The sequence below is a fragment of the Streptomyces sp. NPDC055140 genome, from assembly GCF_053607285.1.
Window position 1 is genome coordinate 1 of record NZ_JBSGTG010000021.1, and the last position, 57671, is coordinate 57671.

Genomic DNA, 57671 nt, shown 5'->3' on the forward strand with positions numbered 1-57671 from the left:
CCGTGCAACGCCTTACGGGAGGTCTCCCCCCGCTCGTACGCCTGGCGCGACAGCCAGTTCGCCGCATCGTTCACCGCGCACAGGGTGCGCTCAAGCGCCGACGCCACCTCAGGCGTCGGCATGAGGCGAACCTGCACGACAAGCTTCATACGAGCACCGTAGCTCGTGTCTATGACACCCCGATGGGAATCAATCCCGATATCCGCAGGGGTCGCAGCGTCGTACACGTTCTCCACGCACAGCTTGTCTTCGTACCCAAGTACCGGCGCGGAGTCTTCACCAACGAGATCCTGAACCGCTGCGAAGAGATCATGCGGGAGGTCTGCACCAAGGCCAACACCGAGCTACGCGAGTTCAACGGCGAACGCGATCACGTGCACCTCGTCATCCGCTACCCCCCAGGTCAAGCTGTCCGCCTTCGTCGGCAGCCTCAAGGGCGTCTGCGCCCACTATCTCCGCAAGGAGTACGCCGACCACATCCGTAAGTACCTGTGGGGCGAGCATTTTTGGTCCCCCTCGTACCTCGCGGCCTTCGCCGGCGGAGCACCGCTTTCTGTGATCAAGGAGTACATCGAGCAGCGGCAACGCCCGCTGGAACGCGGGCGTCAGATCAGTCCAGAGAAGCCATTCCTCCCGAGCCCTAAAGGGCCGGGATTCCTGGCTAGATCACGTTGAACATGTCAGCCGGGGAGCGAACTGCCAGACGTGGAGGCGGACTTCCTGACCAGTGTGCACGGACACCACGGCGACCGGGGCCCCGGTCAGCCCGCTGTCGGCCAGGAGCGCAGCAGGTCGGGATCTTCTCGACGGTGCAGGTGGGATCGCGCAGCAGGTCGCGGAGCGCGACGGCGTTGTCGCGGGTGGGTTCGACCTGGACGCCGGAGGCCTCCAGGTACATCACACCGGTCCCCGCGGCGACGGCGAGATCGGAGCGCTCCAGCCAGCGACAGCGGCCCAGTACGTGGACAAGGGCGGCGGCACGGGCGTAATGGCCCTGGTAGACGGGGTGTTCGAGGAGCTCGGCGCGATGGCAGGCGACGGCGGCGACGGGCACCCCGTAGTCCTCGGAGGCGGGGTCGTCGGCGCCGGCGATCTGGGCGACTTCCAGAGTCCAGGGGACGTCGATATGGAGCTCCATTTACGCGGCGTGTGCCCCCGGCCGGTGCTGATCAGCTTCTTCAGCCTGGTCGAAGTGCAGCTTCGTGTTCAGCCCCCTTGGGCCGGTTGGCTCAGACAGCACGGCGCGCCTCGGCTGTGCCGGTGGCCGCCGGTGGAGGATCGATGGCGCGGCGGCCTCGGGACGGGTCGCCCGGCACTGCCGCCCCACCGACGAAGAGGCCCGGCCATGAAACTGTTCGACGACCCGCCGTTCCAGCCCCTCGCCGACCAGGCACTGGAACTCATCAATGACCGTACGCTCGGCATCTCCCCCACGACCGCGACGTGAGCGCCACTCCGCGCGAAGACGTGCCGGGCGGCAGTCGCTACGGCGAGGCCGTCTTCCGTCCCGAACAGGCGGGCGAGGGCGAGCGCATCGACTTCGGCGCCCTCGCCTACGACGACATCACCATGGCGCGACTGCGAGCACTCGGCGTCGGCCCGGGATGGCGCTGCCTCGACGTGGGTGCAGGCACGGGCACGGTGTCCCGCCGGCTGCTGGACGAGGCCGGGGTGGCAAGTGTGCTTGCCGTGGACCGCGACGTGCGTTTTCTCAGCGCACGGCCCGTGCCCGGGCTCGACATGCTGGAAGCCGACATCACCGCCCCGGACTTCGCCGCCCCCGGCCGGTTCCGGCTCGTCCACGCGCGCTTCGTGCTGATGCACCTGCCCGAGCAGGACCGCTTGATCACGGAATTGGCCGAACTCGTCGCGCCCGGCGGTGTGCTGGTGCTCAGCGACGCTGTCGATCTGACGAGTGACCGGACGCCCGACACGCCGTACACCACGCTGATGCGGGCGATGTGGCAGGGACTGCGGGCCACCATCGGGACCGATATCTCCTGGGTTCCGTCCTACCCGCAGCTGCTGCGCGGGGCGGGGTTGGGGTCCGTCGCCGCCGAGATCCATGTGCCTCCGCTGCTGCCGGGCAGCCCCATCAGCCGCTTCTGGGCGGACACGTGGGAACGCAGCAGGGCGGCGATGCTCGCCACCGGCCTGGTCGATGACGCGGCCGTCGACGCGGCGGTCGGGTACCTGGACTCCGACGAATGCGCCGCTCTGTCAGCCGGCATGCTCACCGCCTGGGGATGGAAACCCGAGGATGGCCCGCGATGACCCTCCGAGGCCAGGGCCCCGCTGCTCGGACTCGAGATGCTTGCGGGCCCGGCTTGCGATCTTGCGGACGTTGACGACGTTGAATTGCAGCATCTCGGCGATATCGGCATAGGTGTATTCGAAGGCCTCGCGCAGGGATGTACACGGCCCGCTCAGTGGGGGTCAGCTTCTCCAGGACGAGCAGCAGCCTGATACCAGCGCGACGTGCCTGCGTACTGGAATCACGGGTTCCCCTGATCACCCCTCGCCCACGATGGCGCAAGGGCCAACTCGACGGCAGGCTCCAAGAGTTGACCGACGGCAGAACTGCCACGCAAGAGAGCGCCCAGCCCGGCAGCGAGCCGGACGGGGCGCTTGAACGGAATTCAGGGTGACAGGAGTTGGCCCGCTGCCAGGGCTGACGCCACCGTGCCGCCGACCACCACAGCCGAGGCCGCGAACACCGGAACCCTCAGGGTCCAGGTGCGCAGTGCCCGTGAGCGGAGCAGGCCGTCGAGCAGGGCATCACGACTGCGTAGCACAAGCACTCCGACACCGGTGAGCGTCAGGGCCATACCGACGCCGAACGCGGCCACCATCGCAAAGGCGACGGCCACCTTACCGGTGAGAAGCCCGGCCAACAGGACGAGGAACGCGGAAGGCGAGGGCAGTAGACCGCCGGCCGCGCCGAGCAGGACGAGCCCTCGCCACGTGAGCAGGGACGGCGCATCGGGGATGTGGTGACTGTGCCCGTGCTCATCGCCACCGCCGTGCCCGTGCCCGTGCTCATGGCCACCGCCGTGCCCGCGTTCGTGATGCGCCTGTGCATGCGCATCGACCTGCCTGCGGTGGCGTCGATGCGTGTGCAGCAGACGCACGCCAACTCCCACCACCACCAGCGCCGCGGCCAGTTGCAGCCAACCCGTGAGCGCCGCCACGTCCGGTGTGCGTTTCGCCATCAGCCACCAGCCGACCGCCAGGACCGCCACCGAGAACGTGTGCATCACAGCGACGACCCCGCCGAGCCACATCGCGTCGCGGGGCCGGCCCCGGCCACCCACGAGATACCCGGCGGCCAGCGACTTGCCGTGCCCGGGGGCACAAGCATGGAGCGCGCCCACGGCCGCAGCCACGAGCAGCGCCGTCGGAAGCGCCGCGCTGTGATCCAGCAGCGACGCCAGATCGGTCGTCCACGTCCCGCCCGCAGCCGACGAGCCGGTGCCTGAACCAGATTCGCCCGATACGAGGAAGAGCTCCCGCGTCGGCTCCTTCGCCGTGTGCAGTCCGCCGCCGCCCTGGTCTGTCACGGAGAGCGTGCGGTAGACGGGGTTGACGTCCGTCAGCGCGGTGACCGTCAGGCTGATGCGGTCCACCGGATGGGGGCAGACGAAGCGGAGCGTCATGCCGTCCGCCTTCGCGACGCGGCAGGGGGCTCCGTCCTGACGTATGACGATGTGCGAGCGCAGATAGCGGGATACGTCGCCGCCAGATTGCCTCTTCACGACGGCGATGTCGTCCTTCTGCGCGGACCAGGCCGCGTCCACGACATGTCCGCTCGCCTCGATCCTGACGACGGGCGGGGTGCCGAAGGGGTGCGCCTGCGCTGTCCCCGCGCTGCCGAAGAGCAGCACGGGGACAGCGGCCAGCAGGAGCAGCACCCCGGTGCGGAGTGATTGCACGATGGTGCTTCCTCTCAGTCCCGGCGCGCGGCCAGCGCGTGCACCGTGCCGTCGTCCGTGAGGGCGAAGACCCAGTCACCGCTGACGGAGAGCGCCGAAGCCACTCCCCCGCCGAGGTTGTACGCGGCCTGCTGCTTGCCGGTGGAACGGTCGAGAACCAGCAGGCGGCCGTCCCATGTCCCCACGTACACCGAAGACTTCGTCACCAAGGGGTGCATCGTGGGTGATCCCGCGCCGGCCGAGCACCCCATGGCGACGCGCCAAGGGTCGTCCAGCGGGCTCTTGCCCGGCAGATACCCGGCCTTGGTCTCCCACACCGGCTTCGACGGATCGGACGCACTCGTGTCGTAGGCGCGGACCACACCGTCGCGGCCCGCGACATAGGCGATGTCGCCCCACACGGCGGGGCTGGTGAGAGGGGCCCGGCCCGGCTCGCAGACGCTGCCGCCGCCGACCTTGGACTCCCAGGTCACCGCGCCCGTCTCCGGATCGTGCCCGCGGACGCCGTACGCCGTGAACGTCACCAGCTTCGCCGGGCCCGACGCGGGCTGCGTCAGCACCGGCGAGGAGTGGCTGTCGATGTCCCCTGCGGTGTCCTTCGCCCACAGCTGAGTGCACTTCGCAAGGTCCATCGCGATGACGGTGTTGCTCGACATGGAGTGCAGATAGGCCGTGTTGGAGCCGGGCTCGCGGATGGCGGTGCTGTGCGCCTGGCCCCAGGAGAACGCGGCCTCGAAGCCGCCCGGCGCCGGCACGCCGGTCTTGGCGTCCCGGCAGCGGATCATGTTCGCGTCCTGGTAGACGGCGACCGTACGGTCCTGGCCGGTGAGAGCGAAGACGCTCACCGGTCCGCCCGCGCGTCCGTAGCGGCGCACTGTGTCGCCGTGTGTCTCCTCACGGTCGATCGACTCCCAGGCGACATGCCCGTCCTTGGCGTCCAGGGCATAGATCCGACCGACGCCGGTCGTCAGATAGACCCGTCCCCCGTGGAGGGTCGGCGCCGACTCGGCGTCGCCGTCCAGGTAGGTACGCCAGAGTTCCCGGCCGGATGCGATGTCGTACGCGAGCATCATGCTGTAGGGCGAGTCGAAGGCGCGGGAGGAGACGATCAGCCTGCCGTCCGCGATCACCGAGCCGTTCAGGTTGAACTGCTCGCCGGTGTGCCGGGTCCACTTGAGGTCGAGCCGGTGGCCCGGGTTGTCGCCGCTCGCGGAACGTCCTGCCTCGTCACCGCCCTGCCTGAGCCAGTCCTGCCCGGTTCGCGGCTTGGTCAGCTCGGAGTCGGGGACGACGTCGAAGGTGCTCTTCTGCACCGGAAACGCCTTTCCCTTTGTGTCGTACGCCGTCGCCTCGGCTGTGTAGGTGCCGGGCCGTAGCCCGCGCAGCGGCGTGCCACTCGCCCGGGTCCACGCCCCGCGTGCGGCGGGGCAGGGCTCGGCCTTGCCGCCGGGCGGGGTGTAGCAGTTCTGGATGCCGGGCTCGGCGGCACCCGTGCCGAACCGCGCGTTCGCCCGCTTCACGACATGGCCCCGGCCGTCCCGCACGGTCAGCTCGGCCTTCGCGGGGGTACGGCCGTCGTCCTCCGTGTACACCTCGACGGGCACCCCGGCCCGCGTGCCGTGGACGCTGCCCTGCCCGGGGCTGACCAGGGCGGAGTCGTCATCGATGTCGAACTGCCGGTGGATGCCCGTCACATGACCGGTGTCCTCGTTGCGGCTCGTGCGCGGATCGTCGGTGATCCCGCTGAAGTCGAGCACCTTGTAGTCGGGGTGGGCTCCGTCGATGCCGTACGTGCCCTGATTGTTGATCTCGACCGCCCTCTTGAAGGCGCCCCGCCGGAACTCCGCCTGCTGGTTGTGCCCGGCCGCGACCATCCGCACGTCGTACTTGGCCAGCTCGTCGATGGTCGGCTGCAGCCCCGCGCCGGGGCCCCACTGGGTGAACAGCGAGCGGTGCGCGAAGACCAACACCTGTTTACCGACCGCGTGCTGGGCCAGGTCCCTGCGCAGCCACTCCAGTTGCGGTCCGAGCCCGCTCGCGTCGTAGTTGTCCTCCAGCACCACGACGTGGCGGCCGTTGCGGTCGAAGCTGTACCACTCGGGAGCGAGGTTGCGGCGGTAGTACTCCAGGCTGCCCGCATACCCCTTGGACGTGGCCGTGCCGCCGACATCGTGGTTGCCCATCACGGGGTAGAAGGGGTGCCCGAGCCGCCCCTCCTCGAGTCCCTTGCTGAACAGGTCGTACGCACCCTGACGGCGCGGCTCTTCCGCGTAGTCCGTGACGGTCAGGTCCCCGGTCGCGATCTGCATCGTCGCACCGTCGACCTCCGACATCGCCCGCACCTGGCCGGTCCACTGGGGCAGCGCCGTGCGCGCTTCGGCGTCGGTGCGGTTGCCGACCTCCGGGTCGGAGTTCATCACCCACTTCTCGGTGGGCCGAGAGGCGTTACGGTCCGGTACGAGCGCGAAGTCGACGCCGGTGCCACCGGTCTCGGGGACCTTGTGGAAGAACCGCGGGATGTAGTCCTTGCGCAGAGCCGGGTTGTATCCGTCGGGCGAGACGATGCTGACGAGATCCGTCTCGCGTCGCGCCGGATCGATCTCCAGGGTGTACGAGCCGTCGGCGCGGGTCGTTGTCCACGCGGCACCGTCGGTGACATCGACGCCGGGCATGGCCCGCTCGCCCTTGTCCCGCTTGCCGTTGGCGTTGCCGTCCCTGAAAACGGCGCCCTTCACGGTGACGGTGGGCGGTGCCGCGCCGTCGGCGAACGCGGCCTGGGGCGCGAGGCAGGACAGGGCCACGGCTCCGGCGGTCACGACGTGGAAACGGCGGCCTGTACGCAGGCCACGGAGCAGGGACGGCAATGACCGGGCGGCGAGTACGAGCGCGACACCGCCCGCCGCCACGAGCACGACGGTGAGCCAGGGGAACTCCGGCGGCGCATGTGCGCCCTTGGCATCCACGAGGGGCGTGGCCGCGGACGCGTCGGCCGCGGTGCCCTCGAACTCGACGACGACCTGGCTCAGTCCGCCCTTCTTCAGCAGCGTGCTCAGGTCGAGCGCGTCGAGACGGCAACTCCACGCCATTTCGATCACGACACCGCCGGGAACCCCACCGTCGTCACCGGGCACACCCGAGCCCGTGGCCGGGCAGCCGGCCGGCAGCACCTTGGATGCCCAGGCACCGGCATCGGCGGCGGACACCACATCGCGGTGCACGATGAGACGGCCGCTGGTTACGTTTACCCCCGTGGTGACGACGAGTTCGGCATGCTCGCGCGAGACATGCGCCATGGCAGGCTGGGCGCCGGCGCCCAGCACGAGGAACAGCAGTACGAGACAGAGCCCGCCTGCTGCGCGTATGTGATTCATAACGGCGGAGACTAGTCAGAATTCGTCACATCGGAGCCAAGATCGAACGACCTTAACTGGGTCGCCCCCAAGAGTTCAGCAGGATCTAGCGCGGAACCCCGGGCGTTCACCGCCCGGGAGGAAGCGCTTCTCTGGACTGTTCTGACCTGCAGGTTCTCACGGGTCCGCATGGTTGACCTCAGCCGGGACGCTTCTGGTTGTCGATGTACTCCTTGATGATCGACAGCGGGGCGCCCCCGCACGAGGCGGCAAAGTACGAGGGCGACCAGAAGTGGTCGCCCCACAGGTACTTGCGGATATGTCCGGGAAACTCCTGGCGGAGCCTGCGGGCACAGACGCCCTTGAGGGAGCCGGCCAGCCGGGATGGGGAGAGCTTCGGCGGGTAGTGCACCAGCAGGTGCACGTGATCGGTCTCGCCGTTGAACTCGACCAGCTCTGTTTCGAAGTCCGCGCAGACGGCGCGCATGACGTCCTCGCAGCGTCGAGGGATCTCGTCGGTGAACGGTCATGGTCCGTGCCGGTATTTGGGTGTGAAGACCAAGTGGGCGTGGACGGTGTGGACGACCGTGCGACCTCTGCAAATAGGAACGGGTGACCGGCCCACGTAGGGCGCGCAGGACGGCGTCAGCCGTCGCAGGTCCGCGGGCTGCGCGGATCGATGGTGAGGTCCCATGGGCGCAGCCCGGACGGAACCGGGGCTCGCGGAGGGGTCGGCGCCGGCAGGTCGAAGGCCCCGGCGGAGTGGTGTGTACCGGTGGGGGACGCTTCGACGCGGGCGTCACACGGCCCGGCCCGGGACGCCGGGGATCCTGGCGTCGCTGCGTCCGGGCGGAGCCACTGCCCGACTTTGGGGCCTGCGGCCCGGTGCGTCAAGGGCCCTGCGGAGAACAAGCCCGCGTGAGGGAACCCGGGCTCCGGTGCGGTATGGCGTGACTCGGCCGACGGTCCATCTGCGCGCCGCATCGGGTGCGGTCCTGGTCCGATGCGGCGCGCAGTTCAGCGTGAGAGCCTGACACGGTGCCGGGCTCCCGAGGGAGACGTGTTCCTGAACTACCGTGTTGCCATGGTGCGTGCCGGTGGTCCCAAGGCCTGTGGTCCGGACAGGTCTGCGGCTTCGGGCCGGTCCCTTGCCCCGCTGCTCGCGGTCTGTGCGGGCTACTTCATGGTCATCCTGGACGTGACCATCATCAACGTCGCCGTTCCGGTGATGGGGCGGGAACTGTCGGCCTCGCTGACGGGGATCCAGTGGATCACCAACAGCTACACCCTGATCTTCGCCGGCCTGCTGCTCACCGGCGGCGCGCTGGGAGACCGGCTGGGCAACCGCCGGATCTTCTGCACGGGTGTGGTGGTGTTCACCGCCGCCTCGGCCGGCTGCGGACTGGCCCGGAGCACCGGGACCCTGATCGCCGCCCGGCTGGTGGAAGGACTCGGCGCGGCATTGATCGTGCCCGCCTCCCTCGCTCTCCTCCAACAGGCGTACCCCTCACCCGCCGAGCGCTCCCGGGCCTTCGGCCTGTGGGGCTCCATGGCCGGCATCGCCGCCTCTGCCGGCCCCCTCCTGGGCGGCCTCCTGGTCACGACCGTGGGCTGGCGCTGGGTGTTCTTCATCAACCTGCCCGTCGGATGCGTCTGCCTGCTGCTCACGCTGCGCCGAGTGCCCGCTTCGGCCCGGCGCACGGACCGCCCCGTGGACTGGCCGGCCCAGTGCGCGATCATCGCGACGGTGGCCCTGCTGACCGCCGTACTGAACGAGGCCGGACGGCGTGGCTGGACGGACCCGCTGATTCTGGCCGGAGCCGGCCTGTGCCTGCTGACAGCCGCCGCGTTCGTCCTGCGCGAGCACCTGGCCCGCACCCCCGTGCTGCCCCTGCGGCTGCTGCGCTCCCGCCCGATGAGCGGCGGAGCGGCCATCGGCCTGCTGTTCAACTTCGCCTTCTACGGCATGATCTTCACCGCCAGCCTGTACTTCCAGCATCAGCGCGGCCTGACCGCTCTGCGCACCGGGTTCGCCCTCTTCCCTGCGGTGGCCATGACGATGTTCGCCTCCGTCCTGTCCGGACGGCTGGCACGCCGCACCGGGCACCGCCCGCTTGTGGTCACCGGCTTGCTCGTTGGAGCAGCGGGGCTGGCCGGCTGGGCCGCGGCCGGACCGAACCCGGACTACGCATTGCTCGTGGCGCCGATGATGGCGGCGGGCTTCGGCACGTCCTTCGCCCTCACCGGGGCCACCACCACCGTGATGGCAGCTGCCCCGGACGAGTACTCCGGCACCGCCTCCGCCCTGTTCAACACCACCCGTCAGGTCGGCAGTGCCGCAGGCGTCGCGCTGGGAGGCTCCCTGCTGGCCGCCGCGGGCAACTTCACCACCGGGCTGCGGACCAGCATGGCCATCGGCGCTGCCGCGTACCTGACGGCCGCTGCCCTTGCGCTCTTCTGCGTCCCGCGGCGGGCGCACCGCCCCGTCACCGACTGAACGGCGGCGTGCAACGCCGTAGAACAATGCTTCAGCAAGCGCCCGCCTGTAGCACTTTCGTGACCGGAATTATGGCCTCCGTCATACACGCGTGGCCCAGGCCCTGCTGAGGTGATCGAATGCGAAGACCCGCTTCCCTTCTGCCTGTTCTGGCCGCGACCGCCCTGCTCCTCACCGCCTGCGGGACCGAGCACGCCGGCCCCGGGAACACCGGCGCCGACGCGGCCGAACCGCCGCCCCGCACGCAGGTCGACGACCCGGGCAAGGACGGCGTACGCATCACATCGCTGACGCTCCCGTCGGCCTCTCCCTCGCCCACGCGAAGCACGTCCGTCTCCGCCGACAGCCTCCCCGCGGACTCAGGGGTCCTTGCCGCCTACGAGGTCACCAACAACGGCACCAAGAGCCTGACTTACTCAGTCGTGTTCACCTTCATGAGCAGTGACGGCGGAGCCGTGACCAACCAGACCACGACGGTGCGCGACGTCGGCCCCGGGAAGACCGTGCGGGGCACGATCCGGGCGGGGGAACTGCCGCCCGCCGCCCCGCGGGTGACGCAGGCCAAGGTCCTCGAAGTGACCACGGTCCCCGCAGGCGAAGCGCCCGCAGAGCCGGGCACGTGCCCCGCCTCCGGCATCCGGGTCAGCGCCGACAAGGGCGACGCGGCCATGGGACTGCGCGTCGTGGGCCTGCATCTCGACAACTGCGGCAAGCGCAACTACACGGTCGACGGCTACCCGTTGCTGGAACTTCTGGACGACGATCTCGACCCCGTGGACGGCGTCCAGATCCTCGACGGCAGCGGCGACATCACCACCGGTGCCGGGCCCGACGAGCCGCCACGGCCCATCACACTCAAGCCCGGCGAGTCGGCAACAGCCGGCCTGGTATGGCGCAACACCACCGAGGCCGGTACGGCAGTGAACGTTCCCCATGTGCGGGTCCGGGCGAAGGCCGGTGCCGACCCCGTGACCGTAACCCCGCACCTCGACCTCGGAACCACCGGAGAGCTCGGGGTAAAACCGTGGGCGAAGGCGGAGCGCTAGGGCGAGTCCGCAAGGGCCCGATGCCCCGTCAGGTCAGGCCGGGTGTGCTGAGCTCAACGCGGTGTGCGGCCCCGGCTATAACCGGGGTCCGCACACCTCGCTGTCAGACACACAAACGGTCAACGTCCTCCACGCCCACCGCCGTTGTCGAATCCACGTCCGTGGTCACCGAAGCCACCGCGGCCGTTGTCGAATCCGCGTCCGTGGTCGCCGCGGTCGAATCCGCGACCGTAGTCACCGCGGTCAAATCCGCGGTAGCCGTGCCTGTAGTTGTGACCGCCGTACCAGCAGTCGTTGTCGTTGTACCAGCTCCAGCGGTGGTTGTTGTAGGAGTCGCTGTAGCCGGAGCCGTGGTGGCTCGAGTGGTTGCCCGTGTTCGCCGACGCCGTCCCGGCCGCTCCGATCGCGGCGCCACCAGCCATCAGAACGCCAGTAGCTGTCACCGCGAAGATGCGCTTCACGCGAAGTGCTCGCATGAGACCTTTCTCCTTTCCATCGTCTCTCGCGCACCCGAGCGCGAGATGGATGGCCGCGCACGCAAGAAGGACAGGGCGCGCGGTCGATATGACACCGCTTTGGAAATTGAGAAACGCGCCGTGGCCATCCACCGGCCGTGCCGGCCGTGTACGGCTCCACGCGCGAGCCCCGCAGCAGCAGTCGCGCTGCCCACCGCGAGAAGACTTCGCCAATGTGGCGCGTCCGGGTTGCGGCTCTCCACTAAACGCTACTCCGTATCCGCCGCACGTCACCTTGAGAAGGCACCGGTCCCGGTACCGAAAGCCGGGCGACCGGCCCGACCTGCGCCTCACGGCCGCAGATTCACTGGTTGCACAGCCATCTGCACATCCACCGGATGCTCCGGCCGTCATAAGTGGCACAGCCTCACGTCAGCGGACCGTTGGGGGACTTCCGCGTCGGGGTCGAGGGTGTCCGGCTGACCGCCGGAGCCGGCGACATCACTGGTGGGGGTGCAGTGAATCGCCTGCCGCGGCGCGAGGTCAGGGGCGGGGGCCACCGGGTCCGCAGTCGCCGCCGACGCCTTTGCTGCCGCTGCCGCTGCCGTTATCACTGTTGCCATCGCTGCCGCTGTCGCGCTGGTGACCGCGGCGGGCGTCACGGTCGAAGATGCCCAGGATCTCGCAGGGGCCTCCTTCGGCGCCGATGGCGTGCGGGAGCATGGTGGGGAATTCCGCGGCCTGGTTGGTCTCGATCCGGAAGCGGCGGTGGCCGAGCATGAGGGTCGCGGTGCCGGACAGGACGACGAGCCATTCCCGGCCGGGGTGTGCACGCATGCGTGAGGGGTCGTCCGGGGGCGGTTCGGTCATCCGCTGACGCATGACGCTTATTCCCGGGTCGCCTTTGACGGGCCAACGCATCAGGCCGTGGGCCGCGTCGATCCTCGGGCTGATGATGACGTCGTCGGACGCGGTCTCCACGAGCTGGTCCAAAGATGTGTCGAGGACGCGGGCGAGAGTGACCAGCTGGTCCAGAGCGAGGCGGCGCTGGCCGTTCTCGATGCGGGAGAGCGTGGACTGGCTGACGTTGGCGCGGGTGGCCAGCTCCTCCAGGGACCAGCCCTGTGCCACGCGCAGGGCGCGGATCCGTTTGCGTACGAGGCTGTCCAGCTCGCCATCATTTTGCGTCATGGGCAACATCGTATGCCTGTGATGCAACCGAGGGTTACGTTCGCTCATGCGGTGACTCGGGAAAGGTGGGGTCACGCCTGAGCGAAAGGGTGCGAGGACATGACTGTGACGGCTTCTGCGTACGCGACCGACGCGCTGCCCCGGACGACCGTCGACGCCGTGGTGATCGGCGGCGGTGCCGCGGGGCTGAACGGTGCGCTGATACTCACCCGCTCCCGCCGCTCGGTCGTCGTGATCGACAGCGGCACACCCCGCAACGCGCCCGCCGAGGCCATGCACGGCTTCATCGTGCTGGACGGCATGCCGCCCGCCGAGCTGCTCGAGCAGGGCCGGGAGCAGGTGCGCCACTACGGCGGGCGGGTCGTCTTCGGCGAGGTGGCCTCCGCCGAGCCTGCCGCCCCCGGTGGCGGGGGCGATCCGCGTTTCACGCTCACCCTGGCCGACGGCCGCACCCTGACGGCGCGTCGCGTACTGGTGGCCACCGGGTTGCGGGACGTGCTGCCCGACGTGCCCGGCCTCGCCGAGCACTGGGGGCACGGCGTGGTGCACTGCCCGTACTGCCACGGCTGGGAGGTGCGCGACCAGCCCATCGGCATCCTCGCCACCGGCCCCGCCTCGCTGCACCAGGCGCTGCTGTTCCGCCAACTGACCGACGACCTGGTCTACTTCACCCGCGGAACCGAGCTGGACGAGGACACCCGCGCGCGCTTCGCCGCCCGCGCCATCCGCATCATCGACACCCCGGTGCAGGACGTCGTGAAGAGCAAGGACGGCGGCATCGCCGGAGTCCGCCTGACCGACGGCACGTTCGCGGCCCGCCGCGTCCTCGCGGTCGCCACCAGGATGCAGGCCCGCACCGAGGGCCTCGACGGCCTGAAGCTGCCGATGGAGGACCTGCCCGACAACATGGGCCGCCGCTTCGCCTCCGGCACGGCCGGCACCACCGAGGTGCCGGGCGTGTGGGCGGCCGGCAACGCCACCGACCTGACCGCCAAGGTCGGCGCTTCCGCCGCGGCAGGCGCCCTGGCCGGCGCCCACATCAACGCCCACCTGGCCGTCGCCGACACCGACGCGGCCCTCGCCGCAGCACAGGGCGGCACCACCATCACCGCCTGACACCCGGGGCCCGCACGGGCCCACTGCACATCAAACGGTGCGCCGGCAGCCGCCCGCCCGCCCCGTCCACCCGGCGACCGACCATGCTCCGGCGCCGACTCAGCCTGCCCTTCACCGACCCCATATGCCCTGTTTGAGTGGACTTCGGCGTCCAGGCGGGGATCGCCCTGGTCCTCTACCCGTTCTTCCAGGCCGTGTTCGGCTGGTCGGGACTGCTGTCGACAACTCAACCAGGTCATCTCCTGCAACGACCCCGTCCTGACCTATTTCTGGGCCCAACGGTGCTGCCGTGCCGACGATCGCGCCGCAACTGCCGCTCGGTGGCGCGTCGCGCAGCCGCAGACCCGCCGACTACAGCACCGGTGCGGGCCTGGCCCCGAAGCCCGTGTGAGCATGGCGTGCGCATATCCGTGTCGAGCGCCGGAAGGGCTTTGATGGACACACGTGAGCTGGACCATTTGCGCCGGTGCGTCGAGCTGGCTGCCGAGGCGCTGGAGGCCGGGGACGAGCCTTTCGGCTCGGTGCTCGTGGACGGTACCGGAACCGTCCGCGCCGAGGACCGCAACCGGGTGGCGGACGGCGACGCCACCCGCCACCCCGAGTTCGAACTCGCCCGCTGGGCAGCCGGGAATCTCTCACCTCAGGAGCGTGCCGCCGCCACCGTCTACACCTCGGGTGAACACTGTCCGATGTGCTCGGCCGCGCACGCCTGGGTCGGGCTGGGCCGCATCGTGTACGTGGCGTCTTCGGCCCAGTTGTCCGGGTGGCTAGCCGAATGGGGCCGCCCCCAGGCACCCGTGCGCAGCCTGACCATCCAGGAGGTAGCTCCCTCGGTCGAGGTGGAGGGCCCCGTCGACGAACTCGTGCCCGCCGTCAAGGAGTTGCACCGACACCTGGCACAACAGTCATCCAGCTCCTGACCGGCCACACCCGCTCTCCCACCCGCCTGGTCGGTGCCAGGGCCGGGCAGTGACTCGTTCCCGTACGCGGCCGTTCGGTTCCCTGGACCGCCTCCTTGCAGCCGTTTCCCCGCCTGGTCCGGCCGCGTCGGACCATCAGGTTGGTCAAGTGGCGGGCGCCAGCGACAGCCACTCCTGCCAGGTGATGTCGCGGCCCAGATAGCGGGGCTTCCGGAAGGGCCAGCCGGCGGCGATCCACTCGGGCACGAGCGCGTCGAGCGCGCGCTCCGCCTCGCTGCCTACGAGATCGTCCACCACCCACCAGGAGATCTCGCCGTCGGAGCCGGTGCGCTCGGGAGGATCGATGTAGACGCAGCCGAGGACAGCCGTCTCTTCCTCGTCCAGCAGCGCGTAGTTGAAGGACTGGTGCGCTGCTATCTCCTTCTCGTGGCGCAACAGATCGATGCGGTCCTCTTCATAGGTCATCGTCTCGTTCGGCCATGCCCAGGCCGGACCGAAGATCTCCCACAGCCGCTTCTGGGAGCCCATCACAGCCGGGTAGTCGAGCGCCGTGTCGGCCTCGCGGATCGGCCGCAGGTGCAGCGCAGTACGGGGCACGGGCACATGGACGGGGTGGACGAAGTCATCCGGGAGCCAGCTCATGGGAGCGAGGCTACAACCGGCCGACGCGCAGGTGGTCCACACGGCGCAGTTACTCGCACGCACCAGGCGTGTTCACCATCCGGCACGCAACCCGCCAGCCCCGCAGTCCTCAACCCGACGGCAGTGTGCTGATCCGCTTCTCGAACCAGTGGTGGGCGTACGGCTCGTCGTTGAAGGCGGCGACCTCCTGGAAGCCACAGGACCGATACAGGCCGATCGCTGCGGTGAGTGCCTTGTTGGTGTCCAGGCGCAGTACGTCGCAGCCGCGCCGGGCGGCCCTCGCCTCCAACTCGGCCAGGAACCGGCGGCCGAGACCGAGGCCCCGGGTGCGGGGATCGACCCACATGCGTTTGATCTCGGCCGGGGCGCCGGCCGGCAGCTTCAGACCTGCGCAGCCGACAGGCTCGCCGTGCAGCCGGGCGACCATGAACAGGCCGTGCGGCGACCGGAGTTCGCCCGCGTCGGGCAGCAGGCTCCGCGCGGGGTCGAATCCGGTCTCGAAGCGTTCCCGCACTTCGGCGAAGTAGGACCGCAGGCAGTGCTGGGCGTCCGGGCGGTCCGGGTCGACCACGTCCAGCGTGACCGTCGCGGCCGTCAGCAGACGGTCGACCTCAGCCATGGCCGCCACCAGCCGGGCGCGCTGGTCGGTGTTGAGCGGCTCCAGGAGAGAGCCGGCCAATTCGTCGCTACGCCGGTCGAGCACGGCGAACTCCGCGCGACCCGCATCGGTGAGACGTACGGTGCGCACCCGCCTGTCCTGCGGCTGCGGTTCCACCGTCACCAGGCCGTCCGTCTCCAAGGAGCGCAACAGCCGGCTGACGTAGCCGGAGTCGAGCCCGAGGCGTTCGCGCAGCCACCGTACGTCCCGGCCTTGCACGCCGATCTCCCAGAGCAGCCGCGCCTCGGCGACGGGTCGATCGAGGCCCAGGTAGTGATCGTGCAGCACGCCCACACGTTCAGTGACCGTACGGTTGAACCGCCGCACCGCGTCGATCTGCGTCACATCCATACCTCTGACTTTAGTTAGAGAATCGAAGTTGGCCAGCCCCTGCGAGCAGGTGGGACACACCGCAGGACCGCTCGTCGCGGAACGGATGCCCCGCAGGCCGGACGATGAGTTCTCGCCGTCCCCGAAGTCCTAGCCGGCAGAGGCTGGGCCGATGAAGGAGAAGCCGTGACGGACGATGTCTGGGCAATCGTGCACGCCGAGCGTGCGGCGCTGATCGACGACCTCGCGCACCTGGAGGACGATCAGTGGCTGAAGCCGTCGCTCTGTGACGGATGGACCGTGCACGACGTGCTCGCCCATCTGGTCGACACAGCCCGCACGACACGCCTCGGCTTCGTGAAGGACCTGGCTCTCGCACGGTTCGACTTCAATCGCCAGAACACCCGTGGCGTGGAACGCGAACGCCGGAGCACACCGCAGGAGACCCTGGAGCGGTTCCGTCAGGTGGCATCGCGCACATCGACCCCTCCGGCGCCCCTCGACAGCCGGCTCGTCGAAGAAATCGTCCACGGCGAGGACATCCGCCGGCCCCTCGGCCTCACCCGCGCCTACCCCGCGCAGGCCGTTGTCAGATCACTCCGCTTGCAGACACGCACCCCGGCGTCCTTCGGCGGCGCCAAGGAACTACTGACGCGCCTCCAACTCACCGCGATGGACGCAGACTTGACGATCGGAACCGGGCCAGAGGTCAACGGATCTGCGCTTTCTCTGCTTCTGGCTGTGATGGGGCGCCGGGTGGCACTCGGCGATCTCCACGGCCCCGGCGTCGCCACTCTGGCGGAAGGTGCCTGACCCCTCTCGTCGGGGCTGCCCAGCCCGCGGCACGGGGCGGCCCGCCGGCCCCAGGCCCAGCCCCAAGAGCCAGCCCCAGGGCGGCACATCACCCGGACTCGGCGCCGTTCGTGTTGTCAACGGCACGCTGTTGTGGCTGCAGGACAGTGCCTCGTCAGGCGCTCTGCGCGGCTGCCTGGAAGAGCACTTCGGGACCAGGCCGGAAGCGACCTGCGGGACCAGCCGACACGACCGGCGTGACGGCACAGTCGGCAGCCGGGCGAAGCGGCCGGCGTGGTACGGCCTGGAAAGCAACAGGCGGGTCGGACCGGCCCAGGCTCACCTGGGCAGATGAGCTGCCCGGTACTCGCTGGGCCGCATGCGTTGCAGCTGCAGGAAGCGGCGGTTGAAGTTGGAGAGGTTCTGGTATCCGCTGCGGGCCGCCACCTCCGTGACAGGCAGCTCGGTCGACGCCAGCAGTCGGCAAGCGGTCTCCGTGCGCAGCTGGTTGACATAGTCGGTGAGGGTGCGGCCCATGGTGCGGCGGAAGAAGCGGCTGAACGAGGTCGGTGCCATGTGCGCGATCGCGGCGATCTCGACGAGCTCGACCGGTCGGGTGTGTGCCCGCTGGAGGTGGCGGCAGACGTCGTCGACGCGGCGGCGCGCCTCGGTGTCGGGAGCGGGTGCGTACCCCGGCCTGGTCAACAGGGCTGCGTCGTCGACGTGGTGGGCGAGACGTCCCAGGACGGCCAGCAGAGCGACCGTGGCCGCCGCGCTGTCACGCTGTTCCGGCAGGCCGGTGAGCCGCGTGCGCACGGCGTCGGAGGTGCGGGTGAACAGGAGGCCACGGGCGGATCGCGCCAGCAGCGTACGCACAGCGCGAAACTGTGGCAGCGCGAAGAAGTCCGGGCCGAGGAAGTCGTAGCGGAACTGGGCGACGGCGGCCTCGGCGACGCCGTCGGGGTGCGGCCGCGATACGAAGGTGTGGGGGACGTCGGGGCCGATCAGCATCAGGTCCCCGGGCGCGTACGGCTCGACGGTGGTACCCACGTAGCGCGTGCCCGATCCCTCGGTCATCAGCACCAGCTCGTACTCGGCGTGATAGTGCCAGCCGAAGTCGAAGGCGCTCTCACGCCGGATGAAGCTCTTGAAGGTGGTGTCCTCGGGGAGACTCCATCGTTCGTGGCGCGGTTTCACGGCGTGGAGACTAACGCAGGCGGGCCCGGCGCTTGCGGGGCAACTGAGTACCGGAACGGGTCATTGGCGGCGTAGCCCCCGCGGGCGTCCGCTGCGACGGTGGAGACCTGCCTCCCGCAGGACCAGCACCACGCCGATACAGCGAGGAGAAGTCCGCCATGACCGTTACGGCGACGTCGCCGATGCCGGAACTCGACCGCCCCTACGACGGCCTGCCGTCGAACGCCGTGGCGGACTTCGACCGGGACGGGTTCGCGCATCTGCGGAACGTGCTCACGCCCGAGACGATCGCCGCGTACGAGCCGACGATCACCTCGGAGGTGATCCGGCTCAACACCCAGGACCTGCCACTGGCGGAGCGTGACACCTATGGCAAGGCGTTCCTTCAGGTGACGAACCTGTGGGAACACAACGAGAAGGTGAAGGAGTTGGTGTTCTCCCGGCGTCTCGCGCAGATCGCCGCCGAGCTGCTCGGTGTGCACGCGGTGCGGCTCTACCACGACCAGGCGCTGTACAAGGAGCCGTCCGGCGGCATCACGCCCTGGCACGCCGACCAGTACTACTGGCCGCTGTCCTCAGACCGCTGCGTGACCGTCTGGCTGCCGCTGCAGGAAACCCTTATGGAGATGGGCCCGCTCGCCTTCGCCCGCGGCAGCCACCACTTCGCGTACGGCCGCGACCTGCCCATCTCCGACGAGTCCGAGGCCCGCCTCAAGCAGACCGTCAGCGAGCAGAACTTCGAGGACGTCGTGGAGCCGTTCGCGCTCGGCGACGCGAGCTTCCACCGGGGGTGGACCTTCCACCACGCGGGGCCCAACCGCGCCGCCGTCCCGCGCCGCGTCATGACGGTGATCTATATGGACGCCGACATCCGCGTCGCCGAGGCCACGAACGACCACCAGGCCGCGGACCGCGGCTGGATGCCCGGCACGGCGATCGGCCAGGTCCCGGACACTCTGCTCAACCCCGTGCTGTACGACGCGCGCCGCTGACGACACCGCACGCGCAGGCACCCAGGCACCCAGGCCAGCGGCCACCGCCACCAGCACCAGCACCAGCACCAGCACCTGGTATGTTGCCCCGGCACCCGGCCCGACCGTAGGCTGAATGCGCTTTCAGCAACGACGGCGGGCAGCCGGGCACGCCACAGGGTGCCGGGCGAAGGGGCGAGGCGAGACAGCAAGATGACCACTCCCACGGTGTACGACGTAGCCGAACAGGCGGGCGTCTCCATCGCGACCGTGTCGCGCGTCTACCGCAATCCCGACGCGGTCCGGGCGGCGACCCGCGACAAGGTCCTGGGCGCGGCGCGCGAACTCGGCTATGTGCCGAGCGGCAGCGCCCGCGGGCTCGCCAGCCGCGCGACCGGAGTGCTGGGACTCTGCTTCCCCGACTTCCATGACACCGAGGCGGAGCACGCGCCGGGCGCCGAGGACGCCGAGCTGGTGCTCTACTCGGACCAGGTCATCCGCGGCATGGAGCGCGCGGCGCGGCGTCAGGGCTACGCGCTGCTGATCTCGGCCGCGCACGCCGACCAGGCCGGCCGGCAACTCGCCGAGGTGGCGGGGCGCGTGGACGGTCTGGCGGTGCTCGCGCAGTCGCTGACCGAAGAGGATCTCGACGTCGTGGGGCGTCGGCAGCCCGTCGTCCTGCTGGCCGGGGAGCGGCACGCCGGCTACGACCATGCCGAAGTGGCCAACTTCGACGGCCAGTTGGAGCTGACGCGGCACCTGATCGTCGACCACGGGCTGCGCCGTCTCGCCTTCGCCGGCGGCCCGGCCGACTCACCTGACGGCGAGGCGCGCTTCCGTGGCTTCCAGGCCGCCCATCTGGAGGCCGGACTGCCGTTGCCGAAGGCACCCGACACCAGAGGTGACCTCACCCAGGCCGCGGGCCGCAAGGCCGCGCTGGAGCTCCTCGACCGGGACGAGGCCATGCCCGACGGCCTGGTGTTCGCCAATGACCAGATGGCGGTGGGCGCGCTGCACGCCCTGGAGGCGCGCGGTGTTGCCGTCCCGGACGACATCGCCGTGACCGGCTTCGACGGGATCCCGCTGAGTCGTCTGGTGCGGCCGACGCTGACGACCGTGCGGCAGCCGACCGGGCGCCTGGGCGAGGTGGCCGTGGAGCTGCTGATCGCCCGGCTCCACCAGCGCGACCGGGCGGCCGAGGTACGCGTGCTGCCGGTGACGGTGACGCGCCGGGCGAGCTGCGGATGTGCAGAGGAACGCACAGCTTGAGCGGGGCGTAACCGCCCTTTGCAGGCTATGCGTTCGCGGATTTCCGCACGTTTACGGAAGCGTTACCTCCAGACCCCTTGAGTCGGTCCGCCTCGTACTACAGGGTCATGTATGCGCTTACGTACAGCGCATACATGAATGTGTTGGAGGGCCCCATGACACGCACCAAGTCCGTCAGCGTCGCCGCGACCGTGGTGGTGACGGCGCTCGCCCTGACCTCCTGCGGAAGCGGCGGGGGCGAGCAGGTGGCAGCGGACAAGAAGCAAACGCTCACGGTGTGGGCCATGGGCGAGGAGGGCACCCGCCTCAAGGCGGTCACCGACGAGTTCACCAAGCAGCACCCGAACATCACCGTCAAGGTCACCCCGGTGGGCTGGGACGTCGTGCACCAGAAGCTGGTGTCGGCCATCGCCGCCAAGAAGACCCCGGACATGGCGCAGATGGGCTCCACGATGATGGGCGAGTTCATCGCCCTGGACGCTCTGGAGCCGGTGGACACCAAGACGTTCAAGAAGTCCGACTTCTTCCCCGCCACCTGGGACAGCAACGTCCAGGACGGGACCGCGTACGGCGTTCCCTGGTACGCCGACACCCGCGCGCTCTACTACCGCACCGACCTCGCCGAGAAGGCCGGCGTCGACAAGGCCCCCACCACGTGGAAGGAGCAGCAGGCCCTCGCCGCCGCCTACCAGAAGGCGGGCGCCGAGTGGGGCACGGACCTGCAGCCCAGCAGCACCGGCGCCTGGCAGAGCTGGGTGCAGTACCTGTACTCGGCCGGCGGCGAACTGATCGGCGAGGACGGCAAGCCGGCCCTCGACTCCCCCGCGGCGATCCGGGCGTTCACCGAGTGGGCCGGCTACTTCAAGAAGGGTCTGGCCAAGAAGACCTTCACGCCCGGGTACGACGTCACCAAGGACTTCGCCTCCGGCAAGCGGCCGATGTTCCAGTCCGGCCCGTGGATGGTCGCGAACATCGACGACCAGCAGCCGCAGATCAAGGGCAAGTACAAGGTCGTGCCCGTCCCGGCGGACAAGACCTCGACCTCCTGGGTCGGCGGCGCGTCCCTCGTCACGTTCAAGAACAGCGCGCACAAGGCGGCGGCCGAGGAGCTGACCCAGTACCTCACCACGCCGAAGACGCAGGCCAAGTGGTACGAGGCGGACAAGGCGCTGCCGGCCAACAAGGCCGCCTGGGACGAGCCCGCCCTCAAGGGCGGCGGCGACTCGCTCGCCACCTTCAAGACCTCGCTCGACACGGCGAAGGCGATCCCGCCGCTGGAGAAGTGGAACGAGTTCGCCGCGGCCGTCGAGGGCGCCCTGGCGAAGATCTCGCAGGGCGCGGACCCGGCGGCGACCGCGAAGGCGCTGCAGAAGACGGCCGAGGGGCTGGTGGGCTGACCCCGTGAGCACCACCACCGCACAGGCCGGTACGCCTGGTGCCGGGCAGGACGCAGTGGTGCCGAAGGCCCAGGACGACGGCGCCGGTCCCGACCGGCGCCGTCGGGACCGGCTGTCCCGCCACCATCTCGCCGGCTGGCTGTTCTCCACGCCGTTCCTGGTCCTGTTCCTCACCTTCATGGCGTTCCCGATCGTGGCCACGCTGTTGATGAGCTTCACCGACTTCGGTCTGCGCAACGTCACTGATCCGCTGTCGGCGCAGTTCGTGGGCCTGGACAACTACACGAAGCTGTTCCAGGACGACAAGTTCGTCAAGGCGCTCTTCAACACCGGGTACTTCGTGATCCTCGGCGTGCCGCTCACCATCGGCAGCGGCCTGGCGGCCGCGGTGCTGCTCAACTCGGGCATCGACCGGCTGCGCACCTTCTTCCGCGTCGGCTTCTACGCGCCGGTCGTCACCGCCATCGTGGCCGTCGCCGTCATCTGGCGCTTCGTCCTCGACCCCAGCGAGGGCCTGATCGCGGGCCTCGGCCACCAACTCGGCATCCAGACACCGGACTTCCTCGGCTCCGAGACACTCGCGATGCCCTCACTGATCATGATGGCCGTCTGGCGCAACATGGGCTCGGCGATGGTCCTCTTCCTCGCCGGTCTGCAGGCCATTCCGACGGAGGTTCGGGAGGCGGCACGGATCGACGGCGCGGGGATCTTCCAGGAGTTCCGCAGGATCACGGTGCCGCTGCTGCGGCCCACCATGCTCTACGTCGCCGTCATGACCACGATCGGCTTCCTCAACGTCTTCGAGGAGCCGTTCGTGATGACCGACGGCGGCCCGAACGACAGCACCCTGACGATCTCGCTGCACATGTACCGCGAGGGCTTCGACTTCTTCCACATGGGCTACGCCAGCGCCATGGCGTACGTCCTGTTCGTGATCGTCCTCGCGATCACCACGCTCCAGCTCCGCCTCCTGAAGGACAAGACGTCATGAGCACGACTGAGACCCGGGCCCCGCTCGCGGCCCCGGCGAGCAAGGCGCGGCGGGACCCGGCGGCCCGGGCCCGTCGGACACTCGTCTACGTCCTGCTCACCGTCGGACTGATCGTGACGGTCGCGCCGTTCCTGTGGATGGCGCTGTCGTCGTTCAAGACGCAGCGGGAGCTGGGCGCGAGCCCACCGGTGTGGTGGCCGTCCGAGTGGACCCTGGACAACTTCCGGGAACTGCTCGACAGGATGGACGTGGGGCAGGCGCTCTTCAACTCCCTGCTCGTGGCTGTGTTCGTGACCGTCTGCAATCTGCTGTTCTGCTCGATGCTCGGCTACGCCCTGGCGAAGCTGAACTTCGCCGGGAAGCGGCCGATCTTCGGCATCGTGCTCGGCGCGCTGATGGTGCCCGGCAACCTCATGCTGCTGCCCATGTTCGTGATGATGAGCGCGATGGGGCTGATCGACAGCTATGCCGCGCTGATCCTGCCGTTCGCGGCCGGGGCCTTCGGCGTCTTCCTCATGCGGCAGTTCATCCAGGCCATCCCGGACGAGCTGCTCGAGGCGGCGCGGATGGACGGCGCCCGCGAGTGGTACATCTTCTGGCGGATCGTGCTGCCGCTGGTCAAGCCGGCCCTCGCGACGCTGTCGATCTTCGTGTTCCTCGGCTCCTGGAACAACTTCCTGTGGCCGCTGGTCGCCACCAACGACCCGGGCAAGTACACACTCCCGGTCGCGCTCGCCACGTTCGCCACGGATCCGACCCAGGCGGACGGTTCCAACGGCGTCCTGATGGCAGGGGCGTTCCTCGTGGTGCTGCCGGTGCTGCTTGTCTTCGTCCTGCTCCAGCGCTTCTTCACCCAGGGCATCGCCACCGCCGGGCTGAAGTAGCCCTTTCCACCGGCCGGTTCCCGTCCCGTGTCACGGGAGCGGGGACCGGTGAATCCGTACGCCAAGAATGTATGCGCATCCATTCGAGAGGCGGACCACCATGTCACCGAGGATCGCCACGCGGCGCACCCCCCACCCCTCGCACCCGGCACAGGACATCACTCTGCCACCGCCCGCCGGACTGCGCGCCGAGGACGGCACCGGTCATGTGCTCCTGACCTGGGAGCCGGTGCCGGGCGCCCGTGAATACGTGGTGCACCGCTCACCGTTCGCGGAGGGCCCCTACGAGCCCCTGCCCGGGCAGCCCCTCCCCCGCCCTCCGTACGCCGACACCCGGGCCGAACCCGGTCGGGGTTACTGGTACAAGGTCGCGGCCCGAACCGACGACAGCCCCGGCGCGCTGACCCCGACGCCCGTTCCCGGGTGCGTCAAGGCCCGGGGTATCACCCTCGCGACCGTGACAGTCACGGTCGACGCCACCGGCGCCGTACCCCCGCATGTCACCGGCGACGGCGCCCAGGCCCTGGTCCGCGCCGTGGCCCGGCACACGGACGACGGCTCGCACGTGCACGTCGTGGTCTGGAACACGGCCGCCGACCGCACCGGTACGCCGTCGGGTTCGGCAGCGCTGGACCGCACGGCCGTTGTGCGGGTGACCGGCCTCGCCGCGGACGCCTCGTACGCAGCCTCACTGCACTGCTCGGAGACCGTTCCCACCGACGCCGAGACGGCCCGCGACACACTCGGCAACCCTCTGCCCCACGACCCACTCCCGACGCTGACGACGACACCGGACGGCACCGCATCCCTGTCACTCGACGTCCCGCTGCCGGGCCTGCGCTCGCTCCACCTGTCCCGTATCTGACCACGCCCCCACAGGAGAGACCGGATGAAACGACGCACCTTCCTCGCCACCGCTGCGGGCGCCTCCACCGCCCTCGCTCTCGGCGCCACCGGCACGGCCGCCGGCGCCGACACCGACGCCTTGCTGCGCCGCTGGTTCCGCGACACGTATCGCTCCATCGAAGCCCTGACCACGGACTTCGGACTGGCCGCGGACACCATGAACGTCACCGCGGGCACGCTCACGCCGTCCGTCAACACCTCACCGACCAACATCGGCTGCGGGCTGTGGGCGACGGTCGCGGCCGGCGGGCTCGGGGTCATCGACACCACGACGATGCACCGCCGCCTCTCCCGCACCGTCACCGCCGTCGAGCGGCTGGAGCGCGCCCACGGCTTCTGGTTCAACTGGTACGACGCCTACACCGGCGAGACCCTCACGACGTGGCCGGGCAGCGGCGACCCGGTCGACCCGTTCCTGTCGTCCGTCGACAACGCCTGGCTGGTCACAGGCCTGAGGATCGCCGCCGACGCCGACGCGGAGCTGCGCCCGCGCGTGGCACGGCTGCTCGCGGACGCGGACTGGTCGTTCTACTACACGCCGTACGACGCCTCGGATCCGGCGGCCAACCCCGGCCAGCTGCACGGCGGTTACTCCACGGCCACCGAGTCCTTCACCCCGCACTGGTACGGCGCGCTCAACACCGAGCCACGCATGGCCAGTTACCTCGGTATCGCCGATGGCTCGCTGCCCGGCGAGCACTACTGGCACACGTTCCGCACGCTGGAGCCGGGCGCCGAGCAGGACCAGCGGCCCGAGGGTGAGTGGGTCACGGTCGACGGTGTGCGGCTGTGGCGCGGGCACTACACGTACCGAGGCCGCAAGATCGTCCCCTCGTGGGGCGGGTCGATGTTCGAGGCGCTGATGGTGCCGCTGTTCGTGCCGGAGGCGGCGTGGTCGCCGGGCGCGTGGGGGCTCAACCACCAGCGCTACGTGCGCAGTCAGATCGAGCACGGGATGGTCGAGGAGGCCTACGGCTACTGGGGCTTCTCCCCTGCCGACGTCCCCGCGGGCGGCTATGCCACGTACGGCGTCGACGCCCTCGGCATGGCGGTCGACGGCTACACCTCCGGCGGCGTGGTCACTCCGCACGCGTCCTTCCTGGCGATGCCGTTCGCACACGACGAGGCGGTCACCAACCTGCTGCGCATCGCCCGGGACTTCGGGGCCTACGAGGACGGCCTGGGCTTCCGCGACTCGGTCGACGTGAACACGGGCCGGGTCAGCGACTACATGCTCGCGCTGGATCAGGGCATGATCGCGGCGGCGCTCGCCCAAGTGCTCAAGCCGGGGCTGCTGCAAGGCCCGTTCCGCAGCGGAGGGTTCGCGCGGCGCGTGCGGCCGCTGCTGGCGAAGGAGAGTTTCGGGATATGACGGACACCGGACACGGACAGGACCGTCGCCCCGTCCGGCGCCCCAACATCATCCTGATGATGACCGACGACCACGCCGTGCCGGCCATCGGCGCATACGGCAGTGTCATCAACCGGACCCCGGCGGTGGACCGTCTCGCGGCCGAAGGCATGCGGTTCGACAACGCCTTTTGTACGAACTCGATCTGCTCCCCCGCCCGTGCGACGCTCCTCACCGGCGCGTACAGCCATGTACACGGCATGACGACGCTGGAGCAGTCCGGGCAGAAGTTCGACGCACGTCAGCCGTCGTTCCCCGAGATGTTGCAGGCGGCGGGCTATCAGACAGCGATCGTCGGCAAGTGGCATCTGGGCCACGGTGGCGTCAGCGACCCGTGCGGCTTCGACCACTGGGAGATCCTTCCGGAGCACGGCCAGTACCACGACCCCACCTTCCTGACCGCCGACGGTGAGCACCAGTACAGCGGCTACGTCACCGACATCATCACCGACCTGGCCCTGAACTGGCTGGACCGGCGGGATCCGGAGCGGCCGTTCGCGCTGCTGATCCAGCACAAGGCGCCGCACCGCGCCTTCGAGCCGGCCGAGCGCCATCGTCACCTGTACGAACACGAGGAGATTCCGGCCCCGGCCACGCTCCACGACGACTACGCGAACCGGGCGGGCGCGGCGGCCGAGGCGCGGATGCGGATGTCGGATCTGCTGCCGCAGGACCTCAAGATGCCGGTGCCCGAGGGACTTTCGGAGCGGGAGGAGCGGGAGTGGCGTTATCAGCGCTACATCAGGGAGTACCTGCGGGTGATCGCGGGGCTCGACGAGAACGTGGGCCGAGTCCTGCACTATCTCGATGTCGGCGGGCTGACCGACGACACCGCGGTCGCGTACACCTCCGACCACGGTTTCTATCTGGGTGAACACGGCTGGTTCGACAAGCGGTTCATGTATGAGCCGTCGCTGCGCATCCCGTTGGTCGTGCGCTGGCCGGGGGCGGTGGAGCCGGGTTCGTCGTGCGACGAACTGGTGGCGAACGTCGACTACGCGCAGACGATCCTCGACCTGGCCGACGTGCCCGCGCACGAGCGGATGCAGGGCAGGAGTCTGCTGCCGCTGCTGCGGGGCGAGCGGCCGGACGACTGGCGTGACGCGGTCTACTACCGCTACTTCGAGCATCTGGACGTGTGCCATGGCGTGCAGGCCCATTACGGGATCCGTACGCGGACGCACAAGTTGATCCATTACCCGGGCCACGGTTCGGGGCAGGTCGGGGCGTCGCCGCAGACCCGTGCGCCGCAGTGGGAGCTGTTCGATCTGGAGCGGGATCCGGACGAGTTGCACAACCGGTACGACGACCCCGAGTACGCGCAGGTCGTCGAGGACCTCACGGCGCAGCTCACCGCGCTGCAACTGCACTACCTGGACACACCGGAGCACGTGAGCACCGAGGAGCCGCGATGAAGCAGCAGTCCGTGCCGGTCACCGCCACCACCGCCTCCGCTCCGCGGCGCAGAACCGTCCTGGGCGGCCTGGGCGCGGGGGTCGCCCTGGCAGCGGCTTCCGGGTCGCTGAACACCGCGGTGGCGACCGGTAGGACCTCGCCGCCGGTCGAGGCCTCCCCTGCCTCGGTCACGTACCGCGACAAGCAGTTCCTCATCGACGGCGAACCGGCTGTGGTCCTCGCTGGTGAGATCCACTACTTCCGCCTCAAGCGCGCCGACTGGCAGTCACGGCTCGACAGGGCGAAGGACGCCGGGCTCAACGCCATCGCCACGTATATCCCGTGGATGTGGCACGAGACGGCGGACGGCTCGATCGACGTCACCGGCCGGACGAGGCCCGAGCGCGACCTGGGCGCGTTCCTTGATCTGTGCCGGGAGAACGGCTTCCATGTCATCGCCAGGCCCGGCCCGTTCACCATGGCCGAGCTCAAGGGTGAGGGTGTCCCGCAGCGGGTGCGCACGGACCACCCGGAGATCGTGCCGAAGGGCTGGAACGGCGACAAGGCCACCACGGCCGCCGTCGACTACCTGGCGCCCGCGTACCTCAAGGAGGCCAGGCGCTGGTACGACGCGGTGATGCCGGTCATCGCCGAGCGCCTGCACCGCAAGGGCAGGCCCGGCGTGATCGCCTGCCAGCTCGACAACGAGATCGGCATGCTGCCGTGGGTCAGCAACGGGCCCATCCTGACCGACCGTTGTCTGCGGGATTTCAACGCCTGGCTGGACTCGACGTACCGGCAGGATCTGGCCGAGCGCTATCCCTTCGCGGGTGGCAGCGCCGCCGAGCGTGACGCCGCGATCCGCTCCCCGAAGGACGGCTACGCACCCGCCCTCATGCACGACCTGGGGACGTACATGCGCGGCGCCATCGCCGACTACGCGGCACGGCTGCGCTCGTACGCGGAGGCGGGCGGGGTCCGCGGCATCCCGTTCCTGATCAACATCCACGGCACGGGCGGCGGCAGTGCTGAGAACTTCCCGATCGGTGTCAGCCAGTTGATGGAGTCCTATGCGGGCAAGCCAGGGATGATCTCCGGCGCGGACTTCTACCTCGGCGATCTGACCCTCGGCAACGTGACGGACCTGTATCTGGTCAATGCGTTCATGGACGCCGTCAATGACAGTGATCAGCCGTTGACGGCCCTGGAGTTCGACGCCGGGCACGCCGACTACGGCGACGACCTGAGCAATGAGACAGGCCGTGGAGCGGTCGGGCTCAAGACGCGGCTCTGCGTCGCCCAGGGCGCGAAGATGATCAACTACTACCTGTTCGCGGGCGGCTTCAACCCGAAGCTCGACAAGCCGGTCGGCGACGGCAACGACCGTATCGGCATCACGGGCGAACGCCATGGCTTCGCCGCACCCGTCGACCCCGAAGGCAGGCCCGGCGTCAGCTTCGCCCCCACCAAGGAGACGGCGCACGCCGTCCGCGGGCTGGCCGCGGCGCTGGCCCCGATGAAGGCGGAGTACGACGACGTGGTGCTCGGCTTCGTGCCCGACCACTACCTCACCGAGTACCGGCCGCCGGACAGCGACGCCGTGCAGGCCGTGGTCGACGACGTGACAGGCACCCGCGGCTTCGGCCCGCGTGGCGCCCTCTCGCGGGCCATGCTGCTCGGCGGCTTCCGGTACCGGAGCGTCGATCTGCAGGCCGGAGACCTGGATCCGGCCAAGCAGCCGGTCCTCGCCCTGGCCACAGGGCAGTACCTGGCGCGCATGGTGCAGGAGCGTCTTGTGCGGTACCTGCGTGCGGGCGGGCGGCTGCTGTTGTCGGGGCAGGTGCCGGGCAAGGACATGACGGGCGCGTCCTGCACGGTGCTGCGGGACGCACTAGGTCTGACGCCCGGCAAGACCCTCACGGACGCGAACCAGTTCTGGCTGTCCGCGACCGCGCACGGGTGGGCGGCGCCGCGGGCCGAGATCCGGGTGTCCAAGGCCCAGTTGTGCTCGGCGAGTCGGGGCGAGACGGTGCTGCGTGAGGTGTCCACGGGCGACGGCTGCGGCTTCGACATCCCCGTCGGCAAGGGGCGGGCGGTCGTGATCACCACGGCGTACCGCTGCGACCTCGACTTCTGGCTCGGCGCATTCAAGATCCTGGGCGCGGCGCCCGCGATCACCCACAGCGCGACCGACGCGGGCGTGTTCATGCTCACCACGAAGAACGAGCACGGCGGCCGTCTGCTGCACGCCTTCAACGTCACCTCCGGCTACGCCGAGTTCTGCACGGTCGCCGAGAAGGGCAAGGCGCTGTTCGGCGGTGAGCGGCTGCACCTGGCGGGGGCGAGCGCGGCGATGCTGCCGCTGGGCCTGGCGGCGGGCGGGCTCCACATCGCGTACGCGACCGCCGAGATCACCGGGATCGCGGACGGCAGGGTCACCTTCCGCTCACTCGGCGACGAGGCAGTCGTGGCCGTCGATGGCCGGGCGCTTTGCGAGGGCGCCAAGTCCTCGTACGAGGGCGGGCGCACGATCCTGCGCGTACGACGCGGAGAGTTCACGGTCCGCAAGGGCTGACGCCGTCGACGCACGAGGGGCCGCACCGCCGGACGGCAGTGCGGCCCCTCTTCTGTGAGTTACAGCTCGAAGGTCGGGCTACAGCTCGAAGATGCCGTAACCGAAGCCGTCGGCGCTGATCCTGCCCCCGCTCACCGTGACCCCGGAGGCCACCACCGGGGTGGCGGTGTCCTTCGGTGCGGCTGCGTCCGCGTGTTCGCCGCTCGGGTTGACGACGACGAGGTAGCGGCCTCCGCGGACGTAGGCCAGCGGGTAGCCGTCGTGCAGGACCTCGGTGCTGCCCGCGGGGCCGAGGTCCGGGGTGGCGCGGCGCAGCGCGATGATGCGGCGGACCAGGTTCAGCAGGGAGTCGGGGTCGGCCTGCTGGGCGGCGACCGTGGGCCGGTTCGCGTCGGGGTCGAGGGGCAGGTAGAGCCGGTCGGCCGGGGCGGTGGAGAAGCCCGCGTTGGGCGTGTCGTCCCATTGCATGGGGGTGCGTGAGCCGGCCCGGTTGTAGCGGGGGCCGAGGCGGCTGCCCTCGTGGTCGGGCAGGCCGGGGACGTAGCGCATGCCGATCTCGTCGCCGTAGTAGATCGCGGGCAGCGTGGGCCAGGTGAGCTGGAACGCGAAGGCGGCGGGCAGCTGCTCGGCGGTGCGCGGCCCGCAGGCCAGGCGGGAGAAGTCGTGGTTGGCGGTGGGCAGGGCGATGAAGCCGGCGTCGCCGATGGCGTCGCGGGCCGCGCGCCAGCCGTCGAGGAAGGTCCGCGTGGAGCCTTCGCCCGACGCGTCGAAGTACGGGGCCAGCGGCGTCCAGGGCTCGCTGACCGTGCCGGCGAAGTTGTTCCACAGGGAGCGCAGGTACAGGCCGTCGTTCTCGGAGCCGAACTGGAGGAAGAAGTCGGCGTGGAAGCCGGCCGGGACAGAGATCGCCGGGTCGCCCCATTCGGACAGGAGTGCCGCGTGCGGGTGGCTGTTGTCGAGCCAGCCGCGCAGCTCCCGCCACAGTTTGGCGGTTTCGGCGTGGCCCGGGTCGTCCTTGACCAGCGATGCGGCCATGTCGACGCGGAAGCCGGACAGGCCGAGGGAGAGCCAGTGGTCCATGATGTCGCGCAGGGCTCGGCGGTTGGCCCGGGGTCCTTCGGCGTCGACGGGCAGGCGCCAGGGCTCGGCCGCGTCTCTGCGGGCGTGGCCGAAGTTGAGGGCGGGCTGTGACTCGAAGAAGTTGGGCTGGTAGAAGCCGGGGCGGGTGCCGGGCGAGGCGACGAAGCCCGGGGGCGCCGTTTCGGTGTCGGCCCAGATGTAGCGCTGGTCGGCGGGGTCGTCCGCCGATGCCTTGAACCAGGCGTGTTCGTCGGAGGTGTGGCCTGCGACCAGGTCGAGCAGGACGCGGATGCCGCGGCTCCGGGCGGCGTCGACGAGCTTGACCAGGTCGTCGTTGGTGCCGTAGCGCGGAGCGACGGTGAGGTAGTCGCTGACGTCGTAGCCCGCGTCCCGGAACGGCGAGGCGAAGCACGGGTTGAACCAGACGGTGTTCACGCCGAGCCAGGCCAGGTGGTCCAGCTTGGCCTCGGCACCGGCGAAGTCGCCGATGCCGTCGCCGTCGGAGTCGGCGAAGGACTGCGGGTAGATCTGGTAGAGGACGGCGTCGGCGAGCCACTCGGTGGCGGGGCGGCGAGAGGTCATGGGGTGGGGTCCTCCGAGGACGGTCGGGGTGCGGTGTGCAGAACAGCCTCGATCGGCAGGTGGTCGCTGGGGAAGCGGCCGTCGGGCGCGAAGGTGTTGGCGTGTGCGGAGCGGACCCGGACGCCGCGTGAGACGAGAATCCAGTCGATGCGCTCGCCGTCGGGGACCGGGGGCCGGTAGTCGTGGAAGGTGCCCAGGTCCGGGCCGCGTTCCTCGGCCGCGTCCCAGGCGTCCACGAGACCCGCGTCGGCGAGCAGGCGGGTGTAGGGCGCACTGTTCGGTCCCGCCGGGGTGTTGAAGTCGCCGGTGACGATGGTCAGGACGTCCGGCGCGAGAGTGTTCAGCCGCTCGGCGAGCAGGGCCGCGGACCGTTCTCGTGCGTGGGCGCTCGCATGGTCGAAGTGGGTGTTGGCGGCGTACAGCTCTCCGCCCGTGGCCAGGTCGCGGAAGTGGACCCAGGTGACCATGCGGGGGCAGCCGCCGCCCCAGGTGTTGGAGGCCGGGATGTCCGGTGTGCCGGAGAGCCAGAAGTGACGGTGTGTCAGGGGAGTCAGGCGCCGGCGGTCGTAGAAGATGGCCATGAACTCGCCGTCGTCACCGCCCTCCCGGCCCTCGCCGATCCAGCCGTAGTCGTCACCGTACTCGCTCAAGGCGGCCTCGACATCGTGCACTTGGTGCCGCAGGCCTTCCTGGGTGCCGATGAGGTGGGGACGTGCGCGGCGCAGCAGGTCGGCGACCGTCCGTCTGCGCTCGGGCCAGGTGTGGGGCGGGTTGTCCCAGTGGACCTGCAGGTTGAAACTCATGACGTGCAGTCCGTCCCCGGCCGTCGGAGTCCCGAGGTCGGCCATCAGAAACCTCCACCCACTTGTATGCGCTTCCTGAATGCGCTTACATGACTGGCGCACACGTTAACTTCGCATGGGTGATGCGGCAATAGAGCGGTGAGGGGCTCGCATGCTTCGACGGTATGAGGACCAGGTCAAGGTGCTTCTCGACCAAATGACGACCGCCGAGAAGCTGGGTCAGCTGCAGCAGCTGACCTGGACCGGTGACACGGGGCCCGGTGGCGGCCAGACCGCGCACATCGAGGCGGCGGCGCGTGCCGGTCTGCTCGGCTCGGTGCTCAACATCCATGGCGCGGCGCACACCAACGCGCTGCAGCGGATGGCCGTCGAGGAGTCCCGGCTCGGCATCCCGCTGCTGTTCGGCCTCGACGTCATCCATGGCTTCTGGACCACGTTCCCGATTCCGCTGGCCCAGGCGGCGTCCTTCGACCCGGAGGTGGCCCGCCGGGACGCCGAGGTGTCTGCGGCGGAGACCCGCTCGAACGGTGTGCGCTGGACGTTCTCGCCGATGATGGACGTCACCCACGAGCCGCGCTGGGGCCGCATCGCGGAGGGCTGCGGCGAGGATCCGTACGTCAACGCCGCCTTCGCGGTGGCCAAGGTCCACGGCTACCAAGGCGCCGACGACGGCAGCGAGTTGACGGACGGGGAGCGCATCGCGGCATGCGCCAAGCACTTCGTCGCCTACGGCGGGGCGGAGGGCGGCCGCGACTACAACACGGTCGATGTCTCCGAGCAGCGGCTGCGCAACCACTACCTGCCGCCCTTCAAGGCCGCCGTGGACGCGGGCGTGGCCACGGTGATGGCAGCGTTCAACACCGTCGCGGGCGTACCGGCACACGGCAATCCGCACACGATGAACACGATCCTCAAGGAGGAGTGGGGCTTCGACGGGTTCGTCGTCAGCGACTACACGGGTGTCGAGGAACTCATCGCGCACGGCTTCGCCGAGGACGGTGCCGACGCGGCACGCCTCGCCTTCAACGCCGGGCTCGACATGGAGATGGTCTCCACCAACGTGACCGAGCACGGTGAGCAGCTCGTGGCCGACGGCCTGATCGGCGAGTCCCGCCTCGACGACGCGGTCACGCGCATCCTGCGCCTCAAGTTCGCCCTCGGCCTGTTCGACCAGCCGTACACCGACGAGGCCGCCGAGATCGCCGGTCCGACGCCGGCCGCGCGGGAGGCGGCGCGAGCCGCGGGCGCCCGGTCGATGGTGCTGCTCAAGAACGACGACGGTGTCCTCCCCCTGGAGCGCACCACGCCCTCGATCGCGGTGGTCGGCCCGCTCGCGAACTCCACTGACCTGCACGGCACGTGGGCCGGCCCCGGCGGCTTCCAGCTCCCGTCCGTGAGCATCCTGGACGCGGTGCGCACGGCTGCCCCCGGCGCCCGCGTCACTCACGCCGATGGCGATGTCGCGGCCGCGGTCGCCGCGGCGCGGGAGGCCGAGGTCACCGTCGTCGTGGTCGGTGAACCCCCCGCGCTCAGCGGCGAGGCGGCCGTGCGCAGCGACATCGCACTGCCTTGCGGGCAGGAGGAGCTGATCGCCGCCGTCGCCGCGACCGGCAAGCCGTACGCCGTGGTGCTCCTGAACGGCAGGCCCCTGACGATCGGCGGCTGGCTGGACACCGCGCCGGCGGTACTCGAGGCGTGGCACCCGGGCATCGAGGCGGGGCACGCCGTGGCGGACGTGCTGTTCGGCACGGTCAACCCCGGCGGCAAGCTGCCCGTTTCCTTCCCACGAGCCGTGGGCCAGATCCCGGTCTACTACAACCACGAGAACACCGGCCGCCCCGCCCATGCCCCCGGCGCCGACCCGAAGTTCGTCTCGAAGTACCTGGATCTGGACGAGACCCCGCAGTTCCCGTTCGGGTACGGCCTGAGCTACACGACGTTCGCCACCGGCGCCCCGGAGCTGCGGCGCACCGAGATCACCCGCGAGGAGCTGGCGGCGGGCGAGACGCTCGAGGTCACGGTGACGGTCACCAACACCGGCGACCGCGTCGGCGACGAGGTGGTCCAGCTGTACATCCACGACGTCGCGGCGAGCATCGCCCAGCCGGTGCGCCGGCTGCGCGGCTTCGAGCGGGTGACGCTGGAGCCGGGCGAGAGCACCACGGTCCGCTTCCGGCTCGGCGCCGAGGACCTCGGCTTCTGGACGAACGACCCGGCAGGGACATACGTCGTGGAGCGCGGCCGCGTCGACGTGTACGCGGGGACGAGCTCGACGGCGCGGGCCCGCGGCGCGGTGCGCATTCTCTGACGGACAGTACGGTCTTCCAGCCGGCGCCGTGGCCGACTTCTCGCAGTCGGTCACGGACCTGGACATGTGGTGCTCTTCTCGGCTGGTCAGCGAGCTTCGAGACCGGACACCGCGGCGGCCATGCGGTCCACGGCTTCGCGGAGGATCGCCGATGAGGTGGCGTAGTTGATCCGTACGAATCCGGCGCCCCCGCTGCCGAACGCGTGCCCTGAGCTCAATGCGACCCGCGCCTGGTCGAGGAACAACCGAGCGGGGCCGGCGATGTCGCTGACGACCGGAACGGCAACCGTCGGGGACGTCGTATGGAGGCGGAGGGTGCGGCAGTCGAGCCAGGCGAGATACGTCGCCTCCGGCCACATCAGGGCGAGCCCGGGAAGTCGCTCGGCCACGAGGTCGGCGAGGAGCGCCCGGTTGGTGTCGAGGCCACGCAGCAGCGCGTCCAGCCAGGGCCGTCCGTGCTCGAAGGCGGCGGTGTGGGCGAGGATGCCGACGTGGCTGGGTCCGTGGCTGACCTCCTCCGGAAGTCGGTTCAGGTCGTCGACGGCGTTCGGTCCGGCCACCAGCAGGGCCGCCTTCAGACCGGCGAGGTTCCAGGCCTTCGACGCGGAGTGCAGGGCGAACGCGTCCCCGGCGCCGGGGATGGTCAGGTAGGGGACGAACTGCGCACCGGGCAGGACCACGGGTGCGTGGATCTCGTCCGAGACGACTCGCACTCCGAAGGACCTGGCCAGAGAGGCAACCGCGACGAGTTCGGCCCTTGTGTGCACCGTTCCGGTGGGGTTGTGGGGATTGGCCAGCAGCAGGACGGTTCGTGCCGAGACGTGTTGGGCCGAGGCGAACGCCGCCCTGAGCGTCTCCATGTCGAGTCGGCCGTCGGGTCCGAGCGGTGCTTCGATCACTTTCCTGTCGGCGTGGGTGACGAAGGCGTAGAACGGCGGATAGACCGGCGAGCACACCACCACGGCATCGCCCGAAGACGTGATCAGCCGCAGCGCCTCGACGATGCCCATCATCACGTCGGGGACGATCGCGGTCTGCTCGGCCTCGGAGCCCCGCCATCCCCAGCGGTCCGCGGCGAACGACTGGAGGGCACGGGCGTAGGCACGGCCGCTGGGATAGCCGGTGTCGCCGGCATCGATGGCCTCGTGCAGCCTGGCCGCGACCGGCTGGGCGAGCGGCACGTCCATCTCGGCCACCCAGAGGGGCAGGACGTCGGCCGGAAAGGTGGTCCATTTCATGCTGGTCCGGGCCCGCAACTGGTCGATCGTCAACTGTTCGAGCGGGTTCATGATCGACGGATCCGTGTCGGATGGCATGGTCGTGATGCTAGCCACGACCCGAGGTCGGGTCGACGACGGCGCGGTAGCCACGGATGGCCCCGCTGGACTTCCCCATGGGCAGTGGTGCAGGAGCGGGAGGCCTTGTCAGCCCCTCGTCCGGTCGATAGGACTGTCCGCGTGGCAGATCAACGAAACTTCGCCCGTACCGTCCTGGCGATCTCCTCGGCCGTCATCGCCTGCTGCGCGGTAGCGGTGACGGTCAAGGTGATGGCCACCGACGTCATAGCCGTCGAACCGACTCGGGTGCTGAACCAGGACGCGCTGGAGCGGCAGGTGGCCGAGGAGGTCCTCGGCCCGAAACAGGCGTCCGTTCAGGGGGTGACCTGCCCGGTCTCCGTCGAGGTCAAGGTGGGCAACAAGGTCGACTGCCGCGTCTGGGACGGCTCCAATCCGAAGGATGTCGAGGTCAAGGTCATCAGCGACCAGGGCGAACTCTTGGTGGAATCTCTTCGCTGACGGGTCCGGGCGGTCCGCCGTTACGACGCGTCCTGTCGCCGTGCCGTCGGCCGATCAGGTGCCGGTCAGCGTCCGTCCGGCGAGGGCCTCCGCGGCGGCCTGTCCGCAGACCCTGGCGGCTCCGTGTGTGTCGATGCGGACGGCTCCGTCCAAGCCGGGTCGTGGGAAGCCGAGTTCCACGATGATCGCGTCAGGACGGCGGGTGAGCAGCGCGCGCAGCCAGTCACCCACGGCCGGGCGGCGGTGCGCGTCGCGAACGGCGAGGACCAGCGGCCGGCCTGCGGCCTGGGCGACGATCGAATGGGTCCGGGCCGCGTCGTACGGGGCGACTGCGGGCAGGGCGACGCGCACCGTCCCGGGCAGGAGCGAGGAGAGGGCAGGGCCCAGGCCCCACGGAACGCCGTCTCCTTGAACGACTGTGCCGGGGATGCCGAACTCGACCAGGACCGGGGCCTTCTCCAGGGGCAGTGCGGGTGTGTCGGGTGGGGTGATACGAAGGGCACGACGGGCAGCGGCCAGTCCCAGCCCCCGGTCCGGCGGCGCGATGGCGGCGGTCTTGGCCAGTTCGCGTTGCCAGGCGGTGAAGTCGGCCGTGCGGCGAGCGGCTTCGCCCAGCCGGTCCTCCGAGAGCTCGCCGTGCGCCACCGCCTGCGCGATGGCGGTGCGCAGGGCGGTGAACTCGGCCTCGCCCGACGTGTTGCCGAGGCAGACGAGGTCCACGCCCGCGGCCAGCGCGCGGACGGCGGCGCCGGTCAGCCCGTAGCGGGCGCGCACGGCCCGCATTTCGACGGCGTCGCTGACGACGAGTCCGTCGAATCCCAGCTCTTCGCGGAGCAGTCCCGTGACCAGGCGCGGGCTCACGGTGGCGGGGTGTTCGGCGTCGTGGGCGGGGATGAGGAGGTGAGCGGTCATCACCGCACGGGCGCCGGCGGCCAGGGCGGCGCGGAAGGGCGGCAGGGCCAGTTCGGCGATCCGGTCGCGGTCCATGGTGACAACGGGCAGGTCCGTGTGGGAGTCCTTGTCGGTGTCTCCGTGGCCGGGGAAGTGTTTCGCGCACGCGGCGGTTCCGGCACTCTGCAGTCCGCGGATCCAGGCGGCGGTGTGCCGGGCGGCCAGTGCAGGGTCCGCGCCGAAGGATCGGGTGCCGATGACCGGGTTGTCGGGGTTGGAGTTGACGTCGGCGTCGGGTGCGTAGTCGATGTCGATGCCGACAGCGCGTAGTTCGGCGCCGATCGAGCGGGCGACGGCAGTGGTCACTGCCGTGTCGTCGATGGCGCCGAGGGCGAGGTTGCCCGGATAGGAGGAGCCGGTCGTCGCTTCGAGGCGGGTGATGTCGCCGCCTTCCTCGTCGACGGCGATCAGTACGTCGGGGTTTTCGGCGCGCAGGGCATCGGTGAGCTCGGCGGTCTGCGCGCGATCTCGGATGTTGGGGCCGAAGAGGAGGAGCGAGCGCAGCCCGTCGCCGAGCCGACGGCGGATCCAGTCGGGGGCGGCGATGCCGTGGAAGCCGGGCTGCAGCACCTGGTCGGCGAGGGTCAGCAGCATGCTGGAGGGCTGGCCGGTGCGGACGGACGGCATGACAGATCCTCTCGGGTGTGGTCGTGGGGCTCAGATGTCTTTGGAGTACGTCCAGAAGACCCGGCCGAGCCGCGCTTCCACACCGCGTGCGTAGAAGTGGACGGGTGCGGTCCAGCCGATCTCGGCCTCGTCGAGCCCGGCCGCGAGCTGGTCGGCGAGACAGCGCCGCAGCAGTACGGTTCCGACACCCATGCCGCGCAGGGCGGACTCGGTGCCCATCGGGCCGAACCAGGAGCGGCGGTTGACGCCGTGACAGGCGAACCCCACGTATTCGACTCCGTCGGCACCCTCGCGGACGGCGACATGGCCGCGCGGCGGATCATAGGCGAGGGCGCGTGCGGCCTCGCCGTCCCACGTGCCGCCCCACCGGGTCATCCACGCGAGGAACGGCTTCTCGTCCTGCGCGGTCAGGCGGCGGACCTGCACTCCGGCGGCGGCCAGACGCGCTTCGTCGGCTGTCGTGTCCAGCGGCGCGGTGCGCAGGTCGACGCTCATGTTGAGGCCGTCGCGCCCACGGGTGTAGCCGCTGGACTCGGCGAGGCAGACGGCTCGCGTGTAGCGGATGTCGATACCGGGCCAGGCGTAGTACGGCGGTCTGCCTCGCATCATCAACCGGGTGGCACCGGCACCGGTGATGAGTTCCTCGGCGCGGGCGAGCAGGGTCCGTCCGATGCCCCGGCTCTGCGCCTGGGGGTGCACGGCGATCAGGTCGATGTGGCCGGTGGCGGGGGCGTCTGCCTTTGCCGGTCCCAGCGCGCCGACGAGGAGGCCCACGGGTTGCCCGTCGGTCTCGGCCACGAGCCGGAACTGGGGGCGGGACGCCGCCTGCGTCCACAGAAGGTCGAGCACATCAGCGGCGTCCTGATCGTGCACGAGCGCTGCCTGGACGAGCGTGCGCAGCGCCGGAAGGTCGCTCTCGCTTGCGGTCCTGATGGAGTGAGGGGTCGTCATCGCTATTCACCTCGGGGGTCGGTGGAGACACCGCACGTAAATCAATAACGTTTGAGTTCGTTGTTGCGGCGAAAAATTACCAGCGAGATGATCGGCCTGTCAGCCCCCCGTACCCAACCGGAAGGCAGGACCATGATGCCCGCAGCTGAAGGCGTCGCAGATATCACCGATCCGTCGGACCTCGTACGCCGTGCGGTGGAGGACGGTACGGTGCCCGGCGCCGTCCTGATCACGGGGCGGGGGACCGCGGGTGAGGTGCGCACCTCTTCCTACGGCGTCACCGCGTCAGGACCTTCGGGCCGTTCGGTCACCGCCGCCACCGTCTTCGACCTGGCCTCGCTGACCAAGGTGGTGGCCACCCTGCCGGCCGTGTTGCGGCTCGCCGATCGCGGAGACCTGGGCCTTGACGACCCGGTCCGCCGTCACCTTCCACGCTTCCACGGGAGGGGCAAGGGACAGGTGACGATTCGTCATCTGCTGTCGCACACCTCGGGGTTGCCCCCGCACCGGGACTACTGGCAGCTTCCCGGCGACCCTGCCGACCGGTTGAGCGCCGTGCTGCGTGAGCCCCTCGAGCACCCGCCGGGCACGGTCGTGCAGTATTCCGACGTGGGGTTCATCCTGCTCGGTGAGATCGTCGCGCGAGTCGCCGATGCCCCGCTCGACAGCGCCGTACGGGACCTGGTACTCGACCCGCTCGGCCTGGGAACCGTCCGCTACCTGCCGCCCGCCGAGTGGCGTGCGCACACCGCCGCGACCGAAGCCGCGTCCGGCGGCGAGCCCAAGTGGGGCGTCGTCCACGACGAGAACGCCGAGAGTCTGGGAGGTGTCGCCGGACACGCGGGCCTGTTCGGCACCGCACCCGACCTCGCGCACTACCTGAGAGCCTGCTGGCTCTCCGAGGAATCGGTGCTCTCCCGCCGGATACGCACCGAGGCTCTGAACCTGCAGACCCGCGGCCTGAACGGCGCCCGGGGACTGGGCTGGACGCTGCCCGGTGACCACTGGGACCACATGTCCCCGCACTGGCCCTCGTCCGGCGCCGGGCACACCGGCTTCACCGGGACCAGCCTGGCACTCGACCCGGTCAGCGGCATCTGGGTGGTGCTGCTGACCAACGCCGTGCACTACGGGCGCGGCGCGCGGGCGAAGACATTGCGTCGCGCCGTCCACGCGGCCGTCGCCCGGACCGAGTCGGCCCTTTCCCACGGCAGTTGACCACCTTGCCGCCCCCGTCGCACCGACCGTGCACGCCACGGACGAACCCGACTCCGACAGACGAATCCCTCGGCCCACTCCCCGTTCCCCACCGAAACCGTAGGATTCCCACATGGCTGCTTCACGTCACCGGAACCACGTACGAGGCGACAACCTTCGTCGTGCCCCCAGCGCGGAACGCACCGCACCAACACAGTCCGTGTTGGTGCAGATCCGTGCACTCCTGCCCTCATTGCCGCCGTCGGAGCAGCGTGTCGCCGAGGCGGCGATCGCCGATCCGGTGGGAGTGGCCGGGCGGACCATCAGCGAACTCGCCGCGGAATGCCGGACATCCGAGACGACCGTGATCCGGTTCTGCCGGGCCGTGGGCCTCAAGGGGTACCCGGATCTGCGGATCGCGCTGGCCACGGCCGCGGGGAGCAAGGACGGCGCTCGGGTCTGGTCGAGTGCCGGCAGCGAGATCGAGCCCGACGACTCCTTGGCCAACGTGGTGGGCAAGTTGGGGTTCGCCGACGCCCGCGCGGTGGAGGAGACCATCGCCCAGATCGACCTGGACGTCCTGGAGCGGGCCATCGACGCTGTCGTCAGCGCAAGCGCCCTGGACCTGTACGGGGTCGGTGCGAGCGCGCTGATCGCGCTGGACCTCCAGCAGAAGCTGCACCGCATCGGGCACCGCGCGACCGCGTGGCCGGACCGGGACGGCGCCGTCACGTCGGCGGCCCTGCTCGGCCGGGGCGATCTGGCGATCGGCATCTCGCACACCGGCGAATCCGCCGACACCGTGACGGCCATGCGGGAGGCCTCGGACAACGGGGCCACCACCATCGCCATCACCAACTTCCCGCGCTCCGAGATCGCCCAGGTCGCCGATCACGTCCTCGTCACCGCGGCGCGCGAGACCACCTTCAGGACCGGCGCGATGTCCAGCCGGATCGCCGCGCTGACGCTGGTGGACTGCCTGTTCGTCGGCGTGGCCCAGCACAACAGCAGCCGCACGACGCGCGCGTTGGAGCGCACGTACAGCGCGGTGCACCGGCGGCGCTCGAAGGGGTGAACGGGACATTCCCGCCGGTCCGGCCCGGCGGGAATGTCCGGTGCGACGCGCGGCCCTCAGTCCAGGAGACGCAGCGCCGCACGGACGCGTCCGCCGCTGTCCGCCAAGGCCGCTCGCGCCTGCTGCGGTGAACACGCGGCGAGCAGGCCGACCAGAGCGGTCTTCAGTTCCCCGCCCGATGCGGCGAGGGCGGCGGCGCACGTCTCCTCGTCCAGTCCGGTGGCCTCCACGAGGATGGTGATGAGGCGACCGCGCAGCTTGCCGTTGGTGGCGGTCACATCGACCATCAGGTTCGAGTAGGTCCGGCCCAGCGCGACCATCACCATCGTGGACAGGCTGTTGAGGACCAGCTTGTGTGCGGTGGCCGCCTTCAGCCGGGTGGAGCCCGCGATGGCCTCGGGTCCGGTGTCCACGCCCAGGTGAACGTCCACCTCATCGGCGAGTTCCGCCGCGGGGTTGGCACTGACCAGGGCGGTGAAGGCACCGGCCTCCCGGGCGGCGCGCAGGGCCCCGCCGACGTAGGGGGTGCGGCCGCTGGCGGCCACGCCGATCGCGACGTCCCCGGGGCCCACCTGCGCCGCATCGCTCGCGCCGGCGTCCGGGCTGTCCTCCACGCCCTCGACGGGCTCGACCAACGCGCGGGGCCCGCCCGCGTGATGGGCCACAACGATGCCGGGCAGCATGCCGAACGTGGGGATCAGCTCGGCCGCGTCCATCACGGCGAGCCGGCCCGACGTCCCCGCGCCGAAATAGTGCAAGCGGCCGCCTGCCCGGATCCGCCGTGCCGTCTCGTCGACCAGCCGCGCCAGGTCGGGCAGCACGGCGGCAACAGCAAGGGCCGGGATCCGGTCCTCGGCGTTGAGCAGGCGCAACGCCTCCAGAGTGGGGATGTCGTCGATCTCACGGGTGCGGGGATTCCGGGTCTCTGTAGGAGCGTTGACACGTTCGGCACGCGGCGGGCGCATCGTGGAGTCCTCTCGGTCAGCGAGCGGGGGATCAGCGCGGCGCAACTTTGCCACAAGGGTTGCCGGTTGTACGTAACTTTTTCACGTAGGTGTCTCCCGCATCGCCCGTAAGCCCCGGCCATCGCTCCGTACGGCCCGTCAGTACGGCGCCGTAGGCGGGAAGTTACGAACAGGATTCGGCCAACGCAAATTATTGACATGCCCACAGGGTCGCTCCTACGGTCTGCTCACCTTCAGGGCCTTCCTTCCGCCTTGTTCTGTCATCCGATCGGAGACCACGCGTATGGTCCGGTTCAAGCACTTCGTCGCAGCCTCCGCCGCACTGGCGACGCTCGGATCGCTCGCCGCTTGCGCACCGGACTCCGGTGCCAAGAACGGCGCCAGGGGCGGTGTCTTCACCACGGTCGACGCCAACAACCCCATCACGCCCGGCGCGCCGATGAACCCGTACAACGCCAACGGCAACAGCTTCGTCAGCTTCAACACGATGCGCCTCGGCTGGGACAAGAAGAACCCGCTCAACCCCAACGACAACTTCCCCGGCCTGGCCAAGAGCTGGGAGATGAAGGGCGACTCCCTGATCGTCCACCTCCAGGACGGCGCCAAGTGGTCCGACGGCACGCCGGTGACCCTCGACGACCTCAAGCTGTCGATGGCACTCGGCTACACCCAGAGCGCCGCCGCGGTCGGAGCCCGCGGTCTCACCGAGGGTCTCAACGTGTCCTCGGTGGAGCCGGCCGGCGCCGGCGCCTTCGCGTTCAAGCAGGCTCCCGGCACCAAGAACCTGACCTTCACCAAGCAGGTCCTCGGCCAGGTCATCGTCAACGCCAAGGTCTACGGCCACCTGGTCCCCGCCGACATGTGGGACATCATCCACGCGAGCCAGCAGGTCGATCCGGCCAAGGCGAAGGACGTAAAGGCCGCGGCCGCCAAACTGACCGGGGTCGGCAAGCAGGTCTCGGCCTTCGCCCCCCAGAAGGACATCTCGGCGGGCCCGTTCGTGGTGCGCAAGCTCAACCCCGGCTCGGTCATCCTCGACAAGAACAAGAACTTCTACGCCGCCAAGAAGGTGGGCCCCAGCCAGGTCGTCGTACGCCACTACTCGGGCAACGAACAGATCTGGGGCTTCATGAAGAACGGCGAGCTGGACGCTGCGCCGTTCACCGCCATCCCCGAGAACGTGCTCAAGCAGATCGAGAGCAAGGGCTACCGGCGCACCGAGAGCGTCAGCTACGTGCAGGCGTCGCTCGCCTTCAACCAGAGCCGCGCCCCCTATGACAAGAAGGAGGTGCGCCAGGGACTCGCGTACCTCCTCGACCGCGCGGCGGCCACCAAGGTGGGCCAGCCGGTGGGCGGAGAGACCGCCGCAGCGCCGACCGGCATGGTCGGCCAGATGACCCAGGCCTGGCTGACCAAGGACCAGTCCTCCGCCCTGGAACCCTACGCTCACGATACGGCCAAGGCCGAAGCGCTGTTCAGGAAGGCCGGCCTGACCAAGAAGGGCGGCAAGTGGTATCTGGCCAACGGCAAGCAGTGGACGATGACGCTGCAGACCGTCAACGGCTTCAGCGACTGGATCTCCGCCTCCACCGTCATCGCCAACCAGCTCTCCTCGGCCGGCATCGACACCAAGCCGCAGCTGTCCGCCGACTTCGGCAAGTACCAGGAGGACATGGCCGCGGAGAAGTTCGACGTGGGGTGGTGGCTCACCGCCGTCGGTTCCACCGCGCGCGGCGACTTCCAGCGCCTGTACGGCGAGTCCGACGGGTTCACCGCCAACGGTGACAAGGCCTCCCACACCGACAAGAAGGGCTCGGGCAACTGGATGCACGGCCCGGTCAACGTCACCGTGGGCGGCAAGCGCGTCAACCCCGGGAACCTCACCGCCCAGCTGGCCGGCCTGGACAACGAGTCGGCCAAGCCGATCATCAACCAGCTCGCCCAGGTCACCGCGCAGGAGGTTCCGGTCATCCCGATCTGGGACTACACCAACGTGAAGTTCTACAACGAGAAGAACTTCACGAACTTCCCCAAGAACGGGCAGGACGACCTGCTGGGCAACTTCCCCGGCATGTGGATGGCGCAGGGCTACATCCAGCCCAAGAAGTAGGCGATCCCAGCCGATCGGACAGGGCGGCAGCCGCACAGCCGCCGCCCTGTCCGCCTGTGCATCCCACCCACCGCATCACACACCCGGAAAGGAGGTGATGAACGTGAAGGGACTCGTCCGCGCCGTTCTGACCAAGCTGGCCGGCGGCGCGGTGATGGTCTGGGTCGTGGCCTCGTTCACGTTCTTCCTCGTCCACGCGCTGCCGGGCAGCCCGGGCAAGGTGGCCTACGAGAGCTACCTCAGCCAGGGCATGTCCCCCGACGAGGCCATGGCCAAGGTCGCCGTGATCTACGGCTACACCTCGCAGGACCCGCTGGCCACCCAGTACGTGAACTACGTGTCCGACCTGCTGCACGGCAACCTCGGCCTCTCGATATCCTACAGCGGCGTGCCGGTCTCCCAAGTGATCGGCAACGCCCTGCCGTGGACGCTGATCCCCATCCTCAGCGGCCTGTTGATCAGCTTCGCCATCGGCACCACCGCCGGCGTCGTGGCGGCGGTCAAACGCTCCTCCCGCTGGGGCGGCGCACTCAGCCTGTCCGCCTCGCTGATCGCCGGCATCCCGTCCTTCGTCCTCGCGATCCTGCTCACCACCGTCTTCCACACCCAGCTGGGCTGGCTGCCGTACGGCGAGACCAACGACCCCTGGGTGGAGTCCGGCTGGAGCGCCGCGTACATCGGCTCCGTCGCCTACTACGCGATCCTGCCCGTCGCCACCTACGTACTCATCTCCTACGGCGGCTGGATGCTCTCCATGCGCTCCTCGGTCGCCTCCGTCCTCGGCGACGACTTCATTCTCGCCTCCGAACTGCGCGGCATCACCCCTGGCACACGGCTGCGCTACATCGGCCGCAACGCCGTCCTGCCGCTGTTCACCACCCTGGCGATCGCCTGCGGCTATCTCTTCGGCGGCGCGATCCTGATCGAGAATGCCTTCAACTACCCGGGCCTGGGGCGGCTGTTGCTGCAGAGCATCGGCTCGCGCGACTACCCGCTGATGACCGGCGCGTTCCTCATCATCACCATCGCCGTCGTGCTCGCCAACATCATCGCGGACCTGCTCTACTCCGTGATCGACCCCCGAGTGAGGCGCTGAGACGATGACCACCGCACCCCTCACCGCCGAGCCGCGCCCCGCCGTCGTTACGCCGCGCCGTCGCTACTGGGCCGGCATCCGGCGGGTGCTCACGCGTAAACCAGGCCGGGTCGCCGGTCTGGTCATCCTGGTGTTCTTCACGCTGATGGGCATCTTCGGCCCGATGCTCTACTCCGACAATCTCGCCGTCGACCCGAACGCGGTCTACGCGCCGCCCAGCGCCGAGCACTGGCTGGGTACCGACTTCGCCGGCTCCGACGTTTTCCAGGCCCTGGTCGTCGGCTCCCGTTATGTCCTCCTGACCTGCGCCATCGCCGGAGTGTTCGCCGTCGGCATCGGCACCGCCGTCGGCCTGCTGGCCGGCTTCCACCGCGGGCTGGCCGACTCGCTGCTGATGCGTGCCACCGACTTCATCCTCACCATCCCCGGCCTCCCGGTACTGGTCGTGCTCTCCACCGTGTGGGCCTTCGGCAGCCCGCTGGAGATGGGCCTGGTACTCGGCATCGTCGGCTGGGGCGGCATCGCCCGCGCCGTGCGCTCCCAGACGCTCAGCCTGCGCGAGCGCGGCTTCCTCGAAGCCGCCCGGAGCCTGGGCCTGCCCAACCGTCACATCCTCGTCAAGGAACTGCTGCCCAACCTCGCCCCGTACGTGGCGATGAACCTGCTGCTGGCCATCGTCAGCTTCGTCGAGGCACAGGTCGGCCTGTTCTTCCTGGGCATCGTGCCGTTCACGTCCACCAACTGGGGAGTGATGATCAACCAGGCGGTGTTCTCCGGCGGCGCGCTGCAGAGCCCGGAGGCGCTGATGTACCTCCTCGCCCCGCTGGTCTGCATCCTGCTGCTGATCACCGGCATCGTGCTGTTCCTCGATGCGATCGACGAGCTGTTCAACCCGCGTTTGAGGGAGCGCTGATGACGCACAACACCCCCACGGCGACCGCCGAGGCAGAGGTCCGGGTGCGCGACCTGACCGTTCACTACCGCATCGAGGGCACCGAGTACCCGGCCATCGCGGGCGTCACGCTCGACCTGCCCCGCGGCCGGATCACCGGCCTGGTCGGCGAGTCCGGCTCCGGCAAGTCCACTCTCGCCCTCGCCCTGATGAACGCCATCTCCGAGCCTGGCCGTGTGAGCGGCGGCACCGTCCACGTCGACGGCGTGGGCGAGGTCACCGCTCTCTCCGCCAAGCAGCTTCGCTCCGTACGCGGCTCGGCACTCGGCTACGTGTTCCAGGCGTCCCAGAACTCCATGAACCCGCTGCGCACCATCGGCCGGCAGATCCTGGACCTCGGCCGCTCCCACGACGTCAAGGACCTCCCCGGCCTCCTCCACCGCGCCCGCGAACTGGCCGAGCGCATGGGCCTGGACGGCAAGCGCGTCCTCGACTCCTACCAGCACGAACTCTCCGGCGGTATGCGTCAGCGCCTGGGTATCGTCTTCGCGCTCGTCCTCAACGCGAAGGTCCTCATCCTCGACGAACCGACCACGGCCCTGGACGTGCTCTCCCAGGCTGCCGTCCTGAAGATCATCCGCGAGGTGCACGAGGAGAACCACCTCAGCACCCTGATCGTCACCCATGACATGGGCGTCGTGTCGGAGATCGCGGACGACCTCGCCGTGATGTACGGCGGCCGCATCGTCGAGCATGGCCCGGCACTGGAACTGCTGCGTGCCCCCTCCCACCCGTACACGAAAGCCCTCATCCGTGCCACGGCCCGGATCACCGGCGACCTCGCGAGCGCCCGGGCGCTGCCCGGCCGGCCGCCGGACCTGACGACCATCCCGAAGACGGGCTGTGTGTTCCGCGAGCGCTGCGCGTTCGCCACGGACGTGTGCACCGGCTCGGAACCGCAGCTGGAAGAGTTCCGGTCCGGCCACCGTCGGGCATGTCATGCCGACGTGACCCTCGTCCGCTCATCCCCCGCCGCCCCGAAGGGAGACGCGTCGTGATCGAGGCACGCGGTCTCAGTCGCACCTACCGCACCCGCGGCGCCTTCACCGGAGAGCGCACCGTCCACGCTCTGCGCGCAGTGGACTTCACCCTGCCCAAGGGCGGAGCCGTCTCCTTCATCGGCGAGTCGGGCTGCGGCAAGACCACGCTCGGCAAGATCCTCACCGGGATCGAGACATTCGACGGCGGTGAACTCCTCATCGACGGAACGGAGGTGTCGAAACTCCCGCCGCGCAAACGAGCCCCGTACTTCCGCCGTATCCAGATGATCCACCAGGATCCGTACTCCGCCCTCAATCCCACGCGCACCATCGACCAGATCCTCGGCGACCCTCTGCGGATGCGCGCGAGAGTGACCGGTGCCGCGTCCTCGGGGGTCCGCGGGCGGGCCGCGGAGCTGCTGGAACTGGTCGGCCTGGAACCCGACGGCGTCCTGCCCAAGTACCCCCACCAGCTGTCCGGAGGCCAGCGCCAGCGCGTCGTCATCGCCCGCGCGCTGACCGTGGACCCGGAAGTGCTCATCGCCGACGAAGCCGTTTCGATGATCGATGTGTCGTTGCGGCTCGGCATCCTCGCCCTGCTGCACGATCTGCGCACCCGGCTGGGGATCTCCCTGGTCTTCATCACCCACGCCGTGGCCACCGCGCGCTACATCGGCGCAGGGGGCGAACTGCACGTCATCTACCGGGGGCAGGTGATCGAACGGGGACCGACCGACGACATCATCCAGGCACCCGTGCACCCCTACACCCAGTGTCTGCTGTCCGCCGTCCCCATCATGCGCGGACGGGAGGAGCCCGGCCCCGACCGGCTGGAGCCGCTCGCCCCACTGGACGAGAAGACACAGGTGGACGGCTGCCTCTTCGCCCCTCGCTGCCCCTTCGCCGACGAGCGGTGCACCGCCGCCCGGCCAGCACTCGAACAGCTCGGGAACACAGGGCAGCACCACGCCTGCTTCCACCCCACACCACGACGCGTGGTCGGTGTGGAGATCCAGCCGGCGGGCGTCTGACGACCTCTCGGTTGTGCGGGCGCCAAATGCGGCTGCCGGAGCCCTTGTTGGGGCTCCGGCAGCCGTTCGGTTCACCCGCCTGCGATCAGCCCGCCTGGTGCGGCGCCGGACCGGCCAGCGAGTCGGCGAGGGCCGCCGAGGTGACACCGGTGACGTGGTAGTAGCCGAGCAGGTCGCTGTGCGAGGCAATGGTGTCCTGCCGCACGTAGGTTCCGGTGTGCGAAGCGTTGAGCATCAACCCGCTGCCGATGTAGACCCCGACGTGATGCACCGTCGACGCTGAACCACCGAAGTACACCAGGTCGCCCGGGATCGCGCCGGCCGCGCTGACCTGTGCCAGTTTCGGGTTGACCACTTGGTCCCGTGTGGTCTGGCCGATGTCGCCGGCTCCCGCGCGCCAGTACAGCCACCGCGTGAAGCCCGAGCAGTCCAGGCCCACTTCCTTGTCCGCCGGGCACGGCTGGATCGAGCCGCCGTAGTCGTCGCAGATGCCGATCGACGGGCCGAACGAGAAGGCGCCGTCCTCATGGCCACCTCCCCAGACGTACTGGATGTTCTGCCCGGTGGCCTGCTGCGCGTAGTTGACGACCGCGGCATAGCGTCCCGAGCCCAGGTCGGCCGGCTGCAGCGGCGCCGGATCGCCGTACAGCTCGGCCTTGGTCGGCGGATCGACCAGCCCGGTGGCCGCCAGGCCGTGCGAGGTCTGGTAGTTGCGCACCGCGGTGACGGTGGCGGAGCCCAGATCATGGTCCACGGTCAGGCCGGCCCCGTTGGTGTTGAGCTTGTTCTGCAGCTCGGTGACGCAGCCGTCGTTCTCGTCCGTCTCCAGCTGCACGGGGCAGCGCAGTGACCGCAGGTCGATCGGCACGGCCGGGTCCTCGTAGTACAGCGCGGACTTGGTGGCAGGCCCGACCAGGCCGTCCGCGGTGAGCCCTTGAGAGGTCTGGTACGCCTTGACCGCCGTGGTGGTGGCCGACCCGAAGTCGCCGTCGACCGTCAGCGAGGCGCCATGCGCGTTCAGCAGAGTCTGCAGTTCCGTCACACAGCCGCTCGCCTGCCCCTGCTGAACGGTGTTGGGGCAGTCGGACGAGACCAGAATGATGCGCGCGGGCGCGGTCGCGGCCGCCGCGGGCACGAGCGTGCCCAGCGCGAGCAGTCCCGCCGCCAGGCCAACCCCCAGGCCGCGGGCGGCGCCGCGACGTCTGTAGTGCTCAGGCATGGTTCTCCCTTGGTTCGTCGTGGACCGGGGGTTACTTGCCGGCTTGCAGGGCTGACCAGGTCGCGTTCCCGACGATTCCGTCGGAGGTGAGACCTTGGGCGGTCTGGTAGGCCTTGACGGCCGAGGTGGTCGCGGGACCGAAGTCGCCGTCGATGGTGAGGCTCTGTCCGCGGGCCGCGATCAGCGCCCGCTGCAGCCGCTTGACGTCGGCACCGCTGGAGCCGGACTGAAGAGTCGGCTTGGTGCCGGCCGACAGCAGCGCGGTCCAGGTGTGGGAGTCCACCGTGCCGGTGACCGGGAGGGACACGGCACCCTGGAACGACTGCACCGCGGTCGTGGTACCCGAGCCGAACGCGCCGTCCACCGTGCCGCTGTAGCGTCCCTGACGCTGCAGCAGGCACTGTGCCGCGCTGACCAGGGCGCCGGAGGAGCCTGCCGAGATCGACGTGTACTGCGCGAAGTCGAGGTTCGCGGAGCAGGATCCGGTGAACGGCCCCGTGTCCACGTCCAGGTAGTCCCGGTCGATGTTGATGGTCACGCCGCCCCAGGTCTCGTCGGTGTCCCCGGAGAGCTGGTGGATGCGCTGGTGGTCGGCCCAGTACGCGTCGGGCACATAGGGTGTGGCGTCGGTGTCGGCGGCGCCGTTCCAGCGAGCGAACCAGATGTGGTCGGGCATCGTGTACCTACCGGCCGTGTACTCCCCGGCCAGGTCGGCCATCCCGGATGCGGCGGACGAGTAGACACCGGACAGATAGCCGCCCGCGTGCAGTTCCTCGGTCCACGCGCTGAGGAACGTCATCACCGCGTCGCTGCATGCGGTGTTGGTCTGGTCGTAGGCCTCCATGTCGTTGTACAGCACACTGCCCCCGGGCAGCCCCAGCGCCGCGGCGGCGGCCATGGACTCCTGTGCCTCGCTGCGTCCCTGACTGGCGGCGGTGGACAGGGTGTACGACACCTTGTGGCTGAAGTTGTTGCAGGGCGCCTGGAGACCCACGTGGATGGGGATGATGTGCCAGCCCGCCGACGTCTGCGTCTGGACCCACGACGCCGTCAGGTTCGGCTGGTCGCACGCCGCGCTGATGCCGCTGATGTACACCCCGACGGCCCGGAAGGGTGAGGCGGACCATGCGGACATCTGCGAGGAGGAGGGTGCGGCGCACGGGTCGAAGCCCAGCCCTGTGTATGTACCCGGCTGCGCCGCCACAGCTGCCGCGGCCGAGGTTGTCTCCTGGCCGGATTCGGCTGTGCCCGGCGTTGCGGCCGTCGCCTTCGCGTCTCCGTCCAGACGGGCACTGTCCAGAATGCCCTGCACGGTGGTCTCGTGAGCGCCTACGGAGGCGGTCACGAGTACTCCTGCGGCGGGTACCGCCTCACGTATGCGCCCGGGGGACTCTCTCTTCGTCTCGTCGGCAGCAACCGTCGCGGAGCCCTTGGGAACCATGCGCGTCGAACTGTCCATCTTCTGACGGCTCTTGGCGTCGAGGGGTTCGATGACCAACGCTTCGGTGCGGCCGACGATGCCGGACGGGCAGGTGGCCTGACCGGCATCGGAGGGATGACCGACATAGACCGCGTGCCGGTCGAAGCGCACGCAGGTGTCGGGGTTCGCGGTCAGGTCGACGACCGGCCAACTGCCGGGCACGCGTACGTGATAACCGCGAAACGAGACGTCTTTGGCGGCGGCGGGCGACGCGGCGGCGGCCACGGCAGAGGTGCCCAGCGCCGCCAGCACGGCCAGAACGGTGGTTGCGCTGCGCAGTCGCGCACGCGAGGAACGGAGCGGTGTCATGGCACTCCAGATTCAGTCTCTGGGTTGGACAGGACTGTGCGCCTTCGGCCCGGTCAGCGGATGGGGCCCAACACCGTTGGTGTGCCTGCCGTGACGGGGCAGGCGAAAGGTAGCGCGTCAATGAGTTCCGTTGCACTACCTACTACCGAACATTTTCCACGTGTGCCGCGCGAGACGGAGCGCGAGCAAGAGGTCAACTACGCGTATATGAGGGAAAGTTGGGAACCCTCCGCCCTCACTCCCATGGCGGGAGCTCGACGCCGGGCCCGTTCAGGTTCCGGCGGACGTGTTCTCCGGACGTGCCAGGAACGTCACTTGAGCAGCGGCGGCACCGCGGGCACCTCGATGGCGTTCTCGATGTCCTGCGCCGTCAGCTTGAAGCTGTCCGGGTAGGCGTCACGCCGGGTGCGGCGGGCGGGTTCGATGGTGCGCCAGGTGTAGAGGCAGCGGCCGCACTGGACCACGTCCCACACACCCGGGACGGGGGACGTGGCAAGCAGGGAGATCTCCTCAAAGGCGCAGCGAGGGCATTCAACGGGCAGGTGGTTCACAGAAGTTGTCCTTTCGGCGAGGATCGGTGGGCGTCAGCCGCGGGCCGCGATGAGGCGCTGCAGGCGGGCGGCCCACTCGGCGGTCTCGGGCAGGTCCTTGGCCGGAGTGGAGAAGTTGCCGCGGATGTCCGGGGCGACCGGCGTCGTCGCATCGATGATCATCTTGCTGGTGATGCCGGCGGGCTGCGCGGCGGGCGCGAGTTCCAGGACCGACAGGTTGGGGATGACGACGACGTCGTCCTTCGGGTTGACCTTGGCGGACATCGCCCACATGACCTGCGGCAGATTGAACGGGTCGACGTCCTCGTCGACGAGGATCACCTGGGCCACGTAGCCGAGCCCGTGCGGCGTCGTCATGGCGCGCATACCGACGGCCTTGGCGAAGCCGCCGTACCGCTTGGCCGTGGAGATGATCACCATCAGGCCGTGCGTGTACATGGCGTTGACGGCCTGCACCTCGGGGAACTCGGCGCGCAGCTGCTTGAGCAGCGGCACACACGTGTTGGGTCCGACGAGATAGTCGCACTCGGTCCACGGCATGCCGAGGTAGAGCGACTCGAAGACCGGGTTCGTGCGGTACGAGACGCGGTCCACGCGGATGACGGGCATGCGGCGGCCGCCCGAGTAGTGACCGGTGAACTCGCCGAAGGGGCCCTCGATTTGGCGCTTGCGGGACTCGATGACGCCCTCGATGACGACCTCGCTCCCCCAGGGCACGTCGAAGCCGGTGAGCGGCGCCGTGGCGATCGGCGCGGGCGCGCCGCGCAGGGCGCCCGCCATCTCGTACTCGCTCTGGTCGTACGCCATCGGCATCCCGGCCACGATTGCCATCACGGGGTCATTGCCGAGAGTGATGGCGATGGGCAGGTCTTCGCCCTTCTCCTCTGCCTTGCGCAGATGCTGGGCCACGTCGTGCATGGGCACGGGCTGGAAGGCGAGCCGGTTGGTGCCGATGACCTGGATGCGGTACGTGCCGACGTTCTGCTTGCCGAAGTCGTCCGGGTCCTCCGGGTCGCGGGAGACGACGGCGGCCTTGTCGAGATAGAAGCCACCGTCTCCGTCGTTGAGGCGGAAGAGGGGAAGCACCGAGAACAGGTCGACGTCCTCACCCTCCTGGGTGTTCTCACGCCAGGGGGCGCCCTCGCGGCGCTCGGGGGCGACGGGGAAGGCGTCCCAGCGCCGCGCGAACTCCTCGACCTGCTCCTTGACCGGCGTGTTCTTCGGCAACCCGAGCGCGAGCGCGTGATTGGCCCAGGAGCCGTGCACGTTCAGCGCGATCCGGGCGTCGGTGAAGCCCTTGACGTTGTCGAAGTGGAGGGCGGGGGCGTTCTCGCCGATGCGGCCCGTCGCGTTGGCGGCGGCCGCGAGATCCGGCTCGGGCAGCACCTCGTCGGTGATGCGCAGCAGCTGCCCCTCCTTCTCCAAGGTGTCGAGGAAGCTGCGCAAGTCGTCATAGGCCATGGTGAATTCCTTTACGGGGCAGGGGACTTCAGGCTGCGTCGCCGAAGGATCGGGAAGCGGCGCGGGCGGCGCGCATCCCGGCCCAGCGCCGGGCGGCGGGCGCGGGCAGGTCGAACTGGTCGAGGATGCGGGCCACCACGTGGTCGACGATGTCGTCGACGGTTTGGGGGTTGTTGTAGAAGGCGGGCATGGGCGGCACCAGTTGCACGCCCATGCGGGCGAGTTCGAGCATGTTCTGGAGGTGGATCTCGCTCAGCGGCGTCTCGCGCGGGACGAGGACGAGCCTGCGTCGCTCCTTGAGAACCACGTCGGCGGCCCGGGCGACGAGCCCTTCGGCGTATCCGGTCCTGATCCCGGCGAGGGTCTTCATGGAGCACGGCACGATCACCATGCCGTCGGTGTGGAACGAACCGGAGGAGATGGTGGCGCCCTGGTCCTCGGGATGGTGCGTGACGTCCGCGAGGGCGGACACCTCGGCCACGGACAGACCCGTCTCCAGCTCGATGGTGGTGCGCGCCCAGCGGGACAGGACGAGATGTGTCTCCACGCCCGGCAGCTCGCGCAGATTCTCCAGCAGACGGACACCGAACGGGGCACCCGTCGCCCCGGTCATTCCCACGACCAACCGCATAGGACCACCTCAAACACGTCGCTGACCTGTGCTTTCACGCTACGGAGCGATCTGGACGTGGCAGCGGTACCCTCGGGACCATCGATGGGGAAAAACGGACACCCTGCAGGGCGCCCCGATGTCAGGGACCTGGAGTACACCCCGGCCGTGGGCGCACCGGCCGGAGTCGAGGTGATGGAACTCGCCGGCCTCCTCGAACGCTCGCGGCGCCATGGCAATGACCCGTACGCGCCCCTGCGCCCCGCCTTCCACCAGCTGATCGGCGCCCGCGAACGGCCACTGCGCATGTGGGTCGACTTCGTCGAGCACGAGCTGAGGCCCGGGTCGTGGCTGTGGATCCGGCCGGGTCAGGTGCAGCGGTTCGGCCCCGACCTGGTGGCGGCGGACGGGGTGATCGTGCTGTTCCAGCCCGGCTTCCTGCCGCCGGCGACCGTTTCGCTGGCCCACATGGATCCGCCGTACGAACAGCGCCCGTCGGTCCTCGAGGGCTCGGACGCGGAAGGCGTTCGCCGGGCACTCGACCATCTCGTGTACGAGTACGGGGCGATGGCCTCACTCCCGCTCCAGGCACACGCCGAGGTGCTGCGCGCGCTGCTGTCCGTCCTCGTGGTGCGGCTCGCGCAGGCGCGCGGCCCGGCGCCACGGCCGACCACTGCGTCGGAGACGTTCCGTCGCTTTCACGCGGCCGTCGAGCGGGACCACGCGGTGACCCGGCGCGTCGAGGACTACGCAGCGGCGCTCGGCTACAGCCCGCGCACGCTGACCCGGGCCACGCTCGCCGCGACGGGACGTACGGCCAAGCAGTACGTCGACGACCGGGTCCTTCTGGAGGCCAAGCGCATGTTGCAGCACAGCGGCCTGACAGCGAAGGAGGTCACCGTCCGCCTCGGGTTCACGGACGCGAGCGACTTCACGAAGTTCTTCCGGCTGCGGACGGGCCTGACGCCGGGCGCGTTCCGAGGAACGTAACCCGGCGACGGACGCGTACGCGAGGACACTCGCCGGGACGGCTCCCGCTCCAGAGGCAGCGCGCGAGCCCGGAGAACGACACAGATCACACCTGCCGACCCCTTGACCTCCGACGTTCAAACCGGTTTAGTCGGCGTCGTTCAGCGACTCAAACCGGTTTAAGGACTGGTTGCGGACCGTCGTTCCGTGTCGGCTGGACGGTTCGTCGCGCTCCGGCTCGTCCGAGGCCGCACCCAGGGAGTCCAGCACCATGGCACGCAAGCCCACCATCGCGGATGTCGCACAGCGTGCGGGCGTCTCGCGCGCCACCGTCTCCTTCGCGCTCAACGACCGGCCCGGCATCGCGGAGGAAACCAAGGCCCGGGTTCTCGCGGCCGCCGCCGACCTCGGCTGGACGCCGAGCCGCCAGGCACGCGGCCTCTCCCTGGGCAAGGCCGGAGCCTTCGGCCTGGTCCTGGCCCGCGAGGCGGAGCAGATCGGGGCGGACCCGTTCTTCCCGGCGTTCATCGCCGGCGTCGAAGCCGTCATCGGACAGCGTGGCGACGGACTCATGGTGCATGTGACCGCCCCCGAGCAGGAGCAGGGCGTGTACGAACGCCTTGCCGCACAGCGGCAGGTGGACGGCGTCCTCCTGACCGACCTGCGCCGCGACGACCCACGCCCCCCGCTCGTGCGCGAACTCGGTCTGCCCGCCGTCGTGGTGGGCCAGCCCCAGTGGGGCGGCGGCCTGACGGCGGTGAGCCTGGACGACGAACCCGCCTACGCCGACGCGATCCGCCGGCTCGCGGACCTCGGACACCGGCGCATCGCCCACGTCGAGGGCCCCCAGGAACTACGCCACGCCCACCGACGCCGGTCGGCCTGGGAACAGACCCTGCGCACGCTCGGTCTGCCCGAAGGGCCGGTGCTGCCCGGCGGGTTCAGCCCCGAGGGCGGCGCCCGGGCCACGCGGGAGCTGCTCACGCTCCCCGAGCCCCCGACCGCGATCGTCTACGGCAACGATCTCGCCGCGATGGCCGGGCTCTCGGTCGCCCAGGAGCTGGGCGTCCGCGTCCCCGATCAGCTGTCGGTGGTCGGGTACGACGACGCCCCCCTGACGCGATACAGCTACCCGCCGCTCGCCTCCGCCCGCGCGGACGCCCGCGGCTGGGGAGAGGCGGCGGCCCGCGCCCTGGACGCGGTGATCGCCCTCGGCACCGCGGCGCACATAGAGCTGCCGCCTGCCCAGTTCGTGCCCCGCGCGTCGATCGGGCCCGCGCCCCGCGGGTGACGCGGGGACCGCAACCCTGCACGCAGGGACCAAGCACCGGTCGCGCTGGCGCCGACCGGAAATTCCGCTCGGCGACGAGGCCGCGCGTGAACAGTTCGGAGATCAAGCATGCTGAGGAGAACGGCGTACGCGCTGCTCGTGCTCGCACTCGCGGGCACAGCGACAGCCTGTGGCCGGTCGGCTCCGGATCCGGCCACCGCCGCTGACGCGCGCGGTCCGATCACGGTCTGGCTTTCCAACAACGCGCAAGAGGTCCAGTGGGGCAAGGCCATGGTCGCCTCGTGGAACGAGCGCCATCCCGACCAGCACGTGACAGCGCAGCAGATCCCGGCCGGCAAGACGTCCGAGGAGGCCATCAGCGCTTCGATCATCGCGGGGACGACGGCCTGTCTCGCCTTCAACACCTCCCCCGCGGCGGTGCCGACGTTCCAGAAGCAGAACGGGCTCGTGTCCCTCAGTGACTTCCCGGACGGCGAGAAGTACATCACCGAGCGCGGTGGCGCCCTCACGGACCAGTACCGGTCGACGGACGGCAATTTCTACCAGCTGCCCTGGAAGAGCAACCCCGTCATGATCCTCTACAACAAGAAGCTCTTCGAAAAGGCCGGTCTGGACCCGGAGCACCCGAAGCTCGCGACGTACAAGGAGTTCCTCGACACGTCGCGCAAGCTCGTGCACAGCGGCGCCGCGAAGGCGGCGATCTGGCCCTCCCCCAGCAGCGACTTCTTCCAGCCCTGGTACGACTTCTACCCGGCCTTCGCCGCGCAGAGCGGCGGCAAGCAGCTGATCGAGGACGGCAAGCCGCAGTTCGACTCGTCCGCGGGCCGCCAGGTAGCGGCGTTCTGGCGCAAGCTCTACGCCGAGAAGCTGGCGCCGCAGGAGGCCTACCCGGGCGACTCCCTCAACGACGGCAAGGCCGCGATGGCCACGGTCGGTCCCTGGGCTCTCGCCGCGTACAAGAACAGCGTGGACATCGGTGTCGCGCCGGTGCCGACCGCGGACGGCGGCTCGGACAAGCACTCGTTCAGCGACGAGAAGTCAGCGGCGATGTTCAGCTCCTGCAAGAACCGGGCCACGGCCTGGGACGTGCTCAAGTTCGCGAGCTCCGCCGGCCAGGACGGGAAGTTCCTCGAGACGACCGGGCAGATGCCGATGCGCGAGCACCTGACCGAGAAGTACGCCGGCTACTTCAAGGCGCACCCGACGTACAAGGCCTTCGCCGACCAGGCGGAGCGCGTCGTCGAGGTGCCCAACGTGCCGGGCTCCATCGACATCTGGCAGACCTTCCGCGACGAGTGGACGAAGTCGGTCGTCTTCGGCCGGGAGTCCACGCCGGCGGGTCTGCGCAACGC

The 57671-nt window shown here is 69.7% G+C and carries 46 protein-coding genes and 3 pseudogenes (1 of these 49 running past the window's edge); 28 read left to right on the top strand and 21 right to left on the bottom strand.

All coding sequences use genetic code 11. The annotated features are described in order from the left end of the window. Positions 1–182 precede the first annotated feature (182 nt). Positions 183–591: pseudogene (gene tnpA, locus ACWFR4_RS32675) on the top strand (IS200/IS605 family transposase); the annotation flags it as partial. Between the two features lie 170 nt (positions 592–761). On the opposite strand, the pseudogene ACWFR4_RS32680 reads toward tnpA (ACWFR4_RS32675), so the two are convergent. Continuing rightward, positions 762–1138, bottom strand: a pseudogene (locus ACWFR4_RS32680) (fic family toxin-antitoxin system, toxin component). A gap of 305 nt (positions 1139–1443) precedes the next feature. Between ACWFR4_RS32680 and ACWFR4_RS32685 the strand changes: the two are divergent. Continuing rightward, positions 1444–2274 (top strand): class I SAM-dependent methyltransferase, encoded by an 831-nt coding sequence (locus ACWFR4_RS32685; protein ID WP_453469395.1) that lies wholly within the window; start codon positions 1444–1446, stop codon positions 2272–2274. Here the strand turns inward: ACWFR4_RS32685 and ACWFR4_RS32690 are convergent. The 4 genes and pseudogenes from ACWFR4_RS32690 to tnpA (ACWFR4_RS32705) all read right to left on the bottom strand — a co-directional run bounded on the left by ACWFR4_RS32690 (position 2221) and on the right by tnpA (ACWFR4_RS32705) (position 7886). Next, positions 2221–2367, bottom strand: a complete 147-nt coding sequence (locus ACWFR4_RS32690; protein WP_453655742.1) for a hypothetical protein — start codon at positions 2365–2367, stop codon at positions 2221–2223. The genes ACWFR4_RS32685 and ACWFR4_RS32690 overlap by 54 nt on opposite strands. Before the next feature lie 272 nt (positions 2368–2639). After that, positions 2640–3932, bottom strand: a complete 1293-nt coding sequence (locus ACWFR4_RS32695; protein ID WP_453655743.1) for a hypothetical protein — start codon at positions 3930–3932, stop codon at positions 2640–2642. A 14-nt stretch (positions 3933–3946) separates the two neighbouring features. Next, complete coding sequence (locus ACWFR4_RS32700) at positions 3947–7303, bottom strand: outer membrane protein assembly factor BamB family protein (protein ID WP_453655744.1); 3357 nt, start codon at positions 7301–7303, stop codon at positions 3947–3949. A gap of 178 nt (positions 7304–7481) precedes the next feature. Next, positions 7482–7886 (bottom strand): annotated as a pseudogene (tnpA, locus tag ACWFR4_RS32705) (IS200/IS605 family transposase). A 480-nt stretch (positions 7887–8366) separates the two neighbouring features. Here tnpA (ACWFR4_RS32705) and ACWFR4_RS32710 point away from each other — a divergent pair. Together ACWFR4_RS32710 and ACWFR4_RS32715 are read left to right on the top strand one after the other, a co-directional pair. Next, positions 8367–9779 carry an MFS transporter gene (locus ACWFR4_RS32710; RefSeq protein ID WP_453469754.1) on the top strand — a complete coding sequence of 471 codons (1413 nt, stop codon included), beginning with the start codon at positions 8367–8369 and terminating at the stop codon, positions 9777–9779. A 119-nt stretch (positions 9780–9898) separates the two neighbouring features. Continuing rightward, the gene (locus ACWFR4_RS32715; RefSeq protein WP_453655745.1) at positions 9899–10825 is read left to right on the top strand and encodes a DUF4232 domain-containing protein; all 927 of its coding nucleotides are present in this window, start codon (positions 9899–9901) and stop codon (positions 10823–10825) included. Positions 10826–10944: 119 nt separating this feature from the next. Here the strand turns inward: ACWFR4_RS32715 and ACWFR4_RS32720 are convergent, their stop codons facing one another. Together ACWFR4_RS32720 and ACWFR4_RS32725 are read right to left on the bottom strand one after the other, a co-directional pair. Next, a complete protein-coding gene (locus ACWFR4_RS32720; RefSeq protein ID WP_453655746.1) occupies positions 10945–11301 on the bottom strand; it encodes a hypothetical protein in 357 nt (118 codons plus the stop codon). 522 nt (positions 11302–11823) lie between these two features. Beyond that, a complete protein-coding gene (locus ACWFR4_RS32725; RefSeq protein WP_453655747.1) occupies positions 11824–12471 on the bottom strand; it encodes a helix-turn-helix domain-containing protein in 648 nt (215 codons plus the stop codon). A gap of 99 nt (positions 12472–12570) precedes the next feature. Between ACWFR4_RS32725 and ACWFR4_RS32730 the strand changes: the two genes are divergently transcribed. Further along, entirely contained in the window at positions 12571–13587 is a 1017-nt protein-coding gene (locus ACWFR4_RS32730; RefSeq protein WP_453655748.1) for an NAD(P)/FAD-dependent oxidoreductase, read from the top strand. A gap of 434 nt (positions 13588–14021) precedes the next feature. Beyond that, positions 14022–14507 carry a nucleoside deaminase gene (locus ACWFR4_RS32735; RefSeq protein ID WP_453469156.1) on the top strand — a complete coding sequence of 162 codons (486 nt, stop codon included), beginning with the start codon at positions 14022–14024 and terminating at the stop codon, positions 14505–14507. Between the two features lie 144 nt (positions 14508–14651). Here ACWFR4_RS32735 and ACWFR4_RS32740 read toward each other — a convergent pair whose 3' ends face one another. Both ACWFR4_RS32740 and ACWFR4_RS32745 read right to left on the bottom strand, forming a co-directional pair. Then, entirely contained in the window at positions 14652–15149 is a 498-nt protein-coding gene (locus ACWFR4_RS32740; RefSeq protein WP_453469155.1) for a GNAT family N-acetyltransferase, read from the bottom strand. Between the two features lie 109 nt (positions 15150–15258). Further along, positions 15259–16158, bottom strand: coding sequence for a bifunctional helix-turn-helix transcriptional regulator/GNAT family N-acetyltransferase (locus tag ACWFR4_RS32745; RefSeq protein ID WP_453469154.1), 900 nt, complete (start codon positions 16156–16158; stop codon positions 15259–15261). Positions 16159–16323: 165 nt separating this feature from the next. Between ACWFR4_RS32745 and ACWFR4_RS32750 the strand changes: the two genes are divergently transcribed. Beyond that, positions 16324–16950, top strand: a complete 627-nt coding sequence (locus ACWFR4_RS32750) for a maleylpyruvate isomerase family mycothiol-dependent enzyme (RefSeq protein WP_453655749.1) — start codon at positions 16324–16326, stop codon at positions 16948–16950. Between the two features lie 318 nt (positions 16951–17268). Here the strand turns inward: ACWFR4_RS32750 and ACWFR4_RS32755 are convergent, their stop codons facing one another. Continuing rightward, positions 17269–18126, bottom strand: coding sequence for an AraC family transcriptional regulator (locus ACWFR4_RS32755; RefSeq protein ID WP_453655750.1), 858 nt, complete (start codon positions 18124–18126; stop codon positions 17269–17271). Positions 18127–18284: 158 nt separating this feature from the next. On the opposite strand from ACWFR4_RS32755, the gene ACWFR4_RS32760 reads away from it, so the two are divergent. From ACWFR4_RS32760 to ACWFR4_RS32800, 9 genes are all read left to right on the top strand, one after another. Next, positions 18285–19118 carry a phytanoyl-CoA dioxygenase family protein gene (locus ACWFR4_RS32760; RefSeq protein ID WP_453655751.1) on the top strand — a complete coding sequence of 278 codons (834 nt, stop codon included), beginning with the start codon at positions 18285–18287 and terminating at the stop codon, positions 19116–19118. A 192-nt stretch (positions 19119–19310) separates the two neighbouring features. Next, a complete protein-coding gene (locus ACWFR4_RS32765; RefSeq protein WP_453469243.1) occupies positions 19311–20366 on the top strand; it encodes a LacI family DNA-binding transcriptional regulator in 1056 nt (351 codons plus the stop codon). A gap of 155 nt (positions 20367–20521) precedes the next feature. Further along, on the top strand, positions 20522–21763 hold the full coding sequence (locus ACWFR4_RS32770) for an extracellular solute-binding protein (protein ID WP_453655752.1): 1242 nt from the start codon (positions 20522–20524) through the stop codon (positions 21761–21763). Between the two features lie 4 nt (positions 21764–21767). After that, positions 21768–22754: a carbohydrate ABC transporter permease gene (locus ACWFR4_RS32775; RefSeq protein WP_453655753.1), complete on the top strand. Its 987-nt coding sequence runs from the start codon at positions 21768–21770 to the stop codon at positions 22752–22754. Then, entirely contained in the window at positions 22751–23638 is an 888-nt protein-coding gene (locus ACWFR4_RS32780) for a carbohydrate ABC transporter permease (protein WP_389532736.1), read from the top strand. The genes ACWFR4_RS32775 and ACWFR4_RS32780 overlap by 4 nt, the downstream gene beginning before the upstream one ends. A 100-nt stretch (positions 23639–23738) precedes the next feature. After that, positions 23739–24503, top strand: coding sequence for a hypothetical protein (locus ACWFR4_RS32785; protein ID WP_453655754.1), 765 nt, complete (start codon positions 23739–23741; stop codon positions 24501–24503). 24 nt (positions 24504–24527) lie between these two features. Continuing rightward, the gene (locus tag ACWFR4_RS32790; RefSeq protein ID WP_453655755.1) at positions 24528–25916 is read left to right on the top strand and encodes a glucoamylase family protein; all 1389 of its coding nucleotides are present in this window, start codon (positions 24528–24530) and stop codon (positions 25914–25916) included. Beyond that, positions 25913–27370 carry a sulfatase family protein gene (locus ACWFR4_RS32795; RefSeq protein ID WP_453655756.1) on the top strand — a complete coding sequence of 486 codons (1458 nt, stop codon included), beginning with the start codon at positions 25913–25915 and terminating at the stop codon, positions 27368–27370. Before ACWFR4_RS32790 ends, ACWFR4_RS32795 begins: the two co-directional genes overlap by 4 nt. Further along, complete coding sequence (locus tag ACWFR4_RS32800) at positions 27367–29925, top strand: beta-galactosidase (RefSeq protein ID WP_453655757.1); 2559 nt, start codon at positions 27367–27369, stop codon at positions 29923–29925. Before ACWFR4_RS32795 ends, ACWFR4_RS32800 begins: the two co-directional genes overlap by 4 nt. Before the next feature lie 78 nt (positions 29926–30003). Here ACWFR4_RS32800 and ACWFR4_RS32805 read toward each other — a convergent pair whose 3' ends face one another. Both ACWFR4_RS32805 and ACWFR4_RS32810 read right to left on the bottom strand, forming a co-directional pair. After that, positions 30004–31587: an alpha-amylase family glycosyl hydrolase gene (locus ACWFR4_RS32805; RefSeq protein ID WP_453655758.1), complete on the bottom strand. Its 1584-nt coding sequence runs from the start codon at positions 31585–31587 to the stop codon at positions 30004–30006. Beyond that, the gene (locus tag ACWFR4_RS32810) at positions 31584–32435 is read right to left on the bottom strand and encodes an endonuclease/exonuclease/phosphatase family protein (RefSeq protein ID WP_453655759.1); all 852 of its coding nucleotides are present in this window, start codon (positions 32433–32435) and stop codon (positions 31584–31586) included. The genes ACWFR4_RS32805 and ACWFR4_RS32810 overlap by 4 nt, the downstream gene beginning before the upstream one ends. A gap of 106 nt (positions 32436–32541) precedes the next feature. On the opposite strand from ACWFR4_RS32810, the gene ACWFR4_RS32815 reads away from it, so the two are divergent. Next, on the top strand, positions 32542–34698 hold the full coding sequence (locus ACWFR4_RS32815) for a glycoside hydrolase family 3 N-terminal domain-containing protein (protein WP_453655760.1): 2157 nt from the start codon (positions 32542–32544) through the stop codon (positions 34696–34698). Positions 34699–34784: 86 nt separating this feature from the next. Here ACWFR4_RS32815 and ACWFR4_RS32820 read toward each other — a convergent pair whose 3' ends face one another. Further along, positions 34785–36014 carry a MalY/PatB family protein gene (locus ACWFR4_RS32820; protein ID WP_453655761.1) on the bottom strand — a complete coding sequence of 410 codons (1230 nt, stop codon included), beginning with the start codon at positions 36012–36014 and terminating at the stop codon, positions 34785–34787. A 141-nt stretch (positions 36015–36155) separates the two neighbouring features. Here ACWFR4_RS32820 and ACWFR4_RS32825 point away from each other — a divergent pair, with 141 nt between their 5' ends. Continuing rightward, positions 36156–36494, top strand: coding sequence for a DUF4333 domain-containing protein (locus tag ACWFR4_RS32825; protein WP_453655762.1), 339 nt, complete (start codon positions 36156–36158; stop codon positions 36492–36494). Between the two features lie 54 nt (positions 36495–36548). Here ACWFR4_RS32825 and ACWFR4_RS32830 read toward each other — a convergent pair whose 3' ends face one another. Continuing rightward, positions 36549–38072, bottom strand: a complete 1524-nt coding sequence (locus tag ACWFR4_RS32830; RefSeq protein ID WP_453655763.1) for a glycoside hydrolase family 3 protein — start codon at positions 38070–38072, stop codon at positions 36549–36551. Between the two features lie 30 nt (positions 38073–38102). Continuing rightward, complete coding sequence (locus tag ACWFR4_RS32835) at positions 38103–39023, bottom strand: GNAT family N-acetyltransferase (protein ID WP_453655764.1); 921 nt, start codon at positions 39021–39023, stop codon at positions 38103–38105. A gap of 132 nt (positions 39024–39155) precedes the next feature. Here ACWFR4_RS32835 and ACWFR4_RS32840 point away from each other — a divergent pair, with 132 nt between their 5' ends. Next, a complete protein-coding gene (locus ACWFR4_RS32840) occupies positions 39156–40241 on the top strand; it encodes a serine hydrolase domain-containing protein (protein ID WP_453469225.1) in 1086 nt (361 codons plus the stop codon). 205 nt (positions 40242–40446) lie between these two features. After that, positions 40447–41295 (top strand): MurR/RpiR family transcriptional regulator, encoded by an 849-nt coding sequence (locus tag ACWFR4_RS32845; RefSeq protein WP_453469223.1) that lies wholly within the window; start codon positions 40447–40449, stop codon positions 41293–41295. A 56-nt stretch (positions 41296–41351) separates the two neighbouring features. Here the strand turns inward: ACWFR4_RS32845 and murQ are convergent, their stop codons facing one another. Continuing rightward, complete coding sequence (murQ, locus tag ACWFR4_RS32850) at positions 41352–42260, bottom strand: N-acetylmuramic acid 6-phosphate etherase (RefSeq protein WP_453655765.1); 909 nt, start codon at positions 42258–42260, stop codon at positions 41352–41354. Positions 42261–42543: 283 nt separating this feature from the next. On the opposite strand from murQ, the gene ACWFR4_RS32855 reads away from it, so the two are divergent. The 5 genes from ACWFR4_RS32855 to ACWFR4_RS32875 all read left to right on the top strand — a co-directional run bounded on the left by ACWFR4_RS32855 (position 42544) and on the right by ACWFR4_RS32875 (position 48429). Then, on the top strand, positions 42544–44370 hold the full coding sequence (locus tag ACWFR4_RS32855) for an ABC transporter substrate-binding protein (RefSeq protein WP_453655766.1): 1827 nt from the start codon (positions 42544–42546) through the stop codon (positions 44368–44370). A 97-nt stretch (positions 44371–44467) separates the two neighbouring features. After that, positions 44468–45466: an ABC transporter permease gene (locus tag ACWFR4_RS32860; protein ID WP_266680681.1), complete on the top strand. Its 999-nt coding sequence runs from the start codon at positions 44468–44470 to the stop codon at positions 45464–45466. 4 nt (positions 45467–45470) lie between these two features. Next, positions 45471–46379 carry an ABC transporter permease gene (locus tag ACWFR4_RS32865; RefSeq protein ID WP_453468889.1) on the top strand — a complete coding sequence of 303 codons (909 nt, stop codon included), beginning with the start codon at positions 45471–45473 and terminating at the stop codon, positions 46377–46379. After that, complete coding sequence (locus ACWFR4_RS32870) at positions 46379–47416, top strand: ABC transporter ATP-binding protein (RefSeq protein ID WP_453468890.1); 1038 nt, start codon at positions 46379–46381, stop codon at positions 47414–47416. The genes ACWFR4_RS32865 and ACWFR4_RS32870 overlap by 1 nt, the downstream gene beginning before the upstream one ends. Then, entirely contained in the window at positions 47413–48429 is a 1017-nt protein-coding gene (locus tag ACWFR4_RS32875; RefSeq protein ID WP_453655767.1) for an ABC transporter ATP-binding protein, read from the top strand. Before ACWFR4_RS32870 ends, ACWFR4_RS32875 begins: the two co-directional genes overlap by 4 nt. 85 nt (positions 48430–48514) lie before the next feature. On the opposite strand, the gene ACWFR4_RS32880 is transcribed toward ACWFR4_RS32875, so the two are convergent. The 5 genes from ACWFR4_RS32880 to vdcB all read right to left on the bottom strand — a co-directional run bounded on the left by ACWFR4_RS32880 (position 48515) and on the right by vdcB (position 54080). Then, positions 48515–49648 (bottom strand): C40 family peptidase, encoded by a 1134-nt coding sequence (locus ACWFR4_RS32880; protein ID WP_453655768.1) that lies wholly within the window; start codon positions 49646–49648, stop codon positions 48515–48517. Between the two features lie 31 nt (positions 49649–49679). Continuing rightward, on the bottom strand, positions 49680–51437 hold the full coding sequence (locus ACWFR4_RS32885; RefSeq protein ID WP_453655769.1) for a glycoside hydrolase domain-containing protein: 1758 nt from the start codon (positions 51435–51437) through the stop codon (positions 49680–49682). Between the two features lie 311 nt (positions 51438–51748). Further along, positions 51749–51988: a non-oxidative vanillic acid decarboxylases subunit D gene (vdcD, locus tag ACWFR4_RS32890; RefSeq protein WP_264484662.1), complete on the bottom strand. Its 240-nt coding sequence runs from the start codon at positions 51986–51988 to the stop codon at positions 51749–51751. 33 nt (positions 51989–52021) lie between these two features. Beyond that, the gene (gene vdcC, locus ACWFR4_RS32895; protein WP_453655770.1) at positions 52022–53449 is read right to left on the bottom strand and encodes a non-oxidative vanillic acid decarboxylases subunit C; all 1428 of its coding nucleotides are present in this window, start codon (positions 53447–53449) and stop codon (positions 52022–52024) included. Between the two features lie 28 nt (positions 53450–53477). Beyond that, positions 53478–54080: a non-oxidative vanillic acid decarboxylases subunit B gene (gene vdcB / locus ACWFR4_RS32900; protein ID WP_453469713.1), complete on the bottom strand. Its 603-nt coding sequence runs from the start codon at positions 54078–54080 to the stop codon at positions 53478–53480. An 84-nt stretch (positions 54081–54164) separates the two neighbouring features. Here vdcB and ACWFR4_RS32905 point away from each other — a divergent pair, with 84 nt between their 5' ends. The 3 genes from ACWFR4_RS32905 to ACWFR4_RS32915 all read left to right on the top strand — a co-directional run. After that, entirely contained in the window at positions 54165–55049 is an 885-nt protein-coding gene (locus ACWFR4_RS32905) for a helix-turn-helix domain-containing protein (protein ID WP_453655771.1), read from the top strand. A gap of 250 nt (positions 55050–55299) precedes the next feature. Then, a complete protein-coding gene (locus tag ACWFR4_RS32910) occupies positions 55300–56319 on the top strand; it encodes a LacI family DNA-binding transcriptional regulator (protein ID WP_453655772.1) in 1020 nt (339 codons plus the stop codon). A gap of 108 nt (positions 56320–56427) precedes the next feature. Continuing rightward, positions 56428–57671: the 5' portion of an extracellular solute-binding protein gene (locus tag ACWFR4_RS32915; protein WP_453655773.1), read on the top strand. Its footprint extends 49 nt past the window's final position; the window shows 1244 of its 1293 coding nt (coding positions 1–1244); its start codon is at positions 56428–56430; the stop codon falls past the right edge of the window.

What these genes read in the sequence shown, in the direction of transcription:
- ACWFR4_RS32740 (WP_453469155.1), bottom strand. Translation starts at nt 15,149, where the DNA reads ATGAGCTGGCTCCCGGATGACTTCGTCCACCCCGTCCATGTGCCCGTG.
- ACWFR4_RS32880 (WP_453655768.1), bottom strand. Translation starts at nt 49,648, where the DNA reads ATGCCTGAGCACTACAGACGTCGCGGCGCCGCCCGCGGCCTGGGGGTT.
- vdcC (WP_453655770.1), bottom strand. Translation starts at nt 53,449, where the DNA reads ATGGCCTATGACGACTTGCGCAGCTTCCTCGACACCTTGGAGAAGGAG.
- ACWFR4_RS32780 (WP_389532736.1), top strand. Translation starts at nt 22,751, where the DNA reads ATGAGCACGACTGAGACCCGGGCCCCGCTCGCGGCCCCGGCGAGCAAG.
- ACWFR4_RS32865 (WP_453468889.1), top strand. Translation starts at nt 45,471, where the DNA reads ATGACCACCGCACCCCTCACCGCCGAGCCGCGCCCCGCCGTCGTTACG.
- ACWFR4_RS32905 (WP_453655771.1), top strand. Translation starts at nt 54,165, where the DNA reads ATGGGGAAAAACGGACACCCTGCAGGGCGCCCCGATGTCAGGGACCTG.
- ACWFR4_RS32820 (WP_453655761.1), bottom strand. Translation starts at nt 36,014, where the DNA reads ATGCCATCCGACACGGATCCGTCGATCATGAACCCGCTCGAACAGTTG.
- ACWFR4_RS32790 (WP_453655755.1), top strand. Translation starts at nt 24,528, where the DNA reads ATGAAACGACGCACCTTCCTCGCCACCGCTGCGGGCGCCTCCACCGCC.
- ACWFR4_RS32860 (WP_266680681.1), top strand. Translation starts at nt 44,468, where the DNA reads ATGAACGTGAAGGGACTCGTCCGCGCCGTTCTGACCAAGCTGGCCGGC.
- ACWFR4_RS32710 (WP_453469754.1), top strand. Translation starts at nt 8,367, where the DNA reads ATGGTGCGTGCCGGTGGTCCCAAGGCCTGTGGTCCGGACAGGTCTGCG.
- vdcB (WP_453469713.1), bottom strand. Translation starts at nt 54,080, where the DNA reads ATGCGGTTGGTCGTGGGAATGACCGGGGCGACGGGTGCCCCGTTCGGT.
- ACWFR4_RS32800 (WP_453655757.1), top strand. Translation starts at nt 27,367, where the DNA reads ATGAAGCAGCAGTCCGTGCCGGTCACCGCCACCACCGCCTCCGCTCCG.
- ACWFR4_RS32870 (WP_453468890.1), top strand. Translation starts at nt 46,379, where the DNA reads ATGACGCACAACACCCCCACGGCGACCGCCGAGGCAGAGGTCCGGGTG.
- ACWFR4_RS32770 (WP_453655752.1), top strand. Translation starts at nt 20,522, where the DNA reads ATGACACGCACCAAGTCCGTCAGCGTCGCCGCGACCGTGGTGGTGACG.
- ACWFR4_RS32840 (WP_453469225.1), top strand. Translation starts at nt 39,156, where the DNA reads ATGATGCCCGCAGCTGAAGGCGTCGCAGATATCACCGATCCGTCGGAC.
- ACWFR4_RS32720 (WP_453655746.1), bottom strand. Translation starts at nt 11,301, where the DNA reads ATGCGAGCACTTCGCGTGAAGCGCATCTTCGCGGTGACAGCTACTGGC.
- ACWFR4_RS32690 (WP_453655742.1), bottom strand. Translation starts at nt 2,367, where the DNA reads ATGCTGCAATTCAACGTCGTCAACGTCCGCAAGATCGCAAGCCGGGCC.
- ACWFR4_RS32765 (WP_453469243.1), top strand. Translation starts at nt 19,311, where the DNA reads ATGACCACTCCCACGGTGTACGACGTAGCCGAACAGGCGGGCGTCTCC.
- murQ (WP_453655765.1), bottom strand. Translation starts at nt 42,260, where the DNA reads ATGCGCCCGCCGCGTGCCGAACGTGTCAACGCTCCTACAGAGACCCGG.
- ACWFR4_RS32700 (WP_453655744.1), bottom strand. Translation starts at nt 7,303, where the DNA reads ATGAATCACATACGCGCAGCAGGCGGGCTCTGTCTCGTACTGCTGTTC.
- ACWFR4_RS32805 (WP_453655758.1), bottom strand. Translation starts at nt 31,587, where the DNA reads ATGACCTCTCGCCGCCCCGCCACCGAGTGGCTCGCCGACGCCGTCCTC.
- ACWFR4_RS32795 (WP_453655756.1), top strand. Translation starts at nt 25,913, where the DNA reads ATGACGGACACCGGACACGGACAGGACCGTCGCCCCGTCCGGCGCCCC.
- ACWFR4_RS32785 (WP_453655754.1), top strand. Translation starts at nt 23,739, where the DNA reads ATGTCACCGAGGATCGCCACGCGGCGCACCCCCCACCCCTCGCACCCG.
- ACWFR4_RS32910 (WP_453655772.1), top strand. Translation starts at nt 55,300, where the DNA reads ATGGCACGCAAGCCCACCATCGCGGATGTCGCACAGCGTGCGGGCGTC.
- ACWFR4_RS32835 (WP_453655764.1), bottom strand. Translation starts at nt 39,023, where the DNA reads ATGACGACCCCTCACTCCATCAGGACCGCAAGCGAGAGCGACCTTCCG.
- ACWFR4_RS32885 (WP_453655769.1), bottom strand. Translation starts at nt 51,437, where the DNA reads ATGACACCGCTCCGTTCCTCGCGTGCGCGACTGCGCAGCGCAACCACC.
- ACWFR4_RS32855 (WP_453655766.1), top strand. Translation starts at nt 42,544, where the DNA reads ATGGTCCGGTTCAAGCACTTCGTCGCAGCCTCCGCCGCACTGGCGACG.
- ACWFR4_RS32815 (WP_453655760.1), top strand. Translation starts at nt 32,542, where the DNA reads ATGCTTCGACGGTATGAGGACCAGGTCAAGGTGCTTCTCGACCAAATG.
- ACWFR4_RS32730 (WP_453655748.1), top strand. Translation starts at nt 12,571, where the DNA reads ATGACTGTGACGGCTTCTGCGTACGCGACCGACGCGCTGCCCCGGACG.
- ACWFR4_RS32725 (WP_453655747.1), bottom strand. Translation starts at nt 12,471, where the DNA reads ATGACGCAAAATGATGGCGAGCTGGACAGCCTCGTACGCAAACGGATC.
- ACWFR4_RS32735 (WP_453469156.1), top strand. Translation starts at nt 14,022, where the DNA reads ATGGACACACGTGAGCTGGACCATTTGCGCCGGTGCGTCGAGCTGGCT.
- ACWFR4_RS32810 (WP_453655759.1), bottom strand. Translation starts at nt 32,435, where the DNA reads ATGGCCGACCTCGGGACTCCGACGGCCGGGGACGGACTGCACGTCATG.
- ACWFR4_RS32745 (WP_453469154.1), bottom strand. Translation starts at nt 16,158, where the DNA reads ATGGATGTGACGCAGATCGACGCGGTGCGGCGGTTCAACCGTACGGTC.
- ACWFR4_RS32830 (WP_453655763.1), bottom strand. Translation starts at nt 38,072, where the DNA reads ATGCCGTCCGTCCGCACCGGCCAGCCCTCCAGCATGCTGCTGACCCTC.
- ACWFR4_RS32715 (WP_453655745.1), top strand. Translation starts at nt 9,899, where the DNA reads ATGCGAAGACCCGCTTCCCTTCTGCCTGTTCTGGCCGCGACCGCCCTG.
- ACWFR4_RS32760 (WP_453655751.1), top strand. Translation starts at nt 18,285, where the DNA reads ATGACCGTTACGGCGACGTCGCCGATGCCGGAACTCGACCGCCCCTAC.